Genomic DNA, 57,671 nt, shown 5'->3' with positions numbered 1-57,671 from the left:
GGCTTTTCCCAGACGAGGAGTGTCGACCGCTCATGGACTTCGAACTCGACGCCGACCAGCAGGCCTACCGGGATGCGGCACGCCAGTTCGCCCAGCGCGAACTGGCGCCCAACGCCGCCGAATGGGACGCCAACAGCGTCTTTCCGGTGGATATCCTGCGCCAGGCCGGAGACCTTGGCTTCTGCGGTCTCTACACCCCGGAAGCCGCCGGCGGGCTGGGCCTGAGCCGCCTCGATGCGACCCTGATCATCGAGGAGCTGGCCCAGGGCTGCACCTCCACCACCGCCTTTCTGACCATCCACAACATGGTCAACTGGATTCTCGCCAGCTACGCCAACGAGGCCCTGCGCGAGGCCTGGCTGCCGGCCATGCTGAGCGGTGAGAAGCTCGGCTCCTACTGTCTCACCGAGCCCAATGCCGGCTCCGATGCCGCCTCGTTGCGCACCCGGGCGCGCCGCGACGGCGATGCCTACGTGATCGACGGCAACAAGATGTTCATCTCCGGTGCCGGCGACACCCAGCTGCTGGTGGTGATGGCCCGCACCGGGGCACCGGACAGCGGCGCCGGCGGCATCTCCGCCTTCGCCGTGCCGGCGGACACGCCGGGCATCGACTACGGCAAGAAGGAGGCGAAGATGGGCTGGAACAGCCAGCCCACCCGCGCGATCAGCTTCGACGGCGTGCGCGTGCCGGCAGACCACCGCCTCGGCGAAGAGGGCGAAGGCTTCCGTATCGCCATGCGTGCCCTCGACGGCGGGCGCATCAATATCGCCACCTGCTCGGTGGGCACCGCCCAGGCCGCGCTCACCACCGCCCACCGCTACCTGAACGAGCGCGAGCAGTTCGGGCGGCCGCTAGCCAGTTTCCAGGCACTGCAGTTCAAGCTCGCCGACATGGCCACCCAGCTCGTCGCGGCGCGCCAGATGGTGCGCCTGGCGGCGAGCAAGCTCGACCGTGGCGACCCCGACGCCACGCTCTACTGCGCCATGGCCAAGCGCTTCGCCACCGACCAGGGCTTCGCCATCTGCAACGAGGCCCTGCAGCTCCACGGCGGCTACGGCTACTTGCGCGACTACCCGCTGGAGCGTCATGTTCGCGACTGTCGGGTACACCAGATTCTCGAGGGCACCAACGAGATCATGCGTCTGGTGATCGCCCGCCGCCTGCTCGACAAGGACGACCTGGAGACCCTGATATGACCGATCACAACGCCGCTCCCCAACCGGACGCGACGTCGCAAGAGACAGCGTCGGCCGACGGCCTGCGCCTGGAGCGCCGCGGCGCCATCGCCGTGCTGACCATCGACAACCCGCCCGCCAACACCTGGCACGAAGGCTCGCTGGCGGCACTCGCCGACCATCTCGACGCGCTGGCGGCCGAGCCCCAGCCACCGGCGCTGGTCATCACCGGTGCCGGCGACAAGTTCTTCTCCGCCGGGGCCGACCTCAAGCGCTTCACCGAGGGCAAGGCCACCGCGCTGGAGATGGCGACCCGCTTCGGGCGCGCCTTCGAGACCCTGAGCGCCTACCCCGGGGTCACCATCGCCGCGATCAACGGCTACGCCATGGGCGGTGGGCTGGAGTGCGCACTGGCCTGCGATATCCGTATCGCCGAACGCCAGGCGAAGCTGGCGCTGCCCGAAGCCAAGGTGGGGCTGCTGCCCTGCGCCGGCGGCACCCAGCACCTGCCGTGGCTGGTCGGCGAAGGCTGGGCCAAGCGCATCATCCTGTGCGGAGAGCGCATCGACGCCGAGCGCGCGCTGGGTATCGGCCTGGTCGAGGAGCTGGTCGACGCCGGCCAGGCACTGCCCACCGCGCTTACCCTGGCCGAGCAGAGCGACGGCCAGAGCCCGGACGCGTTGGCGCGCTGCAAGCGCTTGATCATGAACGCCCGCGACCAGGGCCTGCCCCACGGCTACCGCATGGAACGTGAGCTGTTCCTGGAGCTGTTCGACACCGCCGCCCCGGGGGAAGGCATCGGCGCCTTCCTCGACAAGCGCCCGCCGCGCTGGCGCGAGGACACGACCGACGACACCCACGACGGAGATCAGGCATGAGCGCGCCCGTGCAGTTCGACACCCTGGCCACCGCCGACGGCCACCGCCTCGGGCGCATCACCCTCGATGCCCCCAAGAGCCTCAATGCGCTGTCGCTGGAGATGATCGATGCCATCCAGGCGCAGATCGGCGCGTGGGCCGAGGACGCCGAGATAGTCGCACTGTGGCTGGAGGGTGCCGGCGACAAGGCGTTCTGCGCCGGCGGCGACGTGGTCGCCCTCTATCGCGCCATCGCCGAAGGCCACACCGGCCGTGACCCCGAGGCCGCGGATGGTGCCGTGGCGCGCTACTTCACCCACGAGTATCGCCTCGACCACGCCCTCCACACCTATCCCAAGCCGATCGTCGCCTGGGGCGACGGCATCGTCATGGGCGGCGGCATGGGGCTGCTGGCCGGCGCCTCGCATCGGGTGGTGACACCGCGCTCGATGCTGGCCATGCCGGAGATCACCATCGGCCTCTACCCGGACGTGGGCGCGAGCTGGTTCCTGAACCGCATGCCGGGGGCCAGTGGCACCTTCCTCGGCCTGACCGGTGCCCGCCTCAACGCCAGCGACGCCCTGTTCGTCGGTCTCGCCGACCGCCTGATCGCCGCCGAACGCCGCGACGCGGTGATCGACGATCTGCTCAATGCCGACTGGTCCCAGCCGCGCTCGGCCCTCGAACGGGTGCTGCGCACCCACGCCGAGGCGAGCCGCGAGCTCGCCCCGCCCGCCGAGGTCGCCCCGCGGCAGCAGGCGATCGCCGCGCTGACCGACGCCGACAGCGACGACGCACTGATCGCCGCGATCATCGCCGCCAGCGACAGCGACGACGCCTGGATCGCCCGCGCCGCGCGCAGCCTGGCCGCCGGCTCACCGCTCTCGGCGCGGCTGATCCTGCGCCAGCTGGCGCGCTGCCGGCGCGTCTCGCTGGCCGAAGCGCTGCGCAGCGAGCTCGACCTATCGCTGGCCTGCGCTACCCACGGCGATATCGCCGAGGGGGTGCGTGCGCTGCTGATCGACAAGGACCATGCGCCGGCCTGGCGCCACACCCACGGCGCGGTGCCGGCAGCCGACCTCGAGGCCTGCCTCGCCCCAGCGTGGCCGCGGCAATCGCACCCGCTGCGCGAGCTCCACGACCACGTGGCCGACTAGGCCCCGCTCGCACGCGCCTACGGCCCCGCGCCCGGGCCACCACCAGGAGAGCCACACGCCATGTCCGCCACCGCCGAGTTCTTCGCCGCCCGCGACTTCCTGCTCGCCCAGCGCGAGAACTACAGCCGCGCCTACCAGGATTTCCGCTGGCCGCGTCTGACCCACTTCAACTGGGCGCTGGATGTCTTCGATGCCCAGGCTGAGGGCAATACCCGCACCGCGCTGTGGCTGGTGGACGAAGCGGGCGGCGAGCTCAAACGCTCGTTCGACGACATGCGCCGGCGCTCCAATCAGCTCGCCAATCATCTGCGCGCCCAGGGGGTGAAGCGTGGCGACGCCCTGCTGCTGATGCTGGATAACGTGGTCGAGCTGTGGGAGACCCTGCTCGCGGCGATCAAGCTCGGCGCGGTGGTGGTGCCGGCGACCACCCTGCTGGCGGCGCAAGATCTGCCCGACCGCCTGCAGCGCGGCAATATCCGCCACCTGGTGGTGGGCCAGACCCATACGGCCAAGTTCGACGGGCTCGACCCCAGCCTGACGCGGATCGCCGTGGGCGATGCGGTACCCGGCTGGCAGGCCTACGACGACGCCTTCGGCGCCGATGACAGCTTCACCCCGGACGCCTCGACCCGGGCCGACGAGCAGCTGCTGCTCTACTTCACCTCCGGCACCACCTCGCGGCCCAAGCTGGTGGTACACACCCATCAGAGCTATCCGCTGGGGTCGCTCTCGACCCTCTACTGGATCGGCCTGCGCCCGGACGATATCCACTACAACATCAGCTCACCGGGCTGGGCCAAGCACGCCTGGTCCAATGTCTTCGCGCCCTGGAACGCCGGCTGCACCATCTTCGTCTACCGCGCCGCGCGCTTCTCCGCCGCAGCGACCCTGGACGCCATCGCAAGCTACGGTGTCACCACCCTATGTGCCCCGCCGACGGTGTGGCGGCATCTGATCCAGGAGGATCTGGCCAGCTACCGGACCCGGCTGCGTGCCCTGGTCGGCGCCGGCGAGCCGCTCAACCCGGAGGTGATCGAGCGGGTACGGCGAGCCTGGAACCTGGAGATTCGCGACGGCTACGGCCAGACCGAGACCACCGCCCAGATCGGCAACCCGCCGGGGCAGCCGATGCGCGCCGGCTCGATGGGGCGGCCACTACCGGGATATCGCATCGCGCTGCTCGATGCCGACGGCCAGGAGCGTGACGAGGGCGAGATCGCCATCCGCCTCGACGAGCGCCCGGTGGGCCTGATGCAGGAGTATCGCGACGACGCCGCGCGCATGCGCCAGGTGCTCGACGAGGGCTACTACCGCACCGGCGATGTCGCCCGCCGCGACGCCGATGGCTACTACTGGTACATCGGCCGCGCCGACGACGTGTTCAAGAGCTCCGACTACCGCATCAGCCCGTTCGAGCTGGAGTCGCTGCTGATCGAGCATGAAGCAGTCGCCGAGGCCGCCGTGGTACCGGCCCCCGATGAGCTGCGCCTCAACGTGCCCAAGGCGTATCTGACCCTGCGCCAGGGCTTCGAACCCGACCGCGATACCGCGCTCTCGATCCTGCGCTTCGCCGCCGCCCGGCTGGCGCCCTACCAGCGCATTCGCCGGCTGGAGTTCTTCGAACTGCCCAAGACCATCTCCGGCAAGATCCGCCGGGTCGAGCTGCGCGCCCATGCCGCGACCGCCGCCGCCGACCCGAATGGCGCCCAGGACGAGTACCGCGAGAGCGACTTTCCCGAACTGCGCCAGCCGCCCAGCCCCCCCTGACCCTGCCCCGCGGCGCGTTCACCGCCACGCTAGGGTTTGAAAAAAAGTCACTAAGGAGCTTTACGCATGCAACTGGCCGACCACACCTTCATCGTCACCGGCGGCGGCTCCGGCCTGGGCGCCGCCACCGCCCAGCGGCTGGTGGCGGCCGGCGCCCGCGTGACCCTGGCCGACCACGACGAGACAGCGGCGCGGACCCACGCCGAGTCCCTGGGGGCGAACGCCCTGGCGGTGACCGCCGATGTCACCCAGGCGGCGGATGCCGAGCGAGTGATCGCCGCCACCCGCGAACACTTCGGCGCCCTCCATGGGCTGATCAACTGCGCCGGGGTAGCACCCGCGGAAAAGATCCACGGCAAGCGCGGCGTGCACGACCTCGAACGCTTTCGCCGGGTGGTCGACATCAACCTGATCGGCACCTTCAACATGCTACGTCTGGCGGTGGCGGCGATGCAGGAGAACCCGGCGACGGAGGACGACGGCGAGCGCGGGGTGGTGATCAACACCGCCTCGGTGGCGGCCTACGAGGGCCAGATCGGCCAGGCCGCCTATGCCGCCTCCAAGGCCGGCGTGGTCGGCCTGACCCTGCCCGCCGCCCGCGAACTGGCCAGCTCGGGCATCCGGGTGATGGCGATCGCCCCCGGCATCTTCGACACCGCCATGATGCAGGGCATGCCCGAGGAGGTGCGCGAGAGCCTCAACGCCAAGGTGCCGTTCCCGCCGCGCATGGGCCACGCCGAGGAGTACGCCGCGCTCGCCTGCCAGATCCTCGAGAACCGCTATCTCAATGGCGAGGTGATACGTCTGGATGGCGCCATCCGCATGAGTGCGCGATGAAAAACGACTGAGTATCGATCCCTCACCAGTATGGGAGAGCCGACTATGAACACCCCGGACCCGATCGTCATCGTCGGCGCCAAGCGCACGCCGATGGGCGCTTTTCAAGGCGCCTTGGGCGGGCTTGCCTGCCCGCAGCTGGGCGCAGCGGCGATTCGCGGCGCCCTCGAACAAGCCAGCCTGGCGCCCGACAGCCTCGACGAACTGATCATGGGCTGCGTGCTCCCCGCTGGGCTGGGCCAGGCGCCGGCGCGCCAGGCAGCACTCGGCGCGGGCCTGGCCGAGTCGACGCCCTGCACCACCGTCAACAAGATGTGCGGCTCCGGCATGAAGGCGGTGATGCAGGCGTTCGATACCCTCTCGCTGGGTCACGCCGCCCACGCCATCGCCGGCGGCATGGAGAGCATGAGCAACGCCCCCTATCTGCTGCCCAAGGCGCGCGCCGGGCTGCGCATGGGGCATGCCCAGGTGCTCGATCACATGTTCCTCGACGGGCTCGAGGACGCCTACGAGCCGGGGCGGCTGATGGGCACCTATGCCGAGGATTGCGCCCAGGCCTTCGGCTTCAGCCGCGAGGCCCAGGACGCCTACGCCATCGCCTCGCTGACCCGCGCCCGCCAGGCGATCGAGAGTGGCGTCTTTCGGGATGAGATCGTCGCCCTCGACGCCCCCGCCGGCCGCGACACCCACCGGGTCGACCAGGACGAACAGCCGCACAAGGCCAATCTCGAGCGTATCCCTCAGCTCAAGCCCGCCTTTCGCGAGGGCGGCAGTGTCACCGCCGCCAACTCGAGTTCGATCTCCGACGGCGCCGCGGCGCTGGTGCTGATGCGCCAGCGCGAGGCCGAACGCCAGGGGCTGACCCCGCTGGCGCGTCTCCACGGCCACGCCAGCCACGCCATGCGCCCGGGCGACTTCCCGGTGGCGCCGATCCACGCCGTGCGCAAGCTGTATGAGCGGCTCGGCTGGTCGCGGGAGAGCGTCGATCTCTACGAGATCAACGAAGCCTTCGCCGTGGTGGCGATGGCGGCCATGCACGAACTCGATCTCGACCACGAGCGGGTCAACGTGCACGGCGGCGCCTGCGCCCTGGGCCACCCGATCGGCGCCTCCGGCGCGCGCATTCTGGTCACGCTGCTCAACGCGCTCACCCACCATGGGATGACCCGGGGCGTCGCCGCGATCTGTATCGGCGGCGGTGAGGCGACGGCGGTAGGTATCGAACGGCTGCGCTAGGCGCGGCCTGAAAAGCGCGGCCGTTCAGGACAACGACAAGAAGAGAGGAAGAGAGATGCACAGCCACGACCCGGGCGCCTCGGCCCATGCTCAAGCCCCAGCGCCCAGCTACGTCAGCGGCATCAGCGAGCAGCCACTGCTGGGGCTGACCATCGGCGACTGCCTCGATGCCGCCGCCGCTGCCTGCCCGGAGCGCGAGGCGCTGGTGAGCTGCCACCAGAACCTGCGCTACACCTACGCCGAACTGCGCGCGGAGGCCGACCGCATCGCCCGTGCCCTGCTGGCGATGGGAGTGGAGCTTGGCGACCGGGTCGGTATCTGGTCACTCAACTGTGCGGAGTGGGCGCTCACCCAGCTGGCAAGCGCCAAGATCGGCGCGATCCTGGTCAATCTCAACCCGGCCTACCGCGCACGCGAGCTGGAGCACGCGCTGCTGCAGTCGGGGCTCTCGGTACTGGTACTGCAGGGCGCCCACCGCGCCGGTGGTGAGATCCGCTCCCACTACGTCGATATCCTCTGTCAGCTCGCCCCGGAACTGCGCGACACCCCGGCCCCCCACAACGAGCAACGTCGGCTCGACTGCGCCAGCCTGCCCCAGCTCAGGCAGGTGGTATGTCTCGACCCCGAGCTCGCCACCCCGGGCATGTGGCACTGGAACGAGCTGCACGCCATTGCCGAGCCAGTACCCACCGAACGGCTGGCGGCACTGCAGGCCGAACTGCAGTTCGACGACCCGATCAATATCCAGTACACCTCCGGCACCACCGGCGCACCCAAGGGGGTGACGCTGACCCACCACAACATTCTCAACAACGGCTACTTCGTCGGCGCCGGCATGAACCTGCAGCCCGCGGAACGCGTGGTGATCCCGGTGCCGCTCTACCACTGCTTCGGCATGGTGATGGGCAACCTGGCGTGTCTCACCCACCGCGCCACCATGATCTACCCCAACGCCGCCTTCGACCCGGCAGCCACCCTGCGTGCGGTGGAAGCGGAACGCGCCGACGCCCTCTACGGCGTGCCCACCATGTTCATCGCCGAGCTCGAACACCCCGAGTTCGCCAACTTCGATCTCTCCAGCCTGCGCACCGGCATCATGGCCGGCTCCAACTGCCCGGTGGAGGTGATGAAACGGGTGATCGAGCGCATGCACATGGAAGAGGTCACCATCGCCTACGGCATGACCGAGACCAGCCCGGTGAGCCTGCAGACGCGCACCGACGCGCCACTGGAGAAGCGCGTGGCCACCGTCGGCACCATTCACCCCCACCTGGAGGTGAAGATCATCGACCCGGCCAGCGGCCAGGTGCTCCCGCGCGGCACCAGCGGCGAACTCTGCACCCGCGGCTACAGCGTGATGCAGGGCTACTGGGACAACGACACCGCCACCCGCCAGGCGATCGACACCCACGGCTGGATGCACAGTGGCGATCTGGCGATGATGGACGATGCGGGCTATGTGGCGATCACCGGGCGCATCAAGGACATGATCATCCGCGGCGGCGAGAACCTCTATCCGCGCGAGATCGAGGAGTTTCTCTACACCCACCCGGCGATCTCCGATGCCCAGGTGTTCGGCGTGCCGGACGACCACTACGGCGAGGCGGTGGCGGTCTGGATTCGCCTGGTGGAGGGCGCAGAGCTCGACGAGGAGGGCGTGCGCGCCTACTGTCGCGAGCGCATCGCCCACCACAAGATTCCGCGCTACGTGAAGTTCGTCGACGACTTCCCGATGACCGTCAGCGGCAAGGTGCAGAAATTCCGTATGCGCCAGGCGATGAGCGACGAACTGGCGCCCTGAAAACCGATGCCGAGGCGGCCCCTGTCAGGCCGCCTTGACCACCGCCATGGTCAACCGCGACACGCACACCAGCCGGCCGCGCTCGTCCTCGATACGGATCTCCCACAGCTGAGTGGTACTGCCCAGATGCAGCGGCCGGGCACACCCCTCGACCCAGCCCTGGCGCACCGCGCGCACGTGGTTGGCGTTGATCTCCATCCCCACCGCCATCTTGCTCTCGTCGGCCAGACACAGGTTCGCCGCAATGCTGCCCAGCGTCTCCGCCAGCACCACCGAGGCGCCGCCGTGGAGCAGGCCATAGGGCTGATGGGTGCGCGCATCCACCGGCATGCGCCCGCGCAGGCAGTCGTCACCCAGCTCGGTGAACTCGATCCCGATATGCGCCACCAGCGTCTGCTGGCACTGGGCGGCGAGGGTCTCCAGGGAAGCGGAACGTTTCCAGATCGACATCGATGGTCTCCTTGATCGACAGATAGGGGCAGCGGGGAGTCTCCCCCTTTCGGCTAGTTGGCGCAGCGCCACGTTGACGTCAACGTTAATCCATCTCTATCGTCATGTCGTCCCGTGCGGCATCGCGCCACGCGAGTCTTCCGCACCGCTGACAACGCTCACAATCACAACAACGCGGCTCCGGCGTGTCTGCGCCACGAGCCCCCGACACAAGGGCCTGGCGCCATGAGTACCCTGGCTATCGTCGTCTCGCTGATCCTGCTGATCGTGCTCGCCTATCGCGGCATCACCGTGCTGCTGCTGGCGCCGCTGATGGCATCGCTGGCGGTACTGCTCTCCGGTGATGGCGGGCTGCTGCTGCCGATCTACACCGACACCTTCATGAAGGCGCTCGGCGGCTACCTGATCAAGTTCTTCCCTCTGTTCATTCTGGGCGCGCTGTTCGGCCAGCTGATGGCCGACTCCGGCGCCGCGCACGCCATCGCGCGCTGGATCATCAAGCGCCTCGGCACCCGCCACGTGGTGCTGACCGTGGTACTGGCCTGCGCCATTCTCACCTATGGCGGCGTATCGCTATTCGTGGTGGCGTTCGCGGTCTTCCCCATCGGTGCGGCGCTGTTCCGCGAGACCGGCACGCCCAAGCGGCTGATCCCCGGTGCCATCGCCCTGGGCTCGTTCACCTTCACCATGACCGCGCTCCCCGGTACGCCGGCGATCCAGAACGCGATCCCGATTCCGTTCTTCCACACCACCAGCTTCGCCGCGCCAGGGCTCGGCATCATCGCCGGGGCGATGATGCTGGGGCTGGGTACCTGGTGGCTGCAGTCACGGGTGAGCCGGGCGACACGCCGGGGCGAGGGCTACGGCCAGCACCCGGATGAGAAGATCGAGCCCCTCGACGCCGCGGCCAGCATACCGGAGATCAGCACCCTGGCCGCCTTCACCCCGCTGGTGATGGTGATTCTGCTCAATGGCCTGCTGACCTACTGGATTCTGCCGAGTCTCGACTTCTCCGGGCTACCGGAAGCGCGCTTCGGCACGCTCGACCCCAGCGCCATGCTCGGGCTGTGGGCGATCATCATCGCACTGCTGATCTCCTGCGCCTGGCTGGTCATCAGCCGCTGGCGCCACTGGGCGGATCTCAAGGGCACCATCAACAAGGGCTGCTTCGGCTCGATGCTGCCGGTGTTCAACACCGCTTCCGAGGTCGGCTACGGCGCGGTGATCGCCAGCCTCGCCGGCTTCGTCATCATCCGCGATGCGGTGCTGAGCCTGGCGCCGGGCAATCCGCTGATCTCAGAGGCGGTGTCGATGAACGTACTGGCGGCGGTCACCGGCTCCTCCTCCGGCGGCATGAGCATCGCCCTCAGCGTGCTCGGCGACGACTATCTGCGCATGGCCAACGCCGCTGGGCTCAATCCCGAGCTGATGCACCGGGTCGCCACCATCGCCGCCGGCGGCATGGATACCCTGCCCCACTCCGGCGCGGTGATCACGCTGCTGGCGATCTGCGGCCTCACCCACCGCCAGGCCTACCCCAACATCGCCATGGTCACCATCGTGGTGCCGATGATCACGCTGGTCGCGGTGATCACCCTGGGCACCCTGTTCGGAAGTTTCTGAGCCGAGGAACGATGCCCACCCCGGCGCCCCGCTGACAGCGGGGCCCGAGTACGACCGCCGCCACGCTACCGCATGGCGGCTTGATGCTATGACAGGTTGACGTCCACCGGGTCTGTCGCCGAAAGGTTTTGCCTTGGGCTAGCGCAGGGCGCCCCCTATAATGGATCCAGCGTTGTCGGGGAACATCCGCTAACCCCTAGTTGAAAACGACAAGGAAGGTGGAGATTTTCTCGGATCCCGAACGCGTTCTTCACACTCATTTTCGCGCACTCTCCATATATCGAGAGAGATCCATCAGCCGAAGACAACGGCATTAAAACCTATAGCCTCTTAGCGCCTTGGAACACTCCATGAAAAGACCTTGGGCTCCTCTTGAGCAAAGCATGCTGTTCTCACTGCCGTTGGCTTTGACTGCCTGCCTTGCTTACGCCATAGGCTCTCATATCACTGGCTGGTTTCATGCGCCCTCGGCTGAGATTGGCGGTCTGTGGTCGGCTATTTCAGGCATCGTCGTGTTTCAGGCCAGCCCGAAAGAGTCGATATCCTCCGCCTCGCTGCGTGTCGTTGGCACTGCCATCGGCGCCATCTTCTGTGCCATATATCTGTACTTTTTCGACTTCACGCTCTATGGCTTTGGCCTGACCATTTTGCTCACGGCATGGGTCTGCCAAATGACAAATATTCCGGATCATGCCCGACTCGCCTGTATTACCGTTGCAGTCATCATGGTCACGGAGGCTGCCAACCCCAATCTTGATAGCACGTTGAACGCCTCGTTGAGATTTGGTGAATCCTGTATAGGCACGGCACTGGCCATTTTCTTCAGCTATCTAAGAGGCTTGGTAAAAGATCATCCTGGTTAAAGCCAGCCTCCTTCCAAAAGCCGGCTGACGCCTGGCGCTGAAAATCGTTATCCAACGCGCCACGAAGCTCAGAAATGTCTGCACCTTCGTGACACGTTGATGTCGCGACAGTAAAAGTAAAGGTAAGACGTCTCGAGAGAACGGGACCGATGGCGGCACAGTCGCTGCAGGAGGCGTGGAGCGGCATTCGTCCCGTCGAGCTCGGGGGGCAGTCCTGAGAAGGTGCGACGGTCCTAGACCATGGTCGAGGGCCTCTGGCTCTACCCGCTAATTGACGTTAACGTCAACGTATAAAGTCGAGAACACCTGCGAGCCCCATGCGCCCGCGCCCCCGCGTTCTCGCCCATCGACAGCGGAGGATCATCCGATGCACGCCCCCTACACCGAGCTCGATTTCGGCCTCGACGACGAACTGAACATGCTGCGCGAGCAGGTCAACGCCTTCGCCCGGGACGAGATCGCCCCGCGCGCGGCCCAGATCGACCACGACAACGCCTTCCCCGCGGACCTGTGGCAGAAGTTCGGCGACATGGGCCTGCTCGGTATCACCGTCAGCGAAGACGACGGCGGCAGCGGCATGGGCTACCTGGCCCACTGTATCGCCATGGAGGAGATCTCCCGAGCCAGCGCCTCGGTGGGGCTCTCCTACGGCGCCCATGCCAATCTCTGCGTCAACCAGATCAAGCTCAACGCCACGGCCGAGCAGAAGGCCAAGTACCTGCCCGGGCTGATCAGCGGCGAGCACGTCGGGGCGCTGGCGATGTCCGAGCCCGGCGCCGGCTCGGACGTGGTCTCGATGAGTCTGCGCGCCGACAGACACGGCGATCACTACGTGCTCAACGGCAACAAGATGTGGATCACCAACGGCCCCGACGCCGACGTGCTGGTGGTCTACGCCAAGACCGACCCGGAGGCCGGCGCCAAGGGCATCACCGCCTTTCTGATCGAGAAGGGGTTCGCCGGTTTCTCCACCGCGCAGAAGCTCGACAAGCTGGGCATGCGCGGCTCCAACACCTGCGAGCTGGTATTCGAGGATTGCCAGGTACCGGCGGAGAACGTGCTGGGCGAGAAGAACCGCGGCGTGCGCGTGCTGATGAGCGGGCTCGACTACGAGCGCACGGTGCTCGCCGCCGGCCCGATCGGGATCATGCAGGCGTGTCTGGACGTGGTGGTGCCCTACGTCCATGAGCGCAAGCAGTTCGGTCAGGCGATCGGCGAGTTCCAGCTGATCCAGGGCAAGCTCGCCGACATGTACACCACGCTCAATGCCTGCCGCGCCTATCTCTACGCCGTGGCCGGCGCCTGCGACCGCGGCCGAACCAGCCGCAAGGATGCTGCCGGGGTGATCCTCTACTGTGCCGAGAAGGCGACCCAGATGGCGCTGGATGCCATCCAGCTGCTCGGCGGCAACGGCTATATCAACGAGTACCCCACCGGGCGGCTGCTGCGCGACGCCAAGCTCTACGAGATCGGCGCCGGCACCAGCGAGATTCGGCGCATGTTGATTGGCCGGGAATTGTTCTCGGAGTCCGCGTAGGAGGGTCGCATGGCCATACTGAGTAGCCAGATCAACCCACGTGCCGAGGCCTTTCAGGCCAATGCCCAGGCGCTGCGGGCGGAGGTCGACAAACTCCACGCGCTGAGCGCCGAGATCGCCCGGGGCGGCGGCGACAAGGCGCGCGCCCGGCACGAGTCCCGCGGCAAGCTGTTCGTGCGCGAGCGTATCGACCAGCTGCTCGACGAGGGCGCGGCCTTTCTCGAGATCGGCGCGCTGGCGGCCCACGAGGTCTACGACACTCCGGTGCCCGCCGCCGGGGTGGTCGCCGGCATCGGCCGGGTCAGCGGCGTGGAGTGCGTGATCGTCGCCAACGACGCCACGGTCAAGGGCGGCACCTACTTCCCGCTGACGGTGAAGAAGCACCTGCGCGCCCAGGAGATCGCCCGCAAGCACCGCCTGCCCTGCCTCTATCTGGTCGACTCCGGCGGCGCCTACCTGCCGGCGCAGGACGAGGTCTTCCCCGACCACGACGACTTCGGCCGCATCTTCTACAACCAGGCCACGCTCTCCGCCGCGGGCATCCCGCAGATCGCAGTGGTGATGGGCTCGTGCACCGCCGGCGGCGCCTACGTGCCGGCGATGGCCGATGAATCGATCATCGTGCGCAACCAGGGCACCATCTTTCTCGGCGGCCCACCGCTGGTGAAGGCCGCCACCGGCGAGACCATCAGCGCCGAGGATCTCGGTGGCGCGGACGTGCACGCAAAGATCAGCGGCGTGGTCGACCACTATGCCGAGAACGACGCCCATGCGCTGCAGCTCGCCCGCCGCGCGGTCTCCCGGCTCAACTGGCGCAAGCGCGGCGAGCTGGCGCTGCGCGAATCACGCCCGCCGCGGCTCGACTCTTCGGAGCTCTACGGTATCGTCGGCACCGACCTGCGCAAGCCGTATGACGTGCGCGAGGTGATCGGGCGGCTGGTGGACGACTCCGACTTCGACGAGTTCAAGCGCTATTACGGCGATACCCTGGTCACCGGCTTCGCCCACTGGTGCGGCCACCCGGTGGGTATCGTCGCCAACAACGGGGTGCTGTTCTCGGAGTCCGCGCAGAAGGGCGCGCACTTCATCGAACTCTGTGCCCAGCGCCAGATCCCGCTGATCTTTCTACAGAACATCACCGGCTTCATGGTCGGCTCGAAGTACGAGCAGGAGGGCATCGCCAAGCACGGCGCCAAGCTGGTCACCGCCGTGGCCTGTGCCAAGGTACCCAAGTTCACCGTGATGATCGGCGGCAGCTTCGGCGCCGGCAACTACGGCATGTGCGGCCGCGCCTATGACCCCAACCTGCTGTTCATGTGGCCCAACGCGCGCATCTCGGTGATGGGCGGCGAGCAGGCCGCCAACGTGCTGGCGCAGGTGAAACGGGAGCAGATGGAGCGCGACGGCAGCGGCTGGCCGGAAGACGAGGAAGCCGCCTTCAAGGCGCCGATTCGCGAACAGTACGAGCGCCAGGGGCACCCGTACTACGCCAGCGCCCGGCTGTGGGACGACGGCGTGATAGATCCATTGCAGACCCGGGATGTGATCGGCCTGGCACTCTCCGCGGCTCTCAACGCCGAAATCGAAGAGACGCGTTTCGGCGTCTTCAGGATGTGATGCCATGACGACTTCACAGCACGCCCAACTGGACATCGATGCCCGCGGCGTCGCGCGGCTGACGCTGGACCGCCCGGCGGTGCACAACGCCTTCGACGACGTCTTGATCGCCGCGCTCAACGCCCATCTCGAACGCCTCCACGCCCTGGCTGCGAGCGGCGAGGTGCGGGTGGTGGTGCTCGGCTCCCAGGGCAAGCACTTCTCCGCCGGGGCGGATCTCGCCTGGATGAAGCGCATGGTCGACTACAGCGTCGACGACAATCTGGCCGACTCGCGCCAGCTCTCGCGCCTGATGCACGGGCTGGACACCCTACCCTGCCCCACGCTCTGCCGGGTGCAGGGTGCGGCCTACGGTGGCGCGGTGGGGCTGGCCGCCTGCTGCGATCTGGTGATCGCCTCAGATGCGGCGCGCTTCTGCCTCTCCGAGGTCAAGATCGGCCTCTCGCCGGCAGTGGTCGGGCCCTATGTCCAGCGCGCCATCGGCGCCCGCCAGATGCGCCGCTACGCGCTGACCGCCGAGGTGATCGACGCCGCCACCGCCCGCGAACTGGGGCTGGTACACCAGGTGGTGACTGGCGACGCGCTGGATGAAGAGATCGAACGCCAGATCGACACCCTGCTCGCCGCCTCTCCCCAGGCCCAGCGCGCCACCAAGGCGCTGCTCGCGCAGATCGCCCGCGAACCGGAGAGCGACGCCACCCGCGAGGCCGCGTGCCGCACCATCAGCGAGCTGCGGGTCAGCGCCGAAGGCCAGGAGGGGCTGGCCGCCTTCTTCGACAAACGCCCGCCCGCCTGGCTCGTGGCCAGCGGCGGCGACAAGGAGCCGCGCTCATGAGTCTCGCCACTGCGCCCCGCCCACTGCGCGCCGTGCTGATCGCCAATCGCGGCGAGATCGCCTGCCGGGTGATCCGCACCGCGCGGCGCCTCGGCCTGCGTACCATCGCGGTCTATTCGGATGCCGACGCCCGCGCCCGCCACGTGCGCGAGGCCGACGAAGCGATCCGCCTCGGCCCGGCGACGGCCGGCGAGAGCTATCTCGCCATCGACAAGGTCATCCAGGCTGCCCAGCGCAGCGGCGCCGACGCCATTCACCCGGGCTACGGCTTTCTCTCCGAGAACGCCGAGTTCGTCGCCGCCTGCGACGCCGCCGGGCTCATCTTCATCGGCCCGCCGGCCAGCGCCATCGCCGCCATGGGCGACAAGGCCGCGGCCAAGGCGCGCATGGCTAAGGCCGGCGTACCGCTGGTACCCGGCTATCACGGCGAAGCGCAGGACGACGCCCTGCTGCGGGAAGAGGCCGGCAAGATCGGCTACCCGGTGCTGCTCAAGGCCAGCGCCGGAGGCGGCGGCAAGGGCATGCGGGTGGTCGAGTCCGAGCGCGAGTTCCAGGCGGCGCTCGACGGCTGCCGCCGCGAATCCCGCGCTGCCTTCGGCGATGAGCGCATGCTGATCGAGAAGTATCTGACCCAGCCGCGCCATGTCGAGGTGCAGGTGTTCTGCGACAGCCTCGGGGGCGGCGTCTATCTGTTCGAGCGCGACTGCAGCGTGCAGCGGCGCCACCAGAAGGTGCTCGAAGAGGCCCCCGCGCCGCACCTGCCCGAGGCACTGCGCCGCGAGATGGGCGAGGCCGCCGTGCGCGCCGCCCAGGAGATCGGCTATGTCGGCGCCGGCACGGTGGAGTTCCTGCTGGATGCCGGCGCCGAAACCGCTCAGGAGAGCGGCTCGCCGTTCTTCTTCATGGAGATGAACACCCGGCTGCAGGTCGAGCACCCGGTGACCGAGATGATCAGCGGCGAGGATCTGGTCGAGTGGCAGCTACGGGTCGCCGCCGGCCTGGCGCTGCCCAAGGCGCAGAACGAACTGACGCTCACCGGCCACGCCATCGAAGCACGGCTCTACGCCGAAGACCCGGACAACGACTTCCTCCCCGCCACCGGCAGGCTCCTGCGCTTTGCGCTGCCGATGGCGGAGCGGCACGGCCGAATCCGCCTGGATAGCGGCGTCGCGGCCGGCGACACGGTGACCATGCACTACGACCCGATGCTGGCCAAGCTGATCGTCCACGGCGAGGATCGCGGCCAGGCCCTGGCCGAAATGGCCCGCGCCCTGGCCGCGCTGGATATCAGCGGCGTGACCACCAATCGCCGCTTCCTGCAGCGGCTGGTGACCCACCCGGACTTCATCGCCGCCAGGCTGGATACCCGCTTCATCGAGCATCATCACGACGATCTGTTCGCCGCGCCCCACGCCACCGATGCCGATATCGCCCGCGCAGCCCTGGTTGCTATCGATCAGCTCGCTAGGGACCACATCGACGGAGCACCGCGCGCCGACGACCCCTGGCAACGTCGCGACGGCTGGCGGCTCAACGCGCCGCGCCGGCTGCGTCTCGCCTTTCAGGAGACCGACGGCAGCGGCACGTATGAGGTGATCGCCACCCAGGGACTAACACAGGGTCTGGCTCAGGGTCTGGCACAGGAGCCAGCACAGGCGACCTGGCAGCTTCAGGTACAGCGCGATGGAGAGGAGACGAGCCGGCTCGCCGGGCAGTGCCAGCGTCTCGACAACGACACCCTGGCGCTCACCCTGGATGGCCATCGCCAGCGCCTCTTCGCCCGGCTCGACCCAGCCAGCGAGGGCGATGCCATCGTGCTCACCGCCGCAGGTCAAGAGTCGCGCCTGATCTGGCGCCGCGCCGACCGCGCCGACCATCTACCGCAAGAGGCCGAAGCCAAGCTGACCGCGCCGATGCACGGCACCGTGGTGGCACTGCTGGTCGAACCCGGACAGACAGTGGAGAAAGGCACGCCGCTGGTGGTGGTAGAGGCAATGAAGATGGAGCACACCCTGAGCGCCCCCGCCGACGGTGCGGTGGAAGTCTTCCATGTCGCGGTGGGGGACGCCGTGGCGCAGGGGGATGAGCTGCTCGCGTTCACCAATGCCGAGGCGATGACCGACGCCGGCACCGACACGAGCGGGGACAACTGAGATGGGGATGCCGAAGCACGTCAGTATCGTCGAAGTTGGCCCGCGGGACGGCTTGCAGAACGAAGCCGAGCCCATCGCCACCGCCGCCAAGCTGGAACTGATCGAGCGGCTCGGCGCGGCGGGGCTCAAGCGGATCGAAGCGGCGAGTTTCGTCTCGCCCAAATGGGTGCCGCAGATGGCGGATCACCGCGAGGTGATGACCGGCATTCGCCGCCGGCCGGGTGTGATCTACTCCGCGCTCACGCCCAATCTCAAAGGGCTGGAAGCCGCGCTAGAGTGCGGCGTCGAGGAGGTCGCCGTCTTCGCGGCAGCGAGCGAAGCGTTCTCCCACAAGAACATCAACTGCTCGATTGCCGAATCGCTGGCGCGCTTCGAACCGGTGGTCGAATGCGCCCGGGCAGCCGGCGTCCGCGTGCGCGGCTATGTCTCCTGCGTGCTCGGCTGCCCCTACGAAGGCAACATCGCCCCACAGCGGGTCGCCGAGGTCTCCCGGGCGCTTTATGAGATGGGCTGCTATGAAATCTCGCTGGGCGACACCATCGGCGTCGGCACCCCGCTCGAGGCCAAGCGCCTGCTCGATGCCGTGGGCCGCGATATCCCCAGGGACAAGCTCGCCGCCCACTTCCACGACACCTACGGCCAGGCGCTGGCCAACCTCTATGCTGTACTCGAAGAGGGCATCAGCGTGATCGACAGCGCCGTCGCCGGACTCGGCGGCTGCCCCTACGCCAAGGGCGCCACCGGCAACGTCGCCACGGAAGACGTGATCTACCTGCTCAACGGACTCGGCATCGACAGCGGCGTGGATCTGGATAACTTGGCAGAGACAGGGGTGTGGATAACACAGACCATCGGCAAGCCGAATCGGTCGAAGGTGGGGGTGGCGCTGGCGGCGAAGCGAACCTCTTCATAACGGAACCCCCTAGCCAACTCACGGGCTTGCAGGAATCGCTTCCAAGGATAGATAGGTATTCACTCAAGCCCGGCGGGAAAGCCATGCATGGATCAACCCCGCCTGGAAAAACGGCACCGGAAGTTTGAAACCGCCTGCCTCGATGATCGAGGCAATCCGCGCTGGCGGTAGCACACCGACATCATGCGCATAGGCATGGCGCATCCGCGCCATCATCTCTTCGGAGACATCGGCCGCGGACATCATGTTCATCCATGCGTGAAGCAGTACGTCATATTCGGGTGACGCGATGTCTGACGCCAGGTCGGCGCTTGCGAGAATGCCACCCGAGTTGAGTTTCGCGGCAATGCCACGGAAGAAACCGGAGCGCTCGTCGAGATTCGTGATGAACTGCGAGACGAGCAGGCAGGTCGCGGCATCGTGTAGCTCGGCGGTGGGTAGTGACTCCAGATACCCCTCATGGAAGGTGCAGCGAGACGTCACACCTTCCTTCTCGGCCCTTTCCCGACAGACGTCGAGCATACGCCCCGACGGCTCCACGGCCGTAAAACGCCAACCAGGATGCTGTGAGGCGAGATAGAACAGCTCATCGCCCGTCCCCACCCCGACACAGAGGATTCGTGCCTCCGCCGGCAAATCCGCGAACAATGACCCCAGCAACAGATGCAGGCAATTCCGAATCGGTGACGTCTTGGCCCACTGCTGGTCGTAGCTTGCCGCCTGCTGGTCGAACAGTGCCTTGATCTCGTCCTGGTTCATCTTATTCCCCGCAGTTAATCCTGATGCTGACAATCGGCCAACGTACGCGACTGTCCGATTGATAACGAATGATGGGTTTGCCGGGGTGCGGATAACACAGCCCCTCGGCAGGCCAAATCGGTCCAAGGTAGGCGTGGCGTTGGCGGCGCGCTAGCCATTCATGGACCAACCACTCTAGGCTGCACGACCTAACTGGGATTGCAGCGCTAGAGACAACTCGACATAGGTTCGTGCTGCCTCTTTCGTCGGTTCCAGGCCGCGAGCCACCTCGCGACGCAGACGCCGAAGCTCGTGATACAGCGTCACCTGTGGCTGATCGATCAGACCCGCCTGCACCAGCAGTTCCGGCAGCCGAGCCGCTGATACCTCGCCCGGGCCACGATCTTCGCTTTCCCGTGACGATAGCGATGCGCGGACCGCGCGTTCCAGTCGAGTCCACGCCTCCAGTATCGCCGTACGGGGATGGCGCTCGGCCAGCTGGGTGAGAAACGTCCCCTCTTCACCAGCACGCACACCGACGACGTCATCCCTACCTGGAGATAGCGAGCGCAACTGTTCGAGGTCGTGCTCGAACTCAGCCTCGATGGGTCCGGCCCGCAGCTTCTTGATGAAAGCCCCAAACTGCAGGATCTGATCGCGGAAGAGAAGCGCGAGAATCAGGGCGAACACCGGCCAGGCCAGCGACCGGACGAGGCTCGAAATGAACGTCAGCCAATCCATCGTCAGTACTCGGTTGATCCCGCGTGCATGAGTCTAGGCAATAGCTGCCACGTCAGACATTTACCGAATATTGTAGATCACGTACTTCATCTCCGGTCATGCCACGAAATCCCCAGCAGTGAGCGGGCTGCTCCTTGAGCGTGATCTCGACATCGATGGGCGATATGCCGATCTCCGCTTCTATCTGTCGGAAAAGCGCCTTGATCAGTGCCTTCTGCGTCTCCTTGGACCGCCCCTGCATCAGGTTGATTTCGATGACCGTGTAAGCCGAAGTTCTATCGTCAGGGAAATAGAAATCCTCTGCGTCCAACGGCACGAATCGATGGGCACGCTTGCCCGTCGGCATCCCGAGAACATCTTGCATGCAACCATGGATGGCATTCGAAAGCTGCGCCTTGATAGGGTCCAAGTGCTCCTTGATGCCATAAACGACGATCATGTAAGCCTCCCAAAAATGCGTGTCTAATAAATCGACCCACAAAGACGTTAATTAGTATAACCACTAAAAAGCTAACGCCGCGCTCTGCGGAAGTTTTGGAGCGCCAGCGAGAAAATTTTCCGTAGCAGCGCCTTGTTATACGTCACTCCGTTCTCGTTTCAATATTTAGAAAAAGGGCAAAAAGTCATCTTCCTAATCTGACACAACGCTCGCAACCATTCTATAAGCTTATTATCACGCATTCACTCTTCTGAAGGATGAATTAGGCCGCGTGTTCGCCATCTATTTCCGTTAACCAAAGACTCAAACAATACCCCGTTTGACAACGCCAAATTGTCCGCGTGATCAGTCACGATGATTTGTGGACTAAAACCATTTTTCTGCTCAATCTCATTGCAATAAATCGAGAGCTGGGTGAATAGATTTTCAACAGCCTTGATGTCTTCATCAATATTTTGTTTAACATTTAGCGTCTTACGCTGTTCAGCCTCTTGGCTTTTTTGCTCCTCAAATGTTTCAGAGTTATCGCGGTTAAAATTAGGGAAATATACTTGGGTTGGCTGATCCAAGAACAATAAAGATGGAATAGCGCACTTATTACCCAGCTCAGAAAAATATTTATGCATTGACAAAAACAGCGTTACGTGGCAATACAGCCAGTTTGCACCACTACCCATTGATCTTAAGTAGATTTTTTCACCTTCCTGCGATAAATGGTAGAGGTCAAATGTCTCAAACGAGAAATGAAGGTTAATAGGTTTATAGCTGGCTTCAAACTCAAAATGACTTCCAATTTCGGCCATATACCTATTTACTTTTGCAGAAGCGTTTTCTAGTCCTTTTTTCACATCGTATTTTTTAAGGTCTCTATCGATACCTGCGAGCTGCTTATTGAGCTCTTTGATTTGATTTTCAAGCTCAACATCATCAGCCATGTTGAGAGTATCGAGAAGCATGAATAGCTTGGCCTTCTGCATCAAAATGCTTTCATACAGGCTCTTTTGTTCCGCCAACTGCTTTTCTGTTTTCTCAATTTCCGTTATTTGCTGGTTTAACGCAGTTAACTGCCTACTAACAACTGCAGCGCGGCGCTGCACGTCAATCAAGGACGATTCAAACTTTGCTTTCATAGGACGTGCTTGCGCAAGGTTACCCGACACCTTAATGATAGCTTTCTGTAATTTTTCTGCACTTTCTCTTAATGTATCTTTTTCAGTATGGCAAAATGGGCAGACTGAAGCGGATATATGGACATGCTCTGGCGAGCTAAACATTTTCACGTTATCAACAAAACGCTCTTCTTCTCGAATATGTTTGTTAATTGATGAAGCCTGGCGCTGCAACTTTCTTAGTTCGGACGCCCTTTGATTACGCTTCAGCTTGAGCTGATTGTAATGTTGGGTGGCAGCGTCAGAATTATGATTGATTTTTTCAGGTACGATAATTCCGTCCAACTGGTCTTTGGCATCCTGCGGGTGACGTAGCACCTTTTCCAAAGATATCGGCTCATCTTCAAACCCCATCAAAGCATATAGTTGACCTAAAACCGGACCGACATTTTTCTTATAGTTTTCAGAGGTACGTTTGTTTGTGTCTTTTTGACGCTCCAAACGTCTGACATCAATGCCTAATCGCTCTTTCTCTTGTGACAAGTGGAAGTATTTCTGGTCAACTAAGCCTAAAAATATCTTGGTATGATCGATCGCTTGATCACGCTTTTCCTTTTCATCGAATCGGTAAAACAACGCATGTTTATTGGCAACAAGATTTTGGTGTTGGAGCATAAACGATGAAAAACTACGTATAGATGGAGTAGCCGCTTTAGCGTTAAATCGCCTATTGGCTCTGGTGGCCAAAGATTCATCCACATCATCTATATCCAAGAAGAAGTCTCTCAGATGCTTCTTGAACTCGTCTAACGGGCGAAAATAGGTGCTGTTAAAATAATCGCTACCAATATCCTCTGGAATAAACGACTCAATGCGGCGAAAGAAGGCCTTAGTCGCGATGTCAGGATCACGCGCAATCACCATATCTTGTTGATTGACAGAAAGCGCAACATAATAAATAGCTGCTCTCGTGGTAATAACTCCTTTTGGAATGGTATTTTCACCACTACCAAAGCAGTAATCAAAGATTTCAATTAGGGCACTTTTACCTGTGGATGATTTCCCAGTAACAACATTTAGCCCCTCTTTAAAACCAACAGGGTGCTTGTTCCCCTGCTTATCAATAACGCCAATTTCATAAACTAATGTTTTCATCGTGGCTTCACTCCTAGAAACGCATAAACCTCGACCACTGAGTGACCGCCTAATAACCGCCCTAACTTCTCTGCACTTTTTTGACAAGTAAACTTTGAATCAGAATCATTACACGGCAGAATGGATAAAATTTGTTCATTTACGGATAACCAATCATTGATCAAGCAATATTGAATGCATTGTTCTGTCAATGTTTGAAAGCCATGGATTCTTTCTTGTAAATCATAGAGCTTAGCACGGTCGTCAAAAACCGACCAAATTGTACTTCTCTTATTAGAGTTGAATAATTTTTGGCCAAAAATGGGGTGGCTGCATAGAGGAATAATCAAAGGAGCGAATAAAAGGTTATTTTCTGATTCGCCTACTGCTGTATAAAATGAAGCAATATGTTGCCCATATTCAAACGGATTGTATTTTAGTTCATAAAGGGTATCGACAATGCTGCTCATGGCCCAACCTTCCATTTTAAGTCACGTTCTTCGTCATCCATGGCATCATGTATCAGGCCGTTTTTGTATTCAATAGGCGGTATATCATTTCCCAAGTTTAGGGGCTGCTCGCCTATGGTTTTGTTGTAAAGCAATTTTGAGCTTTTAATTGCATCAGTTGCTTCAAGTTGCGCACTTGAATAGAAAAGCTTAAATTTTTTGACCAATTGGTTCTGGTAATTAATTGTTTTATCTTTATAGAGCGCGGACTCATCGAGCTCTTCAAGCAGTGAGTTTTGTAGCTCAAGCCAATTACCTACTGCATCAGGAATCATTTCGTGATGCTTAATTTCAGCAATTTTTTGTACAAATGGTCTATATCCGTGTGATTCAACCTCTGGTTCAGATGCCGCATAGCCGGAAAACACCGGAAAGGTGAATTCCTTTTTGCAAAGAAGTGCGGTTAACTCCTCGCACTTCGCTGCAAATTCTTGGTATTTGATACTCCAGGATTGCTGGGTTGCTTGCGCATAAACAAAGCCAACAAGTCCATGAAGATAACTTATAAGATTATTTTTTGGAATACCTAATGGCTGGGAAAGTATCTGTTTTTCCAGTTCTTGGTAACTATCTGACTGCGTAAATAATACGACCTTTCCAAGCACGCTTTTAAGCAATCGTTTATCAACCGCCATCACCGACTTCTGCATCTTTATTATTTGTGATGGCTTTTCGGCACTAAGTTGATCTTCGGTGCGCTCTGCAAAAATGTCATCTATCACTTTCAAGCGTTGTTCTTCACTTTGAGCATTCCAATCCTTTAGGCGCGTCGTCGCTCCAAATGCTTGAGTAGTGTGGAGCACTAGAGCGCCGTATTGAGTGTGGTCAAACGCTGGATCTAGCCAGTTCTTCAGCGTTTTCCAGAGGTTTTCATGGTGGTCAGTCAGTGGTTTTGCGTAGTCTTTTACTTCAGTTTGTGTTGATGTCAAGGCATCTGACGAAATCAAGCTGACGTCACCGTCTTTTTCGAACCAAATCGACTGGCCATCTTCAAGTGAAAAGCATTTATATAAGCCAATTAGCACCTGATAGTGAAAGGCTAGGGCGGTTGTTAACGCTGCATTTTGGGCTTGACTTCCGCTCATACTAGCCAGTTCCTTTTATGCATTCATGATATTTTTTGTATAGTTTGCTAACTAACATTCACTTTGGTTCAAATAATTACCACAGGCTCTTCGTCGCAGAATGCTTCGGTTTACCTGACGCAAAAGCGGCCAGACGATGCCAGACAATAAATCAAAAAGGCGCCGTTTTTGCGGGCCGGAGTGCAACCGATTGTTAGCCATTAAGCGCACCATTCTCTTTCAAGAGCCAGCGAAATAGCTCCTGTCTCTGAAGCGCCAATGAAACAAGCGTCTGATACAGGTTAATCTGCTGCTTAAACACCTTCCTTGGAAAACTATTATTAAGATCAGATAAACTGAGACGTTGAATGTTGAATCTCTCGAGATCTTTCTCCGCCATACTCAACTCCAATCTAAGCCAATCTGGGTTTAGGTTGCTTATAGCCGCATCATTAAGATAGTTAGTTTTGAAATACCTGTACGGACACTTTAAAACATCATCAGCCCATATGGTCAAATACCCAGACCCTTGAATCAAAGACTCAATTTTTTCGTCATTCACAGGGGAGGAAATCAACTCTCGATAGATGTCTTCGAAAGTCTGGACGTTCTTTCCGAGAATTCTCTGCGAGGCTTGTATTATCTCGTTTGTTATTTTTGTTTGCTTAGAAATTGTGTCCCTGCTTTTATCTGCCGCGAACTCTAGCTCTTCGGGAGCTGCCTCTCTTACGGCGCCATCTATTTTTTTGAAATCTGGATTCCTTTGAATGTCAGCTGGCGTACATAGGCTAGGATCGGCGGAAACGTCAATACCTGCGCGACCGAAAGACTCCGCTACCAAGCGAGAGCAGTATTGGTACTTTGATTCTACTATTGGTTTTAGCTTTGATTTTGCATAAATCCCGGCTTTAATTGCATCCGATACCGAGTACTCCGTGCCGACTTTGGATCTTGGGTATGCGCAAATATTCTCCAGCTCTTCTGGTGTCATATTTTCTGCAAGTTTATGCCGGAGAACGATTACGTCTTTCGGATCATCGAATATCACCCTTTGTGTGTTTATCGAGTGCACTCCATCTCCATCTGCATGTACGCAGGATGAGTGCGCTACGTAAATCATCACATGTGAGTATTCGCACGACAGAGCCTTCCGGATTGTGTGGCTTACAGGCGCATCTTCTCTCGTGCAGATCACATCACCAATCTGCAATGAATCACAATTCAGCAAATATTTTCGCATCGGCGCCTCGAATGGATTTTGGCTAACGCCGCGCTCTGCGGCAAATTTGGAGCGCAGCGGAAAATTTGTCCGACAGCAGCACCTTGTTAGAGCAATTACATTGGACTCTTAAAAGGCGAATGTGCATTTCTATACCTTGGCTCTTCTTGTTTGGGGCTGTAGGCTCTAGCTTCTTTGTCTTCAGACACTCGACTCCCTAGAATATCCCTGGCTTCGCCAAGAGACCAAACCGTGGATAGATCATGAGTAAGATTTCTGTAAACAGAACGGAATCCTCTTGGCTGCCGTAGTTTATAAAAGAACTCAGGAACCTTAACTTTAAAGTTATATCCTGGAACTCTAGGAAGACTGTTCAGCGCTGCATATGTGTTGTATACATGCACCAGCTTAGTTACGGGTACACCTTGACGAGTTTGGAGGCCATACTTGATACGTATATCATTAGAGGCCTTTCCGATGTCTTGAACAATGCCCGACACAGCCCTATTTGCATCCGCAATATCCTGTTCATCAAATAGCCGGCGCACTTCTCTCATTTTTTCTCGTGCCTCAACGAACTCCGGGTTGTTTCGAATATCGTAAGCTGCCTGAACAATTTGAGCGGGATCACCAGTTTGCTTTGCCAGCCAAGCTGAGAAAACGGGAAGCTCAGTGGAGGTTGAAGTAGCCAACCCTCCATGATGCACATCTATCAAGTCGGAACTTAGCGAAGTGGAGAAATGTTCTACTATGTGTTTCGCATAATCGAAACCATAGTGACATGTCTGGCTAATATAACTTTGCTGATACGCCTGCCTGATTGGGTAGAGAAATGTGTCAGCCTGCAAATATTTCGCCGTTAAAGAATAGAAAATTGAACGGTTGGCAAGCCAAACTAAAGATGCTACGAAGGCTTTAATCGCGCCCGATGCCTCTCCACTTGATGTTCCATCCCCCCACCTAGCATCAGGTACTTTGTATCCTCTACTTATCGGATTTCCAAAACGATCAACTAGTTCGACATTACCACTAGTTCTTTTCCCGGCATCACTAGCATCACCGAGTTCAGCAAATATTGAGGCGGCGATATTTCCATATTTGTCGAATTCTTGCGGATTATCAGAAAGGCTTTTCAGCGTAAGATGATAAACACTTGAGCTAATATCCCATGTGCACACAATGTGCGTCTGTAGAAGTTCAATTAGCTTCTTGAAATTATCGTTTACGAACTCTCCACCTTGGAGCTTTGGTTGAAGTTGATCTGCTTTCGCTGTAGCAGTAGTTTCAATTTCATCTAAATTAAAATCAGCTTTAGTGAGGAACGTTATATCAGGAAATGAAGCAATTCGTGCGTCACGATGCGCAGGAATATAGTCATCTATAGCTATCAGCCTGTCATAAAATAGAATGGCTTGAATGTAATTCTCAAAAGCAACAATATCGGTGTCAACTGAGTCCCTCGACTTAGTCAATACTTGCCCTGTCAACCTTTGAACAGCAGTTAATGTCGAATTATCGATCAATGCGTAAGTCAATTTATTCCCTCAATTTTCGACAAGCTCTAACAGGTATTATATAGCACGCTCGCCTTGCCACTTGAACAAGCCCGCGCGTTTAACAGTCTTATCTAGCCAGCTTTTCCGCACTTAAGCCATTGAGTTTAAAGAGCTCTAAGAATAGCTAGGCGTGCTTTACAGAATTCGCGTGCTCGCGCGTTTTGCTCAGTCCGATATGACTGTTCATAGATACAGTGATTTGGCGTTGGGTCATTCGGTTCGTTTTTGGCGAAGGCCGCCACGCTACCGCCAGCCATGGAGGATGACGATGGCTCCCATCATCCCAGCGCGGCTGTCCCTTATGAGCTTGTGACGCTGTAAGCCATCTCTTGTACAGTTCTACGCACAGTAACCAAGCATTACATTAGAGACAACGCCACGAAAGCATTAATCAATCGTGGCGTCAGGGGAGGGGCACTGGTGCGTTGGAAACCGAGGATTATTTAGGGGGTGGGAGTGTCACTGCCTGCTTGGCATAACGAGAGAGGCCAGGTTCAGGAGCGCTCGGATGCCTTCAACTCACCCAGCGCACTCTGGCACCGCGCTTCGACCTGATCGAGTTCGCGCTGCATGGCGCGGATGTCTTCTAGCTGGCGTTCGAGGTTGGCGCGCTTGTCGGCGAGGATTTCGAGCATGCGTTCGAGTTGGCGCACGCTGCCGTGGTTGCGGTCGTCGTAGAGATCGAGCACTTCGCGTATCTCGATCAATGAGAAACCAAGGCGTTTGCCACGCAGGGCGAGTTTGAGGCGCACGCGGTCCTTGTCGCGATAGACGCGGGTCTTGCCGCGGCGCTCGGGGGAGAGCAGGCCTTCCTGCTCGTAAAAGCGGATGGTGCGGGTGGTGACGTCGAACTGCTGAGCGAGTTCGCCAATGGCGTAGGTTGGGCCGGACACGGGCATTGCCTGTTGTTAACTTTTCTTCACCCTACCGGGATTTGACCTTAACGTGAAGATCAACCATGGCAGGGTGTGCTGACGCTGTTTCTAGCGGGGCATGCCACTCAGAACAGGGATTCCTGCCGGTCACCGGCGAACTCGGCCAGCGGGGGTAGCGCAACCCGCTCGGCGAGCCGGCTGTAGCATTGGCGCGCCAGCTCCGGCGCCTGGCGATTATCCGGCGTATGCACAAAGAGAAAAGGGGTTTTCCCCTGTTTTATCCACAGGCTAAGCCGTTCTATCCACGGCGCAAAGCGCGCTGCATTGATCGCTTCATCGAAGTGTCCGATGAAGCGCACGACAGGGTTGACCGCCGTGGAGAGCACGTGTAATGGGACTTTCGGCTTTTCGCCTTGAGCGGCCGCGAGCTTTTTGTCAAGCCCCGCGGGGGTGGCAAATAGCGCGCGAACGTCGAGCATCACGCGATCCACGTCTTGACTTATCAACAAGCGGTTGAGTGACTGCTCTGCCAACCCCTTGTGGAAAAATTCAAGCTCCCGCACTTCCACCGCGCAGGGCAGGCCCGGCGGCCAGCGCGAGAGTAGCTGCGCCAGCGCCGGCAGTTCGGCGTGGCCGAAATCCCGCGGTAGTTGCACCATCAGCGGGCCGAGCCGATCCGCCAGCGGGCCGAGGCCCTCGACGAAACGGGCGAACTCGTCGTCGATCTCTCGCAGGCGCTTGGCGTGGGTGAGCTGGCCCGGCAGCTTGAAGCAGAAACGAAAGGTCGAAGGCGCCTGCGCGGCCCAGGCGGCAATGGTCTCCGCCTTGGGCAGGCCGCTGTAGAAGGTGGTGTTGCCCTCCACCGCGTTGAACACCCGGGCGTAGTCGGCCAGGCCGGCGTCACCGTGGGCCGGCAGCAGGCTGCCGCGCCAGTCGTTGTTGGCCCACATCGCCATGCCCAGGTAGAGCGGCGGCTGGGGTGTCTCCGCAAGGGTCATCGGTCAGCGCAGGCGCTCGGCGTGCAGGGTCACCGTCGGCGAGACGATATCGTGCTGGGCGCTGATCATCGCCAGTTCGCGGGTGCCGGCGCGGCGGGTGTGCTCGAACAGCATCTGCACCGCGGCGGCGGTCTGCTCCAGCGCCCGCGCCGGGCCTTCGTCGCCGAGCCCGGCGCGCAGGCTCTGGGCCAGGAACATGGCGGCGGTGAAGTCGCCCGCGCCGTTGGGCGGAATGGCGAAGTCGACCTTGGGCGTGGCGATGCGCCAACTGCCGTCGGCGGCATCCACCAGCATGCCGATATGGCCGGCGTCGTCGTCCGCCACCTCGAGCGAGGTGACCAGCACCACCCGCGGGCCCTGGGCACGCAGCGCCGCGGTAGCGGCGAGGGCGTCTTCCAGGGTGTGGATCTCGCGCCCGGCGAGAAAGCCGAGTTCGAACTGGTTGGGGGTGACGATATCGGCGCGGCGAATGGCGTGGTCGCGCATCCACTCGGGGATCCCTTCGCGCACGAAGAAACCACGGCCGACATCGCCCATCACCGGGTCGCAGCAGTAGAGCGCCTCGGGGTTGGCCTGCTTGACCCGGTCGACGCTATCGAGCACCGCACGGCCGATGCCCTCGTCGCCCATATAGCCGGAGAGCACCGCATCCACGCCGCCCAGACCGACCAGCGATTCGACCCCGTCAAGCACGTTCCTCAGATGGGCGGGCGAGAACACTTCGCCGGTGAAGGCGCCGTACCCGGTGTGGTTGGAGAACTGGACCGTATTGATGGCGGTGACTTCCAGCCCCAGACGCTGCAGCGGGAAGACCGCGGCGCGGTTGCCGACATAGCCGTAGGCGACGTGGCTCTGGATGGAGATGACATGGGTCATGGGGCGTTCCTGCCGCGGGGAAAAAGCATAGTGTAATGCCGCAGCCGGACGAGGGGCAGGGCTAGGCCTGGCACGGCGGCGTCTCGACGCTGGCAGGCGGTGGCGATATGCTCGCGGGTTGGCGACTTAGGTGCTGTCTGAAAAGTCGACGAGCGAAGGCCAGGCAAGGCAAAAATCGGCGAAAACGCGGAGTTTACAGGGTGTAAATGAGCATTTTGAGCCGATTTTTAACGCCGCATGGGCGAGCGCAGTACTTTTCAGACAGCACCGAGGCCCCGCCGCGCCGCCACCTTACCGTGTTCAAGGATCGAAACCGTATGCTGTCAGCCGAGCGCGCCGCCGCTTCTTCTTCCGTGTCGTCTTCCCCCGCGTCGTCTTGCCCGCTATCGACGTCTCTTTCGGCGCCTCTCTCGCACTGTCGGCCGGTGGTGGCGCTGCGTCGGCATGCGGCACTGCTGGGGAGTCTGCTGCTGGCGCTGGTGATGGCCGGCTGCAGCAGCGCGCCGATCACCAGCGTGTCGCCGAGCGGCGATGCCGAGACCCGGGTCGAGCGTCAGGATCGCGTCACCAGCTGGCAGCACCTTCCCGGCTGGAGTCAGGATCAGCCGATGGCGGCGTGGAGCGCCTTTCGCGAAAGCTGTACCCGGCTGTCGCGCAAGCCGCTGTGGCGCGGGGTGTGTGCCGATGCGAAATCGGTCGACCCGCTCAATGCCCAGGCGATCCAGCGCTTCTTCGAGACCCGCTTCACGCCCTACCGGGTGACCAACAGCGACGGCAGCTCGACCGGGCTGATTACCGGCTACTACGAGCCGATCCTGCGCGGCTCGCGGGTGCGCGGCGGCCCCTACCAGACGCCGCTCTACGAGTATCCGAAGTACTGGAAGAAGCACACCCACGTCGGCCCGACCCGCCGCGAGCTGATGCGCAGCGGCGATCTCAACGGCACCGAGCTGGTGTGGGTCGATGATCCGGTGGAGGCAGCCTATCTACAGATCCAGGGGTCGGGGCGCATCGAAATGACCGATGGCACCACCATGCGCGTGGCCTACGCCGGCACCAACAACCAGCCGTTTCGCTCTTTCGCCAAGCGGCTGATCGACCGCGGCGAGATCACCCCCGCCGAGGCCACGCTGCCCGGCGTGCGCGCCTGGGCCCGGCGCCACCCGAGCCAGGTGGAAGAGATGCTCAACGTCAATCCGCGCATGGTGTTCTTCCGCGAGCTGACCGGCGACCAGGCGCTCTCCGACAGCAGCGGCCCGGTGGGCGCGCTGGGGGTGCCGCTCACCTCGGAGCGCAGCATCGCGGTGGACCCCAGCGAGATCCCGCTCGGCGCACCGGTGTTTCTCTCCACCACCCAGCCGCTCTCCCAGCAGCCGCTGCAACGCCTGATGGTGGCGCAGGATACCGGCAGTGCGGTGAAGGGTGCGGTGCGCGCGGACTTCTACTGGGGCCACGGCGACGCCGCCGGCGAGGCTGCCAGCCGCATGAAGCAGCGTGGCGAGATGTGGGTGCTGATGCCCAAGTGAGCGGAAACACGCCCGGCCCTGCCGCCGGTGCCGGGCGTCTCGCGACTCGGCACCGGCGGAGGTCAGGTCTCAGTGACCGGAGAACGCCTTGCGCACGCGCAGCGCGGCGATGATCTGGATCACCCCGTAGATCAGCGCGACGACGCCGATCCACAGCGCGGTGACCACCAGGCCGCTCAGCGGGCTGGCAATGAGCAGGATACCCAGCAAGAGCGCCAGCACCCCGCTGAGTACGGTCCAGCCCTCGCCGGGGGCGGTCCAGCCCTGGCCGGGCACCGGGCGGCGAATGCGCAGTGCGAGCAGCAGGCGGAACACCCCGGCGATCACCAGCCAGATGCCCACCAGCACCAGCAGGGCGCTGGCCATAGAGAGCGGATCGAAGATCGCGAGCAGGCCGAACAGCACCGAGAACACGCCGTAACCGATCAGCCAGCCCTTGCCGGCCCCGCGGTAGGCGGTGGTCGTGGTCACCAGCGTACTGATGCCCTCCGCCAGCGCCATGATGCCCATGATCCAGGTCAGCGCGGCGATCGCCCCCAGCGGCTTGAAGATCGCGATCGCGCCAAAGATCACGGCGACCACGCCGAACGCCATCAGAATCATCCAGCTGCGCCCGATCAGACTTCTCGTTGCCATCTTGCACTCCCCTCGTGACCTCTGGGATATGTTATCCCTGTCTATGAACACTTGCTGATTGTCCGCCTGCCACCACGGCGCGCTTCGCCGTGATGACGAGTATCGCCGGCCAAACCTGCAGGCTGCGACCAAACTCGCAGGCCGACACTCAAAAGATAGTCCGATACGGGAGCCATCTCGATGATCGCCACGACTCACACCGCCGCGAACGCTTCCGCGCCACTCGCCGTGGTCACCGGCGCCACCGCCGGGCTGGGGCTGGAGACCGCCAAGGGCCTGGCGGCACAGGGCTATCGCGTGGTTATCGCCGCGCGCAGCGAAGAGCGCGGGCGCCTCGCCTGCCACGCCGTCCGCACGCATCATCCGGGGGCGGAGGTGCGCTTCGAAGCGCTCGATCTCGACTCGCTGGCCTCGGTACGCGCCTTCGCCGAGCTGCTGCGGGAGCAGGAGGGGTCACTGGCCCGCCTGATCAACAACGCCGGCCTGCTCGCACCGCCCCGCCGCGAGACCACCCGCGACGGCTTCGAGCGTCAGTTCGGGGTCAACTACCTGGGCCACTTCCTGCTCACCAGCCTGCTGCTGCCGCTGCTGCTCGCCGCTGGCCCGGCCACACCGGCCCGCGTGGTCCAGCTCTCCAGCCTGGCCCACCGCAGCGGCCGGATCGATTTCGACAATCTCGACGCCGCACACGACTACGACCCCTGGCGCACCTATCGCCAGTCCAAGCTGGCCATGCTGCTGTTCGCCCAGGCGCTGGCGCGGCGCAGCGAGGCCGAAGGCTGGCCGCTGGTGAGTGTCGCCGCGCATCCGGGGCTATCGCGCACCGCGCTGTTCGACAGCGGTGTGAAGAGCCGCCCGCTGCTGGGGCGCACCTTCAAGCTGCTGCTGCCGCTGATCAGCCAGTCCGCCGCCGACGGCGCCCGGCCCACCCTGCACGCCGCCCTCGCCGAGGAGGTTCACAACGGCGACTACTTCGGCCCCAACGGGCTCGGCGAGACCCGCGGTGCGCCCAAGCCTGCCCATCGCAGCGAGGCCGCCCGCGACCGCGCAGTGGAAGATCGGCTGTGGCAGGTTTCCTGTGAGCTGACCGGGGCGACCTGGGATTAGCGACCTGGGATTAGCGCAAGGGGGCGAGGGGCCAGCGCATGACGAAGCGGCTGCCGCCATGGGCAGAAGGCTGACAGTACGCCTGCCCGCCATGGGCCTCGGCGATGGCCTTGACCACCGCCAGCCCCAGGCCGCTGCCGCCGCTCTGACGCGAGCGCGAGGGCTCGACACGGCGAAAGGACTCGAAGATCTCGGTGGCCAGGGCGCTGTCGATACCCGGGCCGTCGTCTTCCACGCTCAACTGACAGTCGTCATCGACCCGCGCCAGGCTCACCCGCAGGTTGCCCGGGTCGGCATGGCGCAGGGCGTTTTCCAGTAGCGCCATCAGCGCCTGGCGAATGCGTACGGCATCGCACTCCACCCGCAGGGCCGTGTCCAGCGTCTGATGCAGCTGAAGGCCCTTGTCCGCCAGTGGCGTGACGAAGGCCTGCAGTACGCTGTCCAGCTCCTCGGCCAGCCCCACCTCGATCCGCTGCACTTCCAGATGGCCGCTCTCCTTGAGGCTGACCACGCGCAGATCCTCGACCAGCCGGCCGAGGCCTTCCACCTGGCGCAGCAGCCCCTCGAACAGCTCGCTGCTGGGTGTGAACACCCCCTCGGCCAGCCCCTGCAGGCGGCCACGCAGCACGGTCAGCGGGGTGCGCAGTTCGTGGGCGACGGCCGCGTTCCAGAACTCGCGCTCCCGGGTCATGCCCTGCAGCCGCTCGGCCATGGCGTTGAAATCGCGCACCAGTTGGGCGGTCTCGCCGGTGGCCTGGTCATCCGGTGGGGCACGGGCGTCGAGCCTGCCCTGGGCCACTTCGCGCAGGCTGTGCGCCACCGAATTGAGCGGGGTGATCAGGCGCCGTGACAGGCGAATGGCAACGAACACCGCCAGGCTCAGCGCGGCGATGATGGTACAGACGATCCAGCCCAGCTCCATGCGTGAGGGCACCAGGGTGTCGGAGATGCTGCCCGGCAGGTAGGCCAGGGCGAAGGCGTAGAACACATAGGTGCCGATCACCGAGAGGCAGATGATGCCCAGCGCCATCACCGCCAGCGACTGGATGATCTGCCGGCGCAGCCCCGGTGTCGGCTTCATGGCGCCACGCCGAAACGGTAGCCCACGCCCCAGACGCTGGCCGGCACGCCCTGGATGTCGAGGGCTTCGAGCTTCTTGCGCAGCTTGCTGACGTGGCTATCCACGGTGCGCTCCTGGGTATCGCCCTCGGGCAGGCAGCTCTCCAGCAGTTCGGCACGGCTGAAGGCCCGCTGGGGCGTGCGCATCAGGCAGGCCAGCAGCTTGAACTCGGTCAGGGTCAGCGCCAGCGGATGCGTCTGCCCGCCCTGGCTGACGCTGGCGCGGTGGCTCTCCAGATCGATCTCGAAGGCACCCACGCGCAGCACCTGTGCGGCGGCGGGCGCGCTCGCCCGCGTGCGCCGCAGCACCGCCTCCACCCGCGCCGCCACCTCGGCGGGGTTGAAGGGTTTGACCACGTAGTCGTCGGCGCCCAGGCGCAGGCCCATCAGCTTGTCGATGTCCTGATCGAGCGCGGTGAGCATGATCACCGGGGTGTCGCCACGGGCGCGAATCTCGCTCAGCACCTTCCAGCCATCGACGCGCGGCATCTGCACGTCGAGCAGGATCAGGTCCGGCTTGAGCGACTGGTGCAGGGTCAGCGCCTGCTGGCCGTCGCTGGCGTGTTGGGTGCGCAGGCCACTGCGCTGCAGGTAGGCGGCGAGAATCTCGGCGATCTCGGCTTCGTCTTCGTCTTCGGCGATCAGCACCAGCCCCTGGGCGGGTGCACCGGCTCGCGCTTGGGCGTCAGACATGGGCAGGCTCGATGACGGCGGCGCTCAATGTTAGCGCGCCCTCCATGCTTTCTCCATCGCCCCTCGACACCCTCTCGATAGCGCTGCGTCAGACTGCCGCCACGCGCTCTTCGATCCGCCCGCCACGGCGGGCGGATCGAAGAGCGCGTTCACTGAGGTGGGATATGGCGAGGCGGGGAATGAACCGAAGAGATCGACAGCAGTGCACCGGACAACCAGCAGCGTCTGCCACGCCTTGCCGGCATCACCGGCGGGGGCCGAGCCTCTGGCTGCGGCTGTCGCGGGAGCTGGGATCGCGCGCGCTGAGGCTGGTCAGCGCCGGGCGGCTGGCGCTGGCTGGCATGGCCATGGCCGGGCTGGCCGGCTGCAACCCCCACGCCGACACCGCCGCGCCCCCCGCCGCGCCGATCCCGGTCTCGGTGATGCCGCTGAAAGCCCACGAGCTGTGGGTGCATGAAACGCTGCCCGGGCGCGTGGCCGCCGTGCGCAGCGCCGAGGTTCGCGCCCAGGTCGGTGGTATCGTCAAGCAGCGCCTGTTCACCGAGGGCAGCGACGTTACCGCCGGCGCACGGCTGTTCCAGATCGATCCGGCGGCCTTCCAGGCCGAGGTCGACATCGCCTCGGCGGCCCTGCAACGGGCCGAAGCCACGCTGAAACACGCGCGCCTGCAGGCCGAACGGCTCGGCTCCCTGCAACGCAGCGAGGCCGTCAGCCGCCAGCGCTATGACGATGCCGCAGCGCTACGCGATCAGGCCGCCGCCGACGTGGCCCAGGCCAGAGCGACCCTGGCACGGCGCAAGCTGGATCTGCACTTCGCCAGCGTCGAGGCGCCGATTGCCGGGCGTATCGATCAGGCGCTGGTCAGCGAAGGAGCGCTGGTGTCGCCCACCGATACCACGCCCCTGGCACGCATCCAGCAGATCGATCAGGTGTACGTCGACGTGCGCCAGTCCGCCTCGAAGCTGGAGACGCTGCGTCAGCAGGTCGGCTCGGCGACCTCGGCGCTGGACGTGGAGATCCTCGGCAGTGACGGCAAGCCACTGGGCATGCGCGGGCGCATCCTGTTCTCCGGCATCGCCGTGGATGCCGGCACCGGTGACGTGCTGCTGCGCGTGCTGGTGGACAACCCGCAGCGCCGCCTGCTGCCCGGCCTCTACGTGCAGGCGCGGATTCCGGTTGCGCACTACTCCGCCGCGCTCAGCGTGCCGCAGCAGGCGGTGACCCGCACCGCAGGCCAGGCCAGCGTATGGGTGGTCGATGCCCAGGGGCAGGTGAAGCCGGTGCCCGTCGAGCTCGGTGAGCTGGTCGAGCGCCGCTACCGCGTGGTGTCCGGGCTCAGCGCCGGGCAGCGGGTGGTGATCGAAGGGATCGAGCGCCTGAGCCCTGAAGCCCAGGTGGCCACGCGCCGCTGGCAGCCCGCCGCCAGCGGCGCAGCACTCAGCGCCGTCGCGCGCTGAGTCCGGAGACAATCTCATGCCGCAGTTCTTCATCAACCGCCCGGTATTCGCCTGGGTGATCGCCCTGTTCATCGTGCTGGTCGGCGTCATCGCCATCCCGCAGTTGCCCATCGCCCGCTACCCGTCAGTGGCGCCGCCCTCGGTGACCCTCTACGCCACCTATCCGGGGGCCACCCCGCAGACCCTCAACGACTCGGTGGTGAGCCTGATCGAGCGCGAGCTTTCCGGTGTGAAGAACCTGCTCTACTTCGAATCCTCGGTGGATACCTCGGGCACCGCGCAGATCACCGCCACCTTCAAACCGGGCACCAACCCGGAGCTGGCCCAGGTGGACGTGCAGAACCGCATCAAGGCGGTGGAGCCGCGCCTGCCCCAGGCCGTGCGCCAGAACGGCCTGCAGGTGGAATCCGCTGCCTCGGGCTTTCTGATGATGGTGGGCATGACCTCCCCCACCGGGCAGTTCGATGAGATCGAGCTGAATGACTATTTCGCGCGCAACATCGTGCAGGAGCTGCGGCGTATCGAGGGTGTCGGGCGTATACAGATGTTCGGCGCCGAGCAGGCCATGCGGGTCTGGGTCGACCCGCACAAGCTCACCGCCTACAGCCTGACCATGAACGATCTGGCCAAGGCCATCGAACAGCAGAATGCGCAGATCGCCCCCGGCCGGGTCGGTGACGAGCCCACCGTGCCGGGCCAGCGCCTGACCGTACCACTGACCGTGCAGGGGCAACTGAGCACGCCGGAGGAGTTCGCCGCCATCGTGCTGCGTGCCGAGACCGACGGTGCCAAGGTGGTGCTCGGCGATGTGGCCCGGGTCGAGCTGGGCGCGCAGTCCTACGCCTTCTCCAACCGCGAAAACGGCGTGGCGGCGACCAGTGCCGCGATCCAGCTCTCGCCCGGGGCCAATGCCGTGCGTACCGCGTCAGCCGTGCGTGAGCGCCTGGCCGAGCTGGCGCCGAGCCTGCCGGCGGGCATGGCCTACTCGATCCCGTTCGACACCGCGCCCTTCGTCAAGGTCTCCATCGAGAAGGTGATCTACACCCTGTTCGAGGCCATGGCGCTGGTATTCCTGGTGATGCTGCTGTTCCTGCAGAACCTGCGCTATACGCTGATCCCGGCCATCGTCGCGCCCATCGCGCTGCTCGGCACCTTCGCGGTGATGCTGCTGGCCGGCTTCTCGATCAACACGCTGACCATGTTCGGCATGGTGCTGGCCATCGGCATCATCGTCGATGACGCCATCGTGGTGGTGGAGAACGTCGAGCGGTTGATGGCGACGCAAGGGCTGTCGCCGAAAGCCGCGACCCTGCAGGCGATGCGGGAGATCACCGGGGCGATCATCGGTATCACCCTGGTGCTCACCGCGGTGTTCATCCCCATGGCCTTCGGCAGCGGCTCGGTGGGGGTGATCTACCAGCAGTTCACCCTGTCGATGGCGGTGTCGATCCTGTTCTCGGCCTTCCTCGCCCTGAGCCTGACGCCGGCGCTGTGCGCCACGCTGCTGCGCCCGGTGAGCGCGGACCACCATGCCAAACGCGGCTTCTTCGGCGCCTTCAACCGCGGCTTCGAGCGCCTCACGGCGAGCTATGGGGCGCGGGTGGCGCGCCTGATCGGGCGCAGCGGGCGGATGATGGTGACGTTCGCCGTGCTCTGCGCGGTGCTGGTCTTCGCCGCCCGGCAGTTACCCTCCTCCTTCCTGCCGGAAGAGGACCAGGGCTACTTCATGACCTCCATCCAGTTGCCCACCGGCGCGACCAGCGAACGCACGATGGACGTGGTCAAGCGCTTCGAGGCCCACGTGGCCTCACGCCCAGCGCTGAACGCCAACCTGGTGGTGCTGGGTTTCAGCTTTGCCGGTTCCGGCCCCAACGCGGCCATGGCCTTCACCATGCTCAAGGACTGGGGCCAGCGCCATGGCGCCACCGCCGCCGAAGAAGCGGCGCTGGCGCAGCAGGCGATGGCGGACAACGTCGAAGGTACGGTGATGAGCCTGATGCCGCCGGCCATCGACGAGCTGGGCACCTCCTCGGGCTTCAGCTTGTTTCTGCAGGATCGCGCCAACCGTGGCGAGGACGCGCTGCTGGCGGCCCAGGCGCAACTGCTGGCACTGGCGGCGCAGAGCGATAAGGTCAGCGATGTCTACCCAGACGGCCTGCCGCCCGGCGAGAGCATTCGCCTGGAGATCGACCGGCAGAAGGCCGAGGCCATGGGGCTGTCCTTCGCGACGGTGAGCAGCACGCTGTCGGCGGCCATGGGCTCGCTGTACGTCAACGACTTCCCCAATGCCGGACGCATGCAGCAGGTCATCCTGCAGGCCGACGCCCCGGCGCGCATGCAACTGGACGACGTGCTCGGCCTGCGGGTGCGCAATGCCAGCGGCGGTATGGTGGCGCTGCGCGAGGTGGTGACGCCGGTGTGGAGCGAGTCACCGCAGCAGATGATGCGTTTCCAGGGGTACCCCGCCGTGCGACTCGCCGGGGGGGCCGCAGCCGGGGTGTCCAGCGGCGCGGCGATGGCCGAGATGGAGCGCCTGGCGGCGCAGTTGCCGCAGGGCTTCGCCGTGGCCTGGACCGGGCAGTCACTGCAGGAGCGCCAGTCGGCGGCGCAGGCGCCGCTGCTGATGCTGCTCTCGGCGCTGGTGGTGTTCCTGGTACTGGCGGCGCTCTACGAGAGCTGGTCGATTCCGCTGTCGGTGATGCTGGTGGTGCCGCTGGGTCTGCTCGGTGCGGTGGCCGCGGTGATGCTGCGCGGCATGCCCAATGATGTGTTCTTCAAGGTAGGGATAGTCACCCTCATCGGCCTCTCGGCGAAGAACGCCATCCTCATCGTCGAGTTCGCCCGCCAGCTGCATGCCGAGGGGCGCACGCTGATCGATGCCGCGGTGACCGCGGCGCGCCTGCGCCTGCGGCCGATCCTGATGACCTCGCTGGCCTTCACCCTCGGCGTGGTGCCGCTGATGCTCGCCTCCGGCGCCAGCGCCGAGACCCAGCACGCCATCGGCACCGGGGTGTTTGGCGGCATGCTCAGCGGCACCCTGCTGGCGATATTTTTCGTGCCGGCCTTCTTCGTCTTCGTCATCGGCACCCAGGAGCGCTTGAGCGCCTGGCGTGAACGGCGTGACGAACGACGCAGCCATAGACCCTGACAGAGCCCATAACGGACGAGCGCCATGTCACCGTTTCCCGCGATTCCGCGCCGCTGGCTGATCCTGCTGGCCGTGATGCTGGCCTTCCTGCCGGTGGTCATCGACATGACCATCCTGCATATCGCCGTGCCGTCGCTGACCCTGGCGCTGGATGCCTCTGCCACCCAGGTGCTGTGGATCATCGATATCTACCCGCTGCTGATGGCGGGCCTGCTGGTGCCCATGGGCACGCTCGCCGATCGCATCGGCCATCGGCGCGTCCTGCTGACGGGGCTGGGCATCTTCGGAACCGCGTCGCTGCTGGCCGCCTTCGCCCCGACACCCGCCACGCTGATCGCCACCCGCGCGCTGCTGGCCCTGGGCGGATCGATGATCATGCCCTGTGTGCTGGGTATCATTCGCCGCACCTTCGAAGATGAAGACGAACGCGCCCTGGCGCTGGGCCTGTGGGGAACCGTGGGCGCCGCCGGCGCGGCGCTGGGGCCCCTGATCGGCGGTGTGCTGCTGGAGCACTTCTGGTGGGGCTCGGCATTTCTGATCAACGTGCCGATCATGCTGTCGGTCCTGCCGCTGGTCTACGTGCTGCTGCCGCGCCGTGAGGCGACCACCCCGGGCACCTGGACACCGCTGCAGGCCCTGCTGTTGATCGCCGCGATCCTGGCACTGGTCTATGGCATCAAGGCCACCCTGGGCCAGACCCAGGCGTTGACCATCGCGCTGCCAGTGGCGCTATCGGGGCTCGGCCTGCTGGTGCTATTCGTGCGCCTGCAGCTGCGCACGACCCGGCCCATGCTCGATCTGACGCTGTTCTCGCGCCCGGCGATCCTGGCCGGCATCATCATGGCGACGCTGGCGAGCGGCGCCCTGGCGGGGGTCGAGCTGACCCTGGCCCAGGAGCTGCAATACGTGCTGGGCAAGACGCCGCTGGAAGCCGGTATCTTCATGCTGCCGATCATGGTCGCGGCCGCGCTCGGTGGCCCGGTCGCCGGTTATCTCTCCCAGCTATGCGGTCTGCGTACGGTCGCCGTCCTGTCACTAGCGATTGCCGCTGCGGCCCTGGCCTGCCTGGCGTTTTCCGATTTCGCCCATCCGGGGCTGACGGTACCGCTGCTGCTGGCACTCCTCGGCCTGGCCCTCAGCATCGGCCTGACAGCCTCGTCCATCGCCATCATGAGCTCGGTCGCGCCCAGCCAGGGCGGTGCGGCGGGGTCGCTGGAAGCCACGGCCTACGAATTCGGCAGTGGCCTGGGCATCACCCTGTTCGGTGTGCTCCTCTCTGGCGTTTACCGCCACACCCTCCTGCAGGTGCCCGACCTTCCCCCGGCTCAGGCCGAGCGCGCGGCGCGCTCCATCGGTGACAGCTATGTGATCGCCCGGGACCTCGCCGCCCCCCAGGCCAAGGCACTGATCGAGGCCGCCAAGGCGGCGTTCTCGGCCAGCCACTCCCTCGTGTTGATGACCGCTGCCGCCCTGCTCGCGGCCCTGGCACTCCTGGTGTGCCATCTCTTGCGTAGCGCCTCGACGCCAAGGGGATGAGGGTCTGGGGTGACACCCTGAGCGCCCCGACCCGGTGCCTGGCCTGTGCTGAGTCAACGGCATCGATGATGGGTATGGGCACAGGCCATTTCCACGGACCATTTCCACGGACCATCTTCACAGACCATTTCCACAGGTCATTTTTGTTATGTTATAACGTATATAGATTGGTCGACGAAGAGCCCCACCCATGCACGCGCCAGCCCCGATTCCCGAGGACTACACCGAATGGCGCCACTGCATCACCGTGGCCTGCGGCATCGCGCTGACGCCGCGCTATATCGCGACACGCCTGCAGGCGTTGAACGATCCGCGTGACTACCACACCCAGCGGCTGCTGGCGCACTACGGCCAGGACCACCATCGACGCCTCATCGCCTGGTTCGAGCGCGCCGCCCGCGAATCCACACGCCAGGGAGCGTGACGCCATGACCCAGACCCCGGACGCCGCCCCGGCGCTCATCTCCACGCCCTCGTCCACGCCGGAAGCGAAGCCCAGCGTGGCCCAGTGCGAGGCCGGCGCCACCCGCACACTGCAGCGCTGGGCCGAGGCCATCTCCCGCGCCGACGCACCTGCGCTGCTGGCGCTCTATGCCGATGACGCCATCCTGGTACCGACCGTCTCCAACGCCATCCGCGGCACCCAGGCCGCCCGCGAGGACTACTTCCGCGACTTCCTCTCCCGCGAAGGGCTCGACTGCGAACTGGGCGAATACGCGCGCCGGGTCAGCCACAAGCTGGGCACCGTGGTGGTGGGCGGGCACTACTTCTTTCGCTACCGCGACGGGGGTGAGCGGATCACCATTCCGGCGCGGTTTCTGTTCACCTTCGAGGAGATCGAGGGCGAGTGGAAGATCACCTCGCATCACTCATCACAACTGGCGTGAGGCGACCTGAACGCTAGCCCGGTCTTGGTCACGCCCAAGCTTCATCCCTTCACCTTCACCCCATCCGTCATCAGGAGTCACCGTCGTCATGGTCTTATCGCACCGTTCTCGCCGTTCACGCTCGGCCGGTCACGCAGGACAGGTATTCCTGCGCCGGACCCTCACCCTGCTGGCGCTGTTCTGCCTGGGCGCCACCGCCCAGGCCCAGGCCGCCATTCACGCCGTCGCCGCGGAGAGTAGCTACGGCAGCATGATCGAGACGATCGGCGGCGATCACGTCGAGGTGGTCTCGCTGCTCGATAGCCCCGACGTCAACCCCCACGCGTTCCGCGCCGATCCGCAGATCGCGCGGCAGCTACAAGATGCCGATCTCGTCGTGCTCAACGGCCTGGGCTTCGATGGCTGGATGGAACCGCTGCTCGAGAGCACCCAGAGCGATAAGCGCCAGGTGATTCGTGCAAGCGAGGCAGGCAGCCATCTGGTGATGGCCGATCAGAATCCGCACCTCTTCTACTCGCCGCGGATCATGCTCGCCACCGCGAGCCGCGTCACCTCGGCGCTCGAGACCCTCGACCCGCAGCACGCCGCGGATTACCGCGCCAATCTGGATGCCTTCAAGCAGACGCTGGCACCGGTCTACAGCGCCGTGCAGGATCTGATCGCGGATCATCCGAATCTCAGCGTGACCGCCACCGTGCCGGTCTACAGCTACATGATCGCGCTGCTCGGCTACGCCAACCGCTACCACGACATTCAGTTCGCTTCGATGGATAACCATCAGCCCAGTGCCCGTCAGGTCGCCACCTTCACCAAGGCGCTCGAGCAGCGCAGCGTCGATCTGCTGATCTATAACCAGCAGGTGCACAACCGGCTGACCGAGAGCCAGGTCGCGACGGCCAAGCAAGCCGGCATTCCCACCGTCGGTGTCAGCGCGATCCCGCTGCATGGCGAGGACTACGCCGCCTGGCAGGTGCGTCAGCTCGATGCCATCCATGCGGCGCTGGACAAGGCCGAGGCTGACGCCAAGCGTGGCTGAGGCCGCCAGCGCTAGCCCAGCGACGATCGAAGCCCGCGGCCTGGCCGCGGGTAAAGGCGCGGCGCTGGCGTTCAAGCATGTCTCGTTCCAGATCGCGCCCGGCAGTTTCACGGCGCTGGTCGGCCCCAACGGGGCCGGCAAGACAACGCTGTTCGAAGCGATTCTGGGATTGATCCCGCCGCGGAACGGCGAGATCCAGGTGCTGGGCGAGACACCCCGCCGGATGCGCCGCCAGGTCGCCTATGTGCCCCAGGCGCTGGCGCTCGCCCACGACGACGCCCTGATCGGCCGCGAGTTCGTCAGCGCTGCCTTTCAGGCGCACCGGCTGGGTCTGCCACTGCCCGCTGCCCGCCGACGCGCCCGGGCGGCGGTGGAGACCGCGCTCGAGACCGTGGGTGCGAGCGATCTCGCTTCGCGTCGTCTCTCGACGCTCTCCGGGGGCCAGCGTCAGCGCCTGCTCATCGCCCAGGCGCTGGTCAATCGCCCCCGCCTGGTGCTGCTCGACGAGCCGCTCTCGCAGCTCGACCCCGCCGCCCGCGACTGGATCGTCACGGTGGCCGCCGATCTCACCCAGCGCGGTATCGCCGTGATCTTCAGTACCCACGATATCAATCCGGTGCTGCGTGTCTGCGACCGGGTGCTCTATCTCGCCCAGGGGCGCGGGCGCATCGGCAGCGTCGACGAGATCATCTGCGACGAGACGCTGAGCGAACTCTATGCCACGCCCGTGCGGGTCATCCGCGACGGCGGGCGCCGCTTCGTCTTTGCTGATGCGCCAGTCTCCGACGCCGGCTGATGCCCTGTCTCTAAGATCTGACCCACTCTCTCTACGCTCTACGGTCGACGCCTATGCCCGAGTTTTTGCAATTCGCGTTCATGCGCAACGCCTTCGTGGCGACCACGCTGATTGCGCTGATGGGTTCACTGGTGGGCTATTTCGTGGTGCTGCGCCGTCAAGCCTTCGCCTCGCACGCACTGAGCAACATCGGCTTTGCCGGCGCCGCCGGGGCCTCGCTGGCCGGGGTCGACCCCATGCTGGGGCTTTTGGTCTTCGTCATGGGCGCGGCGCTGGTCATGGCCTGGACCGGGCGCGACCTGGGCGAGCGCGATGTCAGCGTGGGCATGATCCTGATGTTCTCGCTCGGGCTCGGCGCGCTCTTCGTCAATCTCTACAGCGCCAACGCCAATGCCGCAATCGGGATTCTCTTCGGCAGCGTCTTCGGTATCGATGCCGGGCAGATTCGCTGGATCGCGATCACCTCGGCGGGCGTACTGCTCGGCCTCGGCGCGATCTTTCGGCCGCTGCGCTTTGCCAGCCTCAACCCGCAGGCGGCACGCGCCCAGGGCATTCCGGTGGCGACCCTCGATACACTCTTTCTGCTGCTGGTGGGTGCCGCGGCGGCCATCGCGGTGCCGGTGATCGGCTCGCTGCTGAGCTTCGCCATCTTCGTCGGCCCCGCCGCCGCGGCCCAGGCCTGGTGTGGCCGTGTCGGTCTGGGGATGGGGCTCACCGCCCTGCTGGCACTGCTGGAATCGCTCGGCGGGCTGCTGCTCTCCTACTACGCCAACCTCCCTGCGTCCTCCTGCATCGCCGCGCTGAGCTTCGGGCTCTATGCGGTGAGCCGCCTGCCCATCCGCGCCCTGCGCGCTTGAGCCGAAGGTGTCAGAACGGGAGCGATAGCGTGAGCGAGCGCGACCGGGCAGCCATGAATACAGGCGCTACCCGGTCGCGTGAATCAGGCAGCGGCGGCGGCAGGGGCGCCGCCGACGCTGGTTCGCGGTGCGTCGTCGTCAGCTCGCGGGAACGCGCGCCGCCTTGCGCTGCCGTGGCTCCGTCATCAACCCTCTGACGATCCCGTAGCAGGCGACCACCAGCACGATGGTGAAGGGTAGCCCTGTCGATACGGCCGCCGCCTGCAGTCCACCGAGCCCGCCGCCCAGCAGCAGGGCGGTGGCGATGGCACCCTCGATCAGACACCAGAACACGCGCTGCGACGTCGGCGCATCGACCTTGCCGCCGGCCGTGATGGAGTCGATCACCAGCGACCCGGAGTCCGAGGAGGTGACGAAGAACACGATCACCAGCACGATACCCAGCACCGAGGTGATGGTGGAGAGCGGGAGCTGGTCCAGCATCACGAACAGCTTGAGTTCGAGCGCCGCGTTCTGCACGCCCTGGAAGCCGTCGACCAGTTGCTGATGAATGGCGGTCTCGCCGAAGGCGGTCATCCACAGAATCGAGACCAGGGTCGGCACCAGCATCACCGAGATCAGGAACTCGCGCACGGTGCGGCCACGGCTGACACGCGCGATGAACATGCCGACGAACGGTGACCAGGAGATCCACCAGGCCCAGTAGACCGCCGTCCAGGCCTGACTGTAGCCTTCGTCCGCACGATCGAACGGCATCGACAGCGCCGGCATGTACTCGAGATAGGAACCGATGTTGGTGAAGAAGTCGGTGGCGATCATCCGTGTCGGGCCGACGATCAAGACGAACAGCAGCAGCAGGAACGCCAGCCCCATGTTGATCATCGACAGCCGCTGCACGCCCTTGTCCAGCCCCGACAGCACCGAGATCAGGGCGATCCCGGTAATGGCGAAGATCAGCAGGGTCATGGTGGTGTTGGTATTGGGGATGCCGAATAGATAGTGAAGACCTGCCGAGGCCTGCGCGGCCCCGAAGCCCAGCGAGGTCGCCAGCCCGAACAGCGTCGAGAACACCGCCAGGATGTCGATGCAGTGCCCCGGCCAACCCCAGATACGCTCACCCAGGATGGGATAGAAGACTGCACGCATGGTCAGCGGCAGCCCCTTGTTGAAGGAGAACAGCGCCAGCGCCAGGGCCACCAGGCTGTACGCCGCCCAGGGGTGCAAACCCCAGTGATAGATGGTCGCGGCCATGCCCAGTGACAGCGCGGCCGCCTCGTCGCCCTTCGCCCCACCGAGCGGGGCATAGGCACTGCCGTTCAGCGAACTGTCGAAGTGAGACATCGGCTCGGAGACGCCGTAGAACACCAGACCAATCCCCATGCCGGCGGCGAACAGCATCGCGAACCAGCCGAAGTAGCTGTAGTCGGGTTTGGCGTCAGGCCCCCCCAGGCGGATCCGCCCCAGCGGCGAGAAGATCAGGCCGATACACACCAGCACGAAGATATCGGCGCCCAGCAGGAAGACCCAGGTCAGGTTGCCCGTGAGCCAGTCACGCACACCATTGAGTACCGGCTCGACCTCGTTCTGGAACGCCAGAACCAGGAATACGAAGGCCAGGATCACCAGCGACGAGACGGTGAACACCTTGCCATGCAGATCGACATTGATCCCGAAGGCTCGGGTCGAGACATTGTCCTGACCGATGACATAGTCGGTATTGATCAGCGTCGTCTCCCCATCGGGGCTGCGAATCCCCTCTCGGCTCCCCGGCTGCGCCGCGTTTTTAGGCTGCTTGGTCATGTCAGGCTCCTCCCGGAAGTGGTCAGCTCGGTGCCGTCGACCACATCACGGCAACACCGATGGAGAGCCATCGACATTGCCTCTCGTCGCCGGAGAGATGGGGTAGTCGCGTTGAAACAGCAAGCGTCGAGATCGACACGGTTCAGGCAGTCGGCACTGACGACAGCGATGTCGGGAGGCGCCGAAAAGGTGACAGCGTTCATAACGATCACTCCTGAGCAAAATCCATTGTTTAATTATATCGTTTTGCTTCATTGACACTTTTTATCGGTTTTTTTCAGCCAAGCCATCCGGTGATCTTGTCGATGCCTTGGCGCATGCGCACTGGGAGAAGCTCGCCGCGCCGATCGAGCGCCGGCGGATCAGGCATCGATCACCACCGCGCCACGGGGGTGAGAGCAGCACGCCAGCACATAGCCGGACTCGATGTCTGCGTCGGTGATACCGCCGTTGTGCACCATATGCACATCTCCCGCCAGCTTCTTGACCTTGCACGAGCCGCAGACCCCGAAGGTGCAGCCCGAGGGAATCAACACACCCGCGGCTTTGGCCGCGCCGAGCAGGGTATCGGTCTCGCTGCAGCGGTGTGTCACCGCCGAGCGCGAGAACGCTATCTCGGCGCGGCTCTCTTCGTCGAGCACCACGCTGTCGGGCACGTCGCTGGTCTCGGGCAGCGGCGCGTCGAAGCTCTCCTGGTGGTAGTGGTTGTCGAGATCGAAGCCGAGCCCTACCAGCGCATCGCGCACCGCCTGCATGAACGGCTCGGGGCCACAGCAGAAGACTTCGCGCTCGAGGTAGTCCGGCGCCATCAGCCCCAGCATGAGCTGGTTGAAGAAACCCTGATAGCCGGTCCAGGGGGCGTAGCGGTCGGTCTGCTCGACCACCCAGCGCAGCTCGATGCCGGTGACGCGCGAGGCGATGTGTTCGAGACGTTCGCGGAAGATGATCTCCGACGGACGCCGGGCACAGTTGACGAAGACGATGTCGGGATCGCGACCCTGATCGTAGAGATAGGTGGTCATCGACATCATCGGCGTGATGCCCGAGCCGGCCGAGATGAACAGGTACTTCCTGGCCGGGGCGTCGCCCAGCGAGAAGCGGCCCGCCGGCCCGATCGCCTTCACGCGCATGCCCGGCTGCAGATGATCGAGCATCCAGCGCGTCCCTACCGAACCTTTCTGCGCCTTGACCGTGATGGTCAGCGACATCGGCCGCGAGGGCGACGAGGAGATGGTGTAGGTGCGATGAACGACGCCCTCGGCGGTCGGCAGCTCCAGGGTCAGGAACTGCCCTGGTAGATAGCGGAAGAGCCCGCCCGAGGGCGCCTGGAAGCAGAAGGTCGCCACATTGGGCGTTTCGGGCAGTACCGAGACGCACTCGAGTGTTTCGCTGTCGTGCCAGAACGTCGGCGGCGTTCCGGAGGCGAGTGCAGTCATCTCAGACCTCCACCGCCCGCAGGCGCGTGCCGCTCACCGGCGTGGCAAGCGCCTCGCAGTACCAATCGACGAACTGCTCCACCCCGTTTTCCTGGATCTGGGAGTAGGGTCCAGGCTCGTAGCCGAGCGAGAGGATGCCGAGCTGGTTGTTCTCGACCACCTGGCGATCCTCGTCGTTGGTGTGCAGCCACACTTCGGTCAGACGATCGAGATCGTAATCGACCCCCTCCACGGCATCCTTGTGTACCAGCCAGGTGGTGGTGACTTCGGTCTCGGTCGCACTGATCGGATTGACGCGAAAGGTCAGCGAATGGTCCGGCAGGTAGTGCGACCACATCGACGGATAGTGGAATTTCAGCAGGGTACCCGGTTCGGCCAGCCCCACGCGCCCCAGCGGACGCTTCACCGCGGGTTTGCCATCCAGGGTGTAGCTGACCGCGCCCTCCTGCAGCGGCATCCGCGCCAGACGATACTGACCGCTGTCGGCAATCTGGAACCGGGACGGTATACCCGCCGCCTCGCAGCGCTCGAAGTGCTGGGCGAGGCGCTCGGGGGTGGAGCCGTCAGGCAATACGCCGGCGACGGCCGGATCGGGGGAGAAGGAGCGGCACAGCGACGGGTGGTTGACGCCGCAGTGGTAGCACTCTCGGTTGTTCTCCCACACCAGTTTCCAGTTGCCCTTCTCGACGATGGTCGAGACATGCGCCACCTTGGCCTGTTCGAGATCGTGGACCTGCAGATAGGGCGCTGCGAGCGCCGCGTAGGCCTCGAAGTCCGGCGCCTGCCGCGCCAGGCAGATGAACACCAGCCCGCACAGCTCGCGACAGTGGATCGGCTTGAGGGCGTGCGCCTCGGGGTCGAAGTCAGCCGGCATGTCGCGCGCCCAGAGCAGGCGGCCATCGAGCTCGTAGGTCCACTGATGGTAGGGGCAGACCAGCTTGGCCAGATGGCCGTCGCCGGGTTGGCACAGGACCGACCCGCGATGGCGGCAGGTGTTGTGAAAGGCGCGAATGACATTGTCCTGACCGCGCACGATCAATACCCCGGCCCCGGCAAAGCGCAGGCTGACATAGCTGCCCGGCTTGGTCAGCTGGCACGCCGGCAGGGCGAAGAGCCACTGCCGCTGGAAGATACGCTCGAGATCGGCTTGAAAGATCTCGTCGTCAACATAGAAGGGCTGTTCGAGCGAGTGGCCGGCGCGTCGCCGAGCGAGCAGCTCGTCCAGTTCGGATGTCGATATTGGCATTGTGGAAGACCCTCGTGTTGGCTCCATCGAGCCCCTGACTTAGGCTTGATGCAGGCGTTTTGAATCTCGAGCCGCGACTGCAGCAGCCACCCTGGCCGGCGGCGCCGGCGGTGCTTAGGAAACGCTGAATCAATCGCCGAACGAGATGAAGGGCAAGGCGCACGGAACGCAGAAGGCGAGACATAACATGGGGTTAGGCGAGCCTTCGAGTACCGCGCAACGCAGTCATTCGCTCGTGCAGGCATTTATGCAGTGGTTCCCTTACAGATCCTTGACCAGACGCAGTGCGTCATAGATCGCCGCATGGGTATTGCGATGCGAGATCGCATCGCCGATACGGAACAGCTGGAAGCCTCCGGCCGTGTCCGCCGGCTTCACGATCGGTTGCGGGTCACCCACGATCAGCTTGTCGTAGTCCACCGCGCCCTGATTGCTCGACAGCGGCTTGAGCGATTCGTAGAGATCGTCCATGGGCAGGGTGCCGAAGTTGGCTACCACCTGGTCGACGCGGCGCTCCTTGCCCACGCGGGTGTAATCGCTCTCCACCGAGGCCACCAGCTCGTCGCCTTCGCGGCGCAGTGCGACCAGGCGGAAGGTCGGCGTGAAGGTCGTATCGAGCACCTGCAGCGTGCGCATGTAGGGCACCAGGTTCATCGCCATCACCTCGGGTGCCAGCGCGCGGTCGGCGGTCATGTATTCGACCCGGGCCCCGCTCTTGGCGATGATCTCGGCGGCCTGCAGCGCGGTGTGATCACCGGCTTCGTCGTAGACCAGCACGTTGCGTCCCGGCTTGACGTGCCCCGAGAGAATGTCCCAGCCGGTCACTGCCAGTTCGTTGCCCTGGGTCAGCGCCTGCTCGTTGGGCAGCCCGCCGGTGGCGACGATGACCACGTCCGGCGACTCGGCGGCCACCTCGTCCTGCTCGGCGAAGACGTTGAAGTGGAAGGTGACCCCCAACGCCTGACAGCGTTCGTAGCGCCAGTCGATGATGCCCATCATCTCGCGCCGACGCTCGCTCTGGGCGGTGAGGCGAATCTGCCCACCCGGGGCGTCGGCGGCCTCGAACACCACCACCTCGTGGCCGCGCTCGGCGGCGACCCGGGCCGCTTCCATCCCCCCCGGGCCGGTTCCCACCACCACCACTTTGCGCCGCGTCACGGCCGGCGCAATGGTGTGCGGCATGCTCGTCTCGCGCCCGGTGGCCGGGTTGTGGATGCAGTAGGCGGCACCGCCCTGATAGATGCGGTCGAGACAGTAGTTGGCGCCGACACAGGGCCGGATCTCCTCCTCGCGCCCCTCGATCACCTTGCGCATCAGGTGCGGATCGGCCATGTGCGCGCGGGTCATGCCGATCATGTCGACCTTGCCCGAGGCGATGGCGTGACGCGCGGTGGCGACGTCCTGAATCTTGGCGCCGTGGAAGGTGGGGAAGTCGACCTCACGCTTGATGTCGCCGGCAAGGTCGAGATGCGGCGCGCTGGGCATGCCCTGGATGGGGATGACGTCAGTGAGGCCGGCATCGGTGTCGATGTGCCCCTTGACCACGTTGAGGAAGTCGATCAGTCCGCTGTTCTTGAGCCGGCGCGAGATCTCCATGCCGTCATTGACGTCGAGACCGCCGGGCAGACACTCGTCGCCGGTGTAGCGCACGCCCAGCAGGAAGTCGTCACCGACCCGGGCACGAATCGCCGAGAGCACCTCGAAGGTGAAGCGCAGGCGATTGTCCAGGCTGCCGCCGTAGGGGCCATCGAGTTCGTTGGTCAGGGGCGACCAGAACTGATCCATGAGATGGCCATAGGCCTGGATCTCGAGACCGTCGAGCCCGGCGACATACATGCGCTCGGCAGCATCGACATAGTCTTGGATCACACGCTCGATATCCCACGGCTCGGCCTTCTTGGGATAGGCCCGGTGGGCGACCTCGCGGTGATGGGAAGCCGATACCACCGGCAGCCAGTCGCCCTTGTCCCAGCGCGTACGCCGTCCCAGGTGGGTGAGCTGGATCATCACCGCCGTGCCGTGCTCGTGACAGGCATCGCTCAGCTCGCGCATCCACGGCACCACCTCGTCCTGGTAGGCGAGGATGTTGTTGAACACCGGCGGGCTATCGCGGGATACCGCCGCCGAGCCGGCGGTCATGGTCAACGCCACACCGGCCTTGGCGCGCTCGACGTGGTAGGCGCGGTAGCGCGCCTTGGGCATACCGTCCTCGGGATAGGCGGGCTCGTGGGACGTCAGCATGACGCGGTTCTTGAGTGTCAGGTTCTTGATCGTCAGCGGCTGCAGCAGGGGATCGTTCTTCACGGTCAGGCACCCTTGTTGTTGTGGGGTTGACACCAAGCTAGCGCTCGCTGTACACCAGTGTCAACTGGGATGACACTGGTGTACACGAATGTCGAAGTCTGATGTTCAAGAGAGGCCGAAAGCGGTGTGCACGCCCGGGCCAGGGTGCTCGTGGCGATCTAAAACACCGGCCTCCGGCCTGCTACGCTCAGCGTCCTGCCCATCGCCACCAAGGACTCATCGTGAAAGACGAACTCGCCAACAACCGTAAGGCCTGGGTCGATGCGGCCTACACGCTGCTGATCGGTGCCGGTGTCGGTGCGGTCAAGATCGTGCCGCTGGCCAAGCAGTTGAAGACCTCGCGAACCAGCTTCTACTGGCTGTTCAAGGATCGCGAGGAGATTCTGGAGGCGCTGCTGGCGCGCTGGGAGGCGCAGAACACGCAGGCCGTCATCACCCAGAGCGAGCGCTACGCGGCGACGATCGTCGAGGCCACGCTCAACGTCTTCGACTGCTGGTTCGACCCGGCGATCTTCGATTCCGAGTTCGAGTACGCCGTGCGCAGCTGGAGCCTGCAGGACCCGGCGGTGGCCACCCGCGTCCAGAGGGCCGACAGCGCACGCCTGGGCGCGCTGAAAGCGATGTTCGCGCGCTTCGGTTATCCCGAGCTGGAAGCCGATACCCGGGCGCGTACCGTCTATCTACTGCAGATCGGTTACATCTCCATGCACATCCAGGAGAGCAAGGACACGCGCATCACTCGGATCGCCGAGTACGTGCGCATCTTTACCGGCCAGCCCTGCACCGAGAGCGATATCGCGCGCTTCGCCGACCGTCATCGCGCGCGCTTTCGCACGTCGGCGACCCCAGCGGCGAAGAGCGCCACATGAGTTTCCCGAAGGTCGACCAGTTCGACACCCGGCGGGCCGTACCTTGGGACGCCGCACCTTAGGACATAGCCGCCGGTATCTGCTGATTCCCATCCCACTCGAGAGGTATACGCATGAAGGTCCTCGTCGGCGTCAAACGGGTCATCGATTACAACGTCAAGGTACGGGTGCGCCCGGATCAGAGCGATGTCGATCTGACCAACACCAAGATGGCCATGAATCCGTTCTGCGAGATCGCGGTGGAGGAGGCGCTGCGACTCAAGGAGCGTGGCGTGGCCAGCGAGATCGTGGCTGTCAGCATCGGCCCCAAGGCGGCTCAGGAGCAGCTGCGCACGGCGCTGGCGCTGGGCGCCGACCGCGCCATCCACATCGAGAGCGAGGAGAGACTGGATTCGCTCGAGGTCGCCCAGGTGCTGGCCCGAATCGTCGCCGAGGAGCAGCCGGGGCTGGTGATCCTGGGCAAGCAGGCGATCGACAGCGACAACAACCAGACCGGACAGATGCTCGCCGCCCTCACCGGCATGGGCCAGGGCACCTTCGCCTCGCGCCTGGAGGTGACGGATGAGGAGGTCCAGGTAACGCGCGAGGTCGACGGCGGCCTGCGCACGCTGGCCTTGCGCCTGCCGGCGGTGATCACCACCGATCTGCGTCTCAACGAGCCGCGCCACGCGCGCCTGCCCGACATCATGAAAGCCAAGAAGAAGCCCATCGATAGCCGTGGGATCGACACCGTCGGCCTCGCCGCCAACGACTATCTGCGCCTCGAGCGAGTCGAGACCCCGGCGGCACGACAGGGGGGCAGCAAGGTCGCCTCGGTCGATGAGCTGGTCGACAAACTCAAACACGAAGCCAAAGTCCTGTGACAGGAGCACCCATGAGCACACTGATCTTGGTAGAGCATCGGGATGGCGCCCTGGCCGCCTCCACCGCCCACGTCATCGCCGCGGCCCGCGCCTTGGGCGGAGAGGTCGACCTGCTGGTGGCCGGTGAAGGGGTCGATGCCGTGGCCGCCGCCGCCGCCCGTCTCGATGGCGTACGTGCGGTCCTCACGGCGGATCATGCGGTCTATGCCCATCAACTGGCGGAGCCGATGGCAGCGCTGATCGTCGCCTGCGTGGACGACTACAGCCACCTGCTCGCAGCCGCCTCCAGCAGCGGCAAGGACATCCTGCCGCGGGTTGCCGCGCTCAAGGGCGTGCCGCAGATATCCGACATCATCGCCATCGAGGCGCCCGACACCTTCAAGCGACCCATCTATGCCGGTAGCGCCATCGCCACGCTGAGCAACCATGCCCCACTCAAGGTGGTGAGCGTGCGCACCAGCGCCTTCGATGCCGTGGCGGAAACCGGCAGCGCCGAGATCCGCGCGCTCGATATCGTGGTCGACAACACGCTGTCCACCTTCGTCGGCGACGAGCTCGCCACTAACAGCGGGCCGGAGCTCGGCAGCGCACGGGTGATCGTATCCGGCGGGCGCGGCCTCGGCAGTAGCGAGAACTTCCAGCTGCTCGACGGCGTCGCCGCCAAGCTCGGGGCGGCCATCGGTGCCTCGCGCGCCGCAGTGGACGCAGGCTACGCCTCCAACGACCTGCAGGTGGGCCAGACCGGCAAGGTGGTGGCGCCGGATCTCTATATCGCCGTGGGCATCAGCGGCGCGATCCAGCACCTCGCCGGGATGAAGGACTCCAAGGTGATCGTGGCGATCAACCAGGACGAAGAGGCACCGATCTTCGGCATCGCCGACTACGGGCTGGTGGGTGACCTGTTCGAGGTGATGCCGGCCCTCGAGAGCCGGTTGTAGCTCTTACTCATCCAGCCCTTACGCATCCAGTCCTTGCGCATCCGGCCCTTGCGCGTGCGGGCCTATCGCGGCGTCGGCGAGGCTCGCCTCGCACGGCCTGGCGAAAGCGCATGACCGGTAGTGACTCGTCGGGCAGAAACAGAAGGCCCACGTAAGCAACGACAACGCCCGACTCTGAAGAGCCGGGCGTCCCTGCGACCTTGGGCGGAGCAAAAGCGCCGTGATCAGGCGGGCTCGGGGGTTTTCTTGTTGTCGCCGAGGGTCACTCCGGGTAGATCGCCGGTCATCGTCTCCTGCGGCTGGTAGTGGATCACCGAGCGGATCGCCTCACCGCGGTGGAGCAGATCGAACGCCGTGTTGATGCGATCGTGTGTCATGTTGTGGGTGATGTAGGGGTCGACATCGAAGCGCCCAGAGAGCCACTCGTCGACCATGCCCGGCAGCTCAGAGCGCCCCAGCACGCCACCGAAGGCGCTACCGCGCCAGACCCGCCCGGTGACCAGCTGGAACGGCCGCGTGGCGATCTCCTCGCCGGCGCCGGCGACGCCGATGATGATGCTCTCGCCCCAGCCCTTGTGGCAGCACTCCAGTGCCGCGCGCATCAGGCGCACGTTGCCGACACACTCGAAGGAGAAGTCGACACCGCCATTGGTCATGTCGATGATCACTTCGTGCAGCGGCTCGGGGTGCTCGTTCGGATTCAGGCACTCGGTGGCGCCCAGCGACTCGGCCAGGGCGAACTTGGCCGGGTTGACGTCGATCCCGATGATCCGCCCCGCGCCCTGCAGCTTGGCACCCTGGATCACCGCCATGCCCACCGCGCCGAGGCCGAAGACAGCGACGGTATCCCCCGGCTGTACCTTGGCGGTGTTGCGCACCGCGCCGATACCGGTGGGCACCGCACAGCCCATCACGCACGCCTTGGACAGCGGCGCCTCGGGGTTGATCTTGGCCACCGCGATCTCCGGCAGCACGGTGTACTCGCTGAAGGTGCTGGTGCCCATGTAGTGGCGCAGCATCTTGCCCTTGTAGGAGAAGCGGCTGGTGCCATCCGGCATCAGCCCCTGCCCCTGGGTCTTGCGAATCGTCTGGCACAGGTTGGTCTTGCCGGACTGGATATAGGGGCAGTTGGGGTCTTCCGGGGTATAGAGCGGGATGATGTGATCGCCTGGCACGACCGAGGTCACACCCTTGCCGATCTCCTCGACGATACCCACGCCCTCGTGCCCCAGCACGCAGGGGAAGAGCCCTTCGGGATCGCGCCCCGAGAGCGTGAACATGTCGGTGTGGCAAAGGCTGGTGGTGACGATTCGGACCAGCACCTCGCCCGCCTTGGGCCCCTCGAGATCGATCTCTTCGATCTCCAGTGGGCGATTCGGCTCCCAGGCAATGGCGGCGCGCGTTTTCATGAGGACCTCCGTCAACGGAAAAGTGAGGCAAGGTCGCAGTGACCCTGAGTCGTGACTGTGAATAGCGACGTTGAGTCGAGACTTGGCGTAGTGACCTTGAAGGCATCATGCCGGCGGGCCGACACGCTACACTCGTGACGATACCGGCATGTTCAATTTAAGATACGTTATAACATAACATTTAGATCGCGCTATCGGTTTCCGACAGAAAGCTTTCCCTCGACGACATTCACTCCTTTTCTGGTCCGCCTACCATGCCCAAGACTGAGACGACCCCGATCCCTGTCACCCTGCTGACCGGCTTTCTCGGCAGCGGCAAGACCACCCTGCTCAATCGTCTGGTCCGCCAGCCCGACATGAACCGCACCCTGGTGATCATCAACGAGTTCGGCGAGATCGGGCTCGATCACCGCCTGTTCAGCGCCACCGACGAGACCGAGGTGGTGGCACTGGAGAGCGGCTGCCTGTGCTGCACCATCCGCGGCGACCTCGCCCGCACGCTGCGCGATGCGCCCTGGCGCTATGCCCGGGAGGGCCGGCGCCAGTTCGACCGCGTGGTGATCGAAACCACCGGACTGGCCGATCCGGCGCCGATCCTGCACACCCTGATGACCGAGCCCAGGCTGGTCGGCCAGTACCGGCTCGACGGCATCGTCACCACCGTCGATGCCGTCCACGGTAGCGCCACCCTCGACCACCACCCGGAAGCGCTCAAGCAGGCCGCGGTGGCCGACCGCCTGCTGCTGACCAAGGCCGACCTGACGCCTCTAGAGGCGCTGGCAGCCCTCGCCCGGCGGCTGGCCGAGATCAATCCGGGGGCCGGCCAGCGCCAGGTGGTCCAGGGCGAGATCGAAGCCAGCGCCTTGACCGGGCTGGGGCTGATGGGGGAAGACGGCACCCGCCCCGATCTCGCCCGCTGGATCGACGCCTACGCCCAGCCACCGAGTCTGGCCGGGCTGGCCTTCAGTGCCGGCCCCACGGCTGCCGGGCCACTGCTCACGCCGGTGGGCAGCGACGCATCCGATCCCGCCCGGGACCCCAACCGCCATGACGACCGCATTCGCGCCCACTGCTTCACCCTGGACGCACCGATCGAACTCGGCCGCTTAGAGGCCTGGCTCGAGCTGATGACAGCGCTGATGGGCGAAAACATGCTGCGCATCAAGGGCATTCTCAACCTCGCCGGGCGCGAGCGCCCCACCGTGATTCACGGCGTGCAGCACATCTTCCACCCGCCGGTGGAGCTCGACGCCTGGCCCGACGAAGACCGCCGCTCGCGACTGGTGTTCATCACCCGGGATATCCCGCGCGAATCGCTGGAGAGCGTGCTGGTGGCAGTCACGTAAAAACGCCCCGCGTCACNNGGTGACGCGGGGCGTCGAGTCCGGCGAGGATCGGGGTTGCCGCAGTTATTCAGGCCAGCGCTGGCGCTACTCCCCGCGAACGCCACCGCGGCAGCGACCCGGCACTGGAGAGCGAGACCGCCAGAATCGACATCAGCACCAGCGCCAGCGCGGGCACCAGCACCGCCCAGGGCGCGCGTTCGATATAGGGCAGGCTCTCGGCCAGCAGCAGCCCCCACTCCGGCGCCGGTGGCCGTGGCCCCAGCCCGAGAAAGCCCAGTGCCGCCAGCGCCAGCGCAGTGCCCGGCAGACGCAGCATGGCGTGGCGAAATACCGGGCCGACCACCGCCGGCAGCAGATAGCGGGTGAGCAGCCGCAGCCGCCCCACGCCGAGTATCGGGGTGATGCGCACGTGCGGCTGGCCCAGCGTCTCGGCCACCAGCGCCGCGGTGTGGGCCGCCAGCGGCGCCCAACTGACCAGGGTGACCGCGATCACCGCACCACTGGCGCTCGGCCCCATCAGGCCGGCGACGATCAGCCCGGCGATCACCGGCGGGGTGGCATTGGTGATCTCGATCGGCCC

At 64.0% G+C, this 57,671-nt stretch carries 49 protein-coding genes (1 of these 49 cut by a window edge); 28 read left to right on the top strand and 21 right to left on the bottom strand.

The genetic code is table 11. The annotated features are described in order from the left end of the window. The first annotated feature begins 32 nt into the window (after positions 1–32). The 7 genes from DOM67_RS00980 to DOM67_RS00950 all read left to right on the top strand — a co-directional run bounded on the left by DOM67_RS00980 (position 33) and on the right by DOM67_RS00950 (position 8,833). On the top strand, positions 33–1,199 hold the full coding sequence (locus DOM67_RS00980) for an acyl-CoA dehydrogenase family protein (RefSeq protein WP_110673805.1): 1,167 nt from the start codon (positions 33–35) through the stop codon (positions 1,197–1,199). Continuing rightward, positions 1,196–2,056: an enoyl-CoA hydratase gene (locus tag DOM67_RS00975; RefSeq protein WP_110673804.1), complete on the top strand. Its 861-nt coding sequence runs from the start codon at positions 1,196–1,198 to the stop codon at positions 2,054–2,056. Before DOM67_RS00980 ends, DOM67_RS00975 begins: the two co-directional genes overlap by 4 nt. Next, entirely contained in the window at positions 2,053–3,192 is a 1,140-nt protein-coding gene (locus tag DOM67_RS00970; protein WP_110673803.1) for an enoyl-CoA hydratase/isomerase family protein, read from the top strand. Before DOM67_RS00975 ends, DOM67_RS00970 begins: the two co-directional genes overlap by 4 nt. A 60-nt stretch (positions 3,193–3,252) precedes the next feature. Then, positions 3,253–4,959 (top strand): AMP-binding protein, encoded by a 1,707-nt coding sequence (locus DOM67_RS00965; protein ID WP_110673802.1) that lies wholly within the window; start codon positions 3,253–3,255, stop codon positions 4,957–4,959. Between the two features lie 66 nt (positions 4,960–5,025). Beyond that, positions 5,026–5,796, top strand: coding sequence for an SDR family NAD(P)-dependent oxidoreductase (locus tag DOM67_RS00960; RefSeq protein ID WP_110673801.1), 771 nt, complete (start codon positions 5,026–5,028; stop codon positions 5,794–5,796). Positions 5,797–5,841: 45 nt separating this feature from the next. Next, positions 5,842–7,032, top strand: coding sequence for an acetyl-CoA C-acyltransferase (locus DOM67_RS00955; RefSeq protein WP_110673800.1), 1,191 nt, complete (start codon positions 5,842–5,844; stop codon positions 7,030–7,032). A gap of 55 nt (positions 7,033–7,087) precedes the next feature. After that, positions 7,088–8,833 carry an AMP-binding protein gene (locus tag DOM67_RS00950; protein ID WP_110673799.1) on the top strand — a complete coding sequence of 582 codons (1,746 nt, stop codon included), beginning with the start codon at positions 7,088–7,090 and terminating at the stop codon, positions 8,831–8,833. Between the two features lie 24 nt (positions 8,834–8,857). On the opposite strand, the gene DOM67_RS00945 is transcribed toward DOM67_RS00950, so the two are convergent. Next, positions 8,858–9,283, bottom strand: a complete 426-nt coding sequence (locus tag DOM67_RS00945; protein WP_110673798.1) for a hotdog fold thioesterase — start codon at positions 9,281–9,283, stop codon at positions 8,858–8,860. 225 nt (positions 9,284–9,508) lie between these two features. On the opposite strand from DOM67_RS00945, the gene DOM67_RS00940 reads away from it, so the two are divergent. The 7 genes from DOM67_RS00940 (at position 9,509) to DOM67_RS00910 (ending at position 18,824) form a co-directional block, all read left to right on the top strand. Then, on the top strand, positions 9,509–10,906 hold the full coding sequence (locus tag DOM67_RS00940; RefSeq protein ID WP_110673797.1) for a GntP family permease: 1,398 nt from the start codon (positions 9,509–9,511) through the stop codon (positions 10,904–10,906). A gap of 383 nt (positions 10,907–11,289) precedes the next feature. Further along, positions 11,290–11,769, top strand: coding sequence for an FUSC family protein (locus tag DOM67_RS00935; protein WP_157958760.1), 480 nt, complete (start codon positions 11,290–11,292; stop codon positions 11,767–11,769). Between the two features lie 367 nt (positions 11,770–12,136). After that, positions 12,137–13,306: an isovaleryl-CoA dehydrogenase gene (locus DOM67_RS00930; protein ID WP_110673795.1), complete on the top strand. Its 1,170-nt coding sequence runs from the start codon at positions 12,137–12,139 to the stop codon at positions 13,304–13,306. 9 nt (positions 13,307–13,315) lie between these two features. Then, complete coding sequence (locus DOM67_RS00925; RefSeq protein ID WP_110673794.1) at positions 13,316–14,923, top strand: carboxyl transferase domain-containing protein; 1,608 nt, start codon at positions 13,316–13,318, stop codon at positions 14,921–14,923. 4 nt (positions 14,924–14,927) lie between these two features. Beyond that, entirely contained in the window at positions 14,928–15,758 is an 831-nt protein-coding gene (locus tag DOM67_RS00920; protein WP_110673793.1) for an enoyl-CoA hydratase-related protein, read from the top strand. Then, a complete protein-coding gene (locus tag DOM67_RS00915; protein ID WP_110673792.1) occupies positions 15,755–17,911 on the top strand; it encodes an acetyl/propionyl/methylcrotonyl-CoA carboxylase subunit alpha in 2,157 nt (718 codons plus the stop codon). The genes DOM67_RS00920 and DOM67_RS00915 overlap by 4 nt, the downstream gene beginning before the upstream one ends. A 1-nt stretch (position 17,912) precedes the next feature. Next, positions 17,913–18,824, top strand: coding sequence for a hydroxymethylglutaryl-CoA lyase (locus DOM67_RS00910; RefSeq protein ID WP_110673791.1), 912 nt, complete (start codon positions 17,913–17,915; stop codon positions 18,822–18,824). A gap of 63 nt (positions 18,825–18,887) precedes the next feature. Here the strand turns inward: DOM67_RS00910 and DOM67_RS00905 are convergent, their stop codons facing one another. The 11 genes from DOM67_RS00905 to pdxY all read right to left on the bottom strand — a co-directional run bounded on the left by DOM67_RS00905 (position 18,888) and on the right by pdxY (position 30,082). After that, on the bottom strand, positions 18,888–19,583 hold the full coding sequence (locus DOM67_RS00905; RefSeq protein WP_110673790.1) for a class I SAM-dependent methyltransferase: 696 nt from the start codon (positions 19,581–19,583) through the stop codon (positions 18,888–18,890). A 174-nt stretch (positions 19,584–19,757) separates the two neighbouring features. Further along, complete coding sequence (locus DOM67_RS00900; protein WP_110673789.1) at positions 19,758–20,303, bottom strand: hypothetical protein; 546 nt, start codon at positions 20,301–20,303, stop codon at positions 19,758–19,760. Between the two features lie 52 nt (positions 20,304–20,355). After that, positions 20,356–20,742 carry a tautomerase family protein gene (locus tag DOM67_RS00895; protein WP_110673788.1) on the bottom strand — a complete coding sequence of 129 codons (387 nt, stop codon included), beginning with the start codon at positions 20,740–20,742 and terminating at the stop codon, positions 20,356–20,358. Between the two features lie 242 nt (positions 20,743–20,984). Next, the gene (locus tag DOM67_RS00890; protein ID WP_110673787.1) at positions 20,985–23,006 is read right to left on the bottom strand and encodes a DUF3732 domain-containing protein; all 2,022 of its coding nucleotides are present in this window, start codon (positions 23,004–23,006) and stop codon (positions 20,985–20,987) included. After that, positions 23,003–23,455 (bottom strand): three component ABC system middle component, encoded by a 453-nt coding sequence (locus DOM67_RS00885; protein WP_110673786.1) that lies wholly within the window; start codon positions 23,453–23,455, stop codon positions 23,003–23,005. The genes DOM67_RS00890 and DOM67_RS00885 overlap by 4 nt, the downstream gene beginning before the upstream one ends. Further along, positions 23,452–24,579 carry a hypothetical protein gene (locus DOM67_RS00880; protein ID WP_110673785.1) on the bottom strand — a complete coding sequence of 376 codons (1,128 nt, stop codon included), beginning with the start codon at positions 24,577–24,579 and terminating at the stop codon, positions 23,452–23,454. The genes DOM67_RS00885 and DOM67_RS00880 overlap by 4 nt, the downstream gene beginning before the upstream one ends. 193 nt (positions 24,580–24,772) lie before the next feature. Then, a complete protein-coding gene (locus DOM67_RS00875) occupies positions 24,773–25,630 on the bottom strand; it encodes a hypothetical protein (protein WP_232825092.1) in 858 nt (285 codons plus the stop codon). Positions 25,631–25,893: 263 nt separating this feature from the next. After that, a complete protein-coding gene (locus tag DOM67_RS00870) occupies positions 25,894–27,312 on the bottom strand; it encodes a hypothetical protein (protein ID WP_110673783.1) in 1,419 nt (472 codons plus the stop codon). A gap of 515 nt (positions 27,313–27,827) precedes the next feature. Beyond that, positions 27,828–28,226, bottom strand: coding sequence for a MerR family DNA-binding transcriptional regulator (locus DOM67_RS00865; RefSeq protein WP_232825091.1), 399 nt, complete (start codon positions 28,224–28,226; stop codon positions 27,828–27,830). 107 nt (positions 28,227–28,333) lie between these two features. Then, positions 28,334–29,206, bottom strand: coding sequence for a DUF72 domain-containing protein (locus DOM67_RS00860; protein WP_110673782.1), 873 nt, complete (start codon positions 29,204–29,206; stop codon positions 28,334–28,336). Positions 29,207–29,209: 3 nt separating this feature from the next. After that, the gene (gene pdxY, locus DOM67_RS00855; protein WP_110673781.1) at positions 29,210–30,082 is read right to left on the bottom strand and encodes a pyridoxal kinase PdxY; all 873 of its coding nucleotides are present in this window, start codon (positions 30,080–30,082) and stop codon (positions 29,210–29,212) included. Between the two features lie 317 nt (positions 30,083–30,399). Between pdxY and DOM67_RS00850 the strand changes: the two genes are divergently transcribed. Beyond that, the gene (locus DOM67_RS00850) at positions 30,400–31,608 is read left to right on the top strand and encodes an MltA domain-containing protein (protein WP_110673780.1); all 1,209 of its coding nucleotides are present in this window, start codon (positions 30,400–30,402) and stop codon (positions 31,606–31,608) included. Positions 31,609–31,677: 69 nt separating this feature from the next. Here the strand turns inward: DOM67_RS00850 and DOM67_RS00845 are convergent, their stop codons facing one another. Next, positions 31,678–32,244, bottom strand: a complete 567-nt coding sequence (locus DOM67_RS00845) for a DUF308 domain-containing protein (RefSeq protein WP_110673779.1) — start codon at positions 32,242–32,244, stop codon at positions 31,678–31,680. A gap of 180 nt (positions 32,245–32,424) precedes the next feature. Here DOM67_RS00845 and DOM67_RS00840 point away from each other — a divergent pair, with 180 nt between their 5' ends. Then, positions 32,425–33,351: an oxidoreductase gene (locus DOM67_RS00840; protein ID WP_110673778.1), complete on the top strand. Its 927-nt coding sequence runs from the start codon at positions 32,425–32,427 to the stop codon at positions 33,349–33,351. A 10-nt stretch (positions 33,352–33,361) separates the two neighbouring features. Here DOM67_RS00840 and DOM67_RS00835 read toward each other — a convergent pair whose 3' ends face one another. Together DOM67_RS00835 and DOM67_RS00830 are read right to left on the bottom strand one after the other, a co-directional pair. Then, complete coding sequence (locus tag DOM67_RS00835; RefSeq protein ID WP_110673777.1) at positions 33,362–34,432, bottom strand: ATP-binding protein; 1,071 nt, start codon at positions 34,430–34,432, stop codon at positions 33,362–33,364. Beyond that, positions 34,429–35,163, bottom strand: a complete 735-nt coding sequence (locus DOM67_RS00830) for a response regulator (RefSeq protein WP_110673776.1) — start codon at positions 35,161–35,163, stop codon at positions 34,429–34,431. The genes DOM67_RS00835 and DOM67_RS00830 overlap by 4 nt, the downstream gene beginning before the upstream one ends. A 179-nt stretch (positions 35,164–35,342) precedes the next feature. Here DOM67_RS00830 and DOM67_RS00825 point away from each other — a divergent pair, with 179 nt between their 5' ends. From DOM67_RS00825 to DOM67_RS00790, 8 genes are all read left to right on the top strand, one after another. Then, positions 35,343–36,620, top strand: a complete 1,278-nt coding sequence (locus DOM67_RS00825) for an efflux RND transporter periplasmic adaptor subunit (RefSeq protein WP_232825090.1) — start codon at positions 35,343–35,345, stop codon at positions 36,618–36,620. A 16-nt stretch (positions 36,621–36,636) separates the two neighbouring features. Further along, complete coding sequence (locus DOM67_RS00820) at positions 36,637–39,768, top strand: multidrug efflux RND transporter permease subunit (protein WP_110673774.1); 3,132 nt, start codon at positions 36,637–36,639, stop codon at positions 39,766–39,768. A gap of 24 nt (positions 39,769–39,792) precedes the next feature. Further along, on the top strand, positions 39,793–41,304 hold the full coding sequence (locus tag DOM67_RS00815) for an MFS transporter (protein WP_110673773.1): 1,512 nt from the start codon (positions 39,793–39,795) through the stop codon (positions 41,302–41,304). Positions 41,305–41,494: 190 nt separating this feature from the next. Continuing rightward, positions 41,495–41,728: a hypothetical protein gene (locus tag DOM67_RS00810; RefSeq protein ID WP_110673772.1), complete on the top strand. Its 234-nt coding sequence runs from the start codon at positions 41,495–41,497 to the stop codon at positions 41,726–41,728. Between the two features lie 4 nt (positions 41,729–41,732). Continuing rightward, positions 41,733–42,191 (top strand): nuclear transport factor 2 family protein, encoded by a 459-nt coding sequence (locus tag DOM67_RS00805; protein ID WP_110673771.1) that lies wholly within the window; start codon positions 41,733–41,735, stop codon positions 42,189–42,191. An 88-nt stretch (positions 42,192–42,279) separates the two neighbouring features. Beyond that, entirely contained in the window at positions 42,280–43,227 is a 948-nt protein-coding gene (locus DOM67_RS00800) for a zinc ABC transporter substrate-binding protein (RefSeq protein WP_110673770.1), read from the top strand. Beyond that, on the top strand, positions 43,220–44,023 hold the full coding sequence (locus DOM67_RS00795) for an ATP-binding cassette domain-containing protein (protein ID WP_157958759.1): 804 nt from the start codon (positions 43,220–43,222) through the stop codon (positions 44,021–44,023). Before DOM67_RS00800 ends, DOM67_RS00795 begins: the two co-directional genes overlap by 8 nt. 53 nt (positions 44,024–44,076) lie before the next feature. Continuing rightward, positions 44,077–44,880: a metal ABC transporter permease gene (locus tag DOM67_RS00790; protein WP_110673768.1), complete on the top strand. Its 804-nt coding sequence runs from the start codon at positions 44,077–44,079 to the stop codon at positions 44,878–44,880. A 138-nt stretch (positions 44,881–45,018) separates the two neighbouring features. Here the strand turns inward: DOM67_RS00790 and DOM67_RS00785 are convergent, their stop codons facing one another. The 4 genes from DOM67_RS00785 to DOM67_RS00770 all read right to left on the bottom strand — a co-directional run bounded on the left by DOM67_RS00785 (position 45,019) and on the right by DOM67_RS00770 (position 51,666). Continuing rightward, positions 45,019–46,680: a BCCT family transporter gene (locus tag DOM67_RS00785; protein ID WP_110673767.1), complete on the bottom strand. Its 1,662-nt coding sequence runs from the start codon at positions 46,678–46,680 to the stop codon at positions 45,019–45,021. A gap of 362 nt (positions 46,681–47,042) precedes the next feature. Continuing rightward, positions 47,043–48,116, bottom strand: a complete 1,074-nt coding sequence (locus DOM67_RS00780; protein ID WP_110673766.1) for a hybrid-cluster NAD(P)-dependent oxidoreductase — start codon at positions 48,114–48,116, stop codon at positions 47,043–47,045. 1 nt (position 48,117) lies between these two features. Continuing rightward, complete coding sequence (locus tag DOM67_RS00775; RefSeq protein ID WP_110673765.1) at positions 48,118–49,362, bottom strand: aromatic ring-hydroxylating dioxygenase subunit alpha; 1,245 nt, start codon at positions 49,360–49,362, stop codon at positions 48,118–48,120. A gap of 261 nt (positions 49,363–49,623) precedes the next feature. Next, positions 49,624–51,666 carry an NADH:flavin oxidoreductase gene (locus DOM67_RS00770; protein WP_110673764.1) on the bottom strand — a complete coding sequence of 681 codons (2,043 nt, stop codon included), beginning with the start codon at positions 51,664–51,666 and terminating at the stop codon, positions 49,624–49,626. 221 nt (positions 51,667–51,887) lie between these two features. On the opposite strand from DOM67_RS00770, the gene DOM67_RS00765 reads away from it, so the two are divergent. From DOM67_RS00765 to DOM67_RS00755, 3 genes are all read left to right on the top strand, one after another. Beyond that, on the top strand, positions 51,888–52,535 hold the full coding sequence (locus DOM67_RS00765) for a TetR/AcrR family transcriptional regulator (RefSeq protein ID WP_198651690.1): 648 nt from the start codon (positions 51,888–51,890) through the stop codon (positions 52,533–52,535). Positions 52,536–52,648: 113 nt separating this feature from the next. After that, a complete protein-coding gene (locus DOM67_RS00760; RefSeq protein WP_110673762.1) occupies positions 52,649–53,398 on the top strand; it encodes an electron transfer flavoprotein subunit beta/FixA family protein in 750 nt (249 codons plus the stop codon). 11 nt (positions 53,399–53,409) lie between these two features. Then, positions 53,410–54,336, top strand: coding sequence for an FAD-binding protein (locus tag DOM67_RS00755; RefSeq protein WP_110673761.1), 927 nt, complete (start codon positions 53,410–53,412; stop codon positions 54,334–54,336). 224 nt (positions 54,337–54,560) lie between these two features. Here DOM67_RS00755 and DOM67_RS00750 read toward each other — a convergent pair whose 3' ends face one another. After that, positions 54,561–55,745: an S-(hydroxymethyl)glutathione dehydrogenase/class III alcohol dehydrogenase gene (locus tag DOM67_RS00750; protein ID WP_110673760.1), complete on the bottom strand. Its 1,185-nt coding sequence runs from the start codon at positions 55,743–55,745 to the stop codon at positions 54,561–54,563. 254 nt (positions 55,746–55,999) lie between these two features. Between DOM67_RS00750 and DOM67_RS00745 the strand changes: the two genes are divergently transcribed. Continuing rightward, positions 56,000–57,091: a GTP-binding protein gene (locus DOM67_RS00745; RefSeq protein ID WP_110673759.1), complete on the top strand. Its 1,092-nt coding sequence runs from the start codon at positions 56,000–56,002 to the stop codon at positions 57,089–57,091. A gap of 67 nt (positions 57,092–57,158) precedes the next feature. Here the strand turns inward: DOM67_RS00745 and DOM67_RS00740 are convergent, their stop codons facing one another. Then, a protein-coding gene (locus DOM67_RS00740; RefSeq protein ID WP_110673758.1) for an ABC transporter permease subunit crosses the window boundary here: on the bottom strand, positions 57,159–57,671 show its 3' portion. Its footprint extends 1,299 nt past the window's final position; the window shows 513 of its 1,812 coding nt (coding positions 1,300–1,812); the start codon falls outside the window, past its right edge; it ends in the stop codon at positions 57,159–57,161.

The sequence above is a fragment of the Salinicola sp. RZ23 genome (assembly GCF_003206675.1).
GTDB classification, from domain to species: Bacteria; Pseudomonadota; Gammaproteobacteria; order Pseudomonadales; family Halomonadaceae; genus Salinicola; species Salinicola endophyticus.
The sequence above is the reverse complement of the archived record's forward strand: the minus strand, read 5'-3'. Positions and strand labels throughout refer to the sequence as shown.

Coding starts and splice junctions, on each gene's coding strand:
- DOM67_RS00980 (WP_110673805.1), top strand. CDS start 33: ATGGACTTCGAACTCGACGCCGACCAGCAGGCCTACCGGGATGCGGCA.
- DOM67_RS00975 (WP_110673804.1), top strand. CDS start 1,196: ATGACCGATCACAACGCCGCTCCCCAACCGGACGCGACGTCGCAAGAG.
- DOM67_RS00970 (WP_110673803.1), top strand. CDS start 2,053: ATGAGCGCGCCCGTGCAGTTCGACACCCTGGCCACCGCCGACGGCCAC.
- DOM67_RS00965 (WP_110673802.1), top strand. CDS start 3,253: ATGTCCGCCACCGCCGAGTTCTTCGCCGCCCGCGACTTCCTGCTCGCC.
- DOM67_RS00960 (WP_110673801.1), top strand. CDS start 5,026: ATGCAACTGGCCGACCACACCTTCATCGTCACCGGCGGCGGCTCCGGC.
- DOM67_RS00955 (WP_110673800.1), top strand. CDS start 5,842: ATGAACACCCCGGACCCGATCGTCATCGTCGGCGCCAAGCGCACGCCG.
- DOM67_RS00950 (WP_110673799.1), top strand. CDS start 7,088: ATGCACAGCCACGACCCGGGCGCCTCGGCCCATGCTCAAGCCCCAGCG.
- DOM67_RS00945 (WP_110673798.1), bottom strand. CDS start 9,283: ATGTCGATCTGGAAACGTTCCGCTTCCCTGGAGACCCTCGCCGCCCAG.
- DOM67_RS00940 (WP_110673797.1), top strand. CDS start 9,509: ATGAGTACCCTGGCTATCGTCGTCTCGCTGATCCTGCTGATCGTGCTC.
- DOM67_RS00935 (WP_157958760.1), top strand. CDS start 11,290: ATGCTGTTCTCACTGCCGTTGGCTTTGACTGCCTGCCTTGCTTACGCC.
- DOM67_RS00930 (WP_110673795.1), top strand. CDS start 12,137: ATGCACGCCCCCTACACCGAGCTCGATTTCGGCCTCGACGACGAACTG.
- DOM67_RS00925 (WP_110673794.1), top strand. CDS start 13,316: ATGGCCATACTGAGTAGCCAGATCAACCCACGTGCCGAGGCCTTTCAG.
- DOM67_RS00920 (WP_110673793.1), top strand. CDS start 14,928: ATGACGACTTCACAGCACGCCCAACTGGACATCGATGCCCGCGGCGTC.
- DOM67_RS00915 (WP_110673792.1), top strand. CDS start 15,755: ATGAGTCTCGCCACTGCGCCCCGCCCACTGCGCGCCGTGCTGATCGCC.
- DOM67_RS00910 (WP_110673791.1), top strand. CDS start 17,913: ATGGGGATGCCGAAGCACGTCAGTATCGTCGAAGTTGGCCCGCGGGAC.
- DOM67_RS00905 (WP_110673790.1), bottom strand. CDS start 19,583: ATGAACCAGGACGAGATCAAGGCACTGTTCGACCAGCAGGCGGCAAGC.
- DOM67_RS00900 (WP_110673789.1), bottom strand. CDS start 20,303: ATGGATTGGCTGACGTTCATTTCGAGCCTCGTCCGGTCGCTGGCCTGG.
- DOM67_RS00895 (WP_110673788.1), bottom strand. CDS start 20,742: ATGATCGTCGTTTATGGCATCAAGGAGCACTTGGACCCTATCAAGGCG.
- DOM67_RS00890 (WP_110673787.1), bottom strand. CDS start 23,006: ATGAAAACATTAGTTTATGAAATTGGCGTTATTGATAAGCAGGGGAAC.
- DOM67_RS00885 (WP_110673786.1), bottom strand. CDS start 23,455: ATGAGCAGCATTGTCGATACCCTTTATGAACTAAAATACAATCCGTTT.
- DOM67_RS00880 (WP_110673785.1), bottom strand. CDS start 24,579: ATGAGCGGAAGTCAAGCCCAAAATGCAGCGTTAACAACCGCCCTAGCC.
- DOM67_RS00860 (WP_110673782.1), bottom strand. CDS start 29,206: ATGACCCTTGCGGAGACACCCCAGCCGCCGCTCTACCTGGGCATGGCG.
- pdxY (WP_110673781.1), bottom strand. CDS start 30,082: ATGACCCATGTCATCTCCATCCAGAGCCACGTCGCCTACGGCTATGTC.
- DOM67_RS00850 (WP_110673780.1), top strand. CDS start 30,400: ATGCTGTCAGCCGAGCGCGCCGCCGCTTCTTCTTCCGTGTCGTCTTCC.
- DOM67_RS00845 (WP_110673779.1), bottom strand. CDS start 32,244: ATGGCAACGAGAAGTCTGATCGGGCGCAGCTGGATGATTCTGATGGCG.
- DOM67_RS00840 (WP_110673778.1), top strand. CDS start 32,425: ATGATCGCCACGACTCACACCGCCGCGAACGCTTCCGCGCCACTCGCC.
- DOM67_RS00835 (WP_110673777.1), bottom strand. CDS start 34,432: ATGAAGCCGACACCGGGGCTGCGCCGGCAGATCATCCAGTCGCTGGCG.
- DOM67_RS00830 (WP_110673776.1), bottom strand. CDS start 35,163: ATGTCTGACGCCCAAGCGCGAGCCGGTGCACCCGCCCAGGGGCTGGTG.
- DOM67_RS00825 (WP_232825090.1), top strand. CDS start 35,343: ATGAACCGAAGAGATCGACAGCAGTGCACCGGACAACCAGCAGCGTCT.
- DOM67_RS00820 (WP_110673774.1), top strand. CDS start 36,637: ATGCCGCAGTTCTTCATCAACCGCCCGGTATTCGCCTGGGTGATCGCC.
- DOM67_RS00815 (WP_110673773.1), top strand. CDS start 39,793: ATGTCACCGTTTCCCGCGATTCCGCGCCGCTGGCTGATCCTGCTGGCC.
- DOM67_RS00810 (WP_110673772.1), top strand. CDS start 41,495: ATGCACGCGCCAGCCCCGATTCCCGAGGACTACACCGAATGGCGCCAC.
- DOM67_RS00805 (WP_110673771.1), top strand. CDS start 41,733: ATGACCCAGACCCCGGACGCCGCCCCGGCGCTCATCTCCACGCCCTCG.
- DOM67_RS00800 (WP_110673770.1), top strand. CDS start 42,280: ATGGTCTTATCGCACCGTTCTCGCCGTTCACGCTCGGCCGGTCACGCA.
- DOM67_RS00790 (WP_110673768.1), top strand. CDS start 44,077: ATGCCCGAGTTTTTGCAATTCGCGTTCATGCGCAACGCCTTCGTGGCG.
- DOM67_RS00785 (WP_110673767.1), bottom strand. CDS start 46,680: ATGACCAAGCAGCCTAAAAACGCGGCGCAGCCGGGGAGCCGAGAGGGG.
- DOM67_RS00780 (WP_110673766.1), bottom strand. CDS start 48,116: ATGACTGCACTCGCCTCCGGAACGCCGCCGACGTTCTGGCACGACAGC.
- DOM67_RS00775 (WP_110673765.1), bottom strand. CDS start 49,362: ATGCCAATATCGACATCCGAACTGGACGAGCTGCTCGCTCGGCGACGC.
- DOM67_RS00760 (WP_110673762.1), top strand. CDS start 52,649: ATGAAGGTCCTCGTCGGCGTCAAACGGGTCATCGATTACAACGTCAAG.
- DOM67_RS00755 (WP_110673761.1), top strand. CDS start 53,410: ATGAGCACACTGATCTTGGTAGAGCATCGGGATGGCGCCCTGGCCGCC.
- DOM67_RS00750 (WP_110673760.1), bottom strand. CDS start 55,745: ATGAAAACGCGCGCCGCCATTGCCTGGGAGCCGAATCGCCCACTGGAG.
- DOM67_RS00745 (WP_110673759.1), top strand. CDS start 56,000: ATGCCCAAGACTGAGACGACCCCGATCCCTGTCACCCTGCTGACCGGC.